General features: G+C 63.8%; 53 protein-coding genes, 1 pseudogene and 1 riboswitch (1 of these 55 cut by a window edge). Of the genes and pseudogenes, 41 read left to right on the top strand and 13 right to left on the bottom strand.

What is annotated here, in order from left to right:
* Positions 1-105, top strand: partial view of a hypothetical protein gene (locus tag B2V90_RS13100; RefSeq protein WP_293921609.1) — the final stretch only. 123 nt of this gene lie to the left of the window's left edge; only the last 105 of its 228 coding nucleotides appear in the window; its start codon lies off the left edge, out of view; the stop codon is at positions 103-105.
* A gap of 567 nt (positions 106-672) precedes the next feature.
* On the opposite strand, the gene ung is transcribed toward B2V90_RS13100, so the two are convergent.
* Positions 673-1,383, bottom strand: coding sequence for a uracil-DNA glycosylase (gene ung, locus B2V90_RS13095; RefSeq protein WP_228220649.1), 711 nt, complete (start codon positions 1,381-1,383; stop codon positions 673-675).
* 93 nt (positions 1,384-1,476) lie between these two features.
* On the opposite strand from ung, the gene bla reads away from it, so the two are divergent.
* From bla to B2V90_RS13080, 3 genes are read left to right on the top strand one after another with little or no spacing between them, the layout of a single operon-like run.
* Positions 1,477-2,595 (top strand): class A beta-lactamase, encoded by a 1,119-nt coding sequence (gene bla, locus B2V90_RS13090; RefSeq protein ID WP_228220650.1) that lies wholly within the window; start codon positions 1,477-1,479, stop codon positions 2,593-2,595.
* A 53-nt stretch (positions 2,596-2,648) separates the two neighbouring features.
* Positions 2,649-3,005, top strand: a complete 357-nt coding sequence (locus tag B2V90_RS13085; protein WP_228220651.1) for a DUF962 domain-containing protein — start codon at positions 2,649-2,651, stop codon at positions 3,003-3,005.
* A gap of 43 nt (positions 3,006-3,048) precedes the next feature.
* A complete protein-coding gene (locus B2V90_RS13080) occupies positions 3,049-4,116 on the top strand; it encodes a GNAT family N-acetyltransferase (protein WP_228220652.1) in 1,068 nt (355 codons plus the stop codon).
* Here the strand turns inward: B2V90_RS13080 and B2V90_RS13075 are convergent.
* Positions 4,094-4,948: a cupin-like domain-containing protein gene (locus B2V90_RS13075; RefSeq protein ID WP_228220653.1), complete on the bottom strand. Its 855-nt coding sequence runs from the start codon at positions 4,946-4,948 to the stop codon at positions 4,094-4,096. The two genes, B2V90_RS13080 and B2V90_RS13075, sit on opposite strands and share 23 nt — an antisense overlap.
* The gene (locus B2V90_RS13070) at positions 4,945-6,075 is read right to left on the bottom strand and encodes a GNAT family N-acetyltransferase (RefSeq protein ID WP_228220866.1); all 1,131 of its coding nucleotides are present in this window, start codon (positions 6,073-6,075) and stop codon (positions 4,945-4,947) included. Before B2V90_RS13070 ends, B2V90_RS13075 begins: the two co-directional genes overlap by 4 nt.
* Before the next feature lie 133 nt (positions 6,076-6,208).
* Between B2V90_RS13070 and B2V90_RS13065 the strand changes: the two genes are divergently transcribed.
* The 4 genes from B2V90_RS13065 (at position 6,209) to B2V90_RS13050 (ending at position 9,913) form a co-directional block, all read left to right on the top strand.
* Positions 6,209-7,210, top strand: a complete 1,002-nt coding sequence (locus B2V90_RS13065) for an NAD-dependent epimerase/dehydratase family protein (RefSeq protein WP_228220654.1) — start codon at positions 6,209-6,211, stop codon at positions 7,208-7,210.
* 224 nt (positions 7,211-7,434) lie between these two features.
* The gene (locus tag B2V90_RS13060) at positions 7,435-8,511 is read left to right on the top strand and encodes a KpsF/GutQ family sugar-phosphate isomerase (RefSeq protein ID WP_009822550.1); all 1,077 of its coding nucleotides are present in this window, start codon (positions 7,435-7,437) and stop codon (positions 8,509-8,511) included.
* Positions 8,508-9,317: a 3-deoxy-manno-octulosonate cytidylyltransferase gene (locus B2V90_RS13055; RefSeq protein WP_228220867.1), complete on the top strand. Its 810-nt coding sequence runs from the start codon at positions 8,508-8,510 to the stop codon at positions 9,315-9,317. The genes B2V90_RS13060 and B2V90_RS13055 overlap by 4 nt, the downstream gene beginning before the upstream one ends.
* 5 nt (positions 9,318-9,322) lie before the next feature.
* On the top strand, positions 9,323-9,913 hold the full coding sequence (locus tag B2V90_RS13050) for a histidine phosphatase family protein (protein ID WP_228220656.1): 591 nt from the start codon (positions 9,323-9,325) through the stop codon (positions 9,911-9,913).
* On the opposite strand, the gene B2V90_RS13045 is transcribed toward B2V90_RS13050, so the two are convergent.
* Positions 9,910-10,905 carry a S66 peptidase family protein gene (locus tag B2V90_RS13045; protein WP_228220868.1) on the bottom strand — a complete coding sequence of 332 codons (996 nt, stop codon included), beginning with the start codon at positions 10,903-10,905 and terminating at the stop codon, positions 9,910-9,912. The genes B2V90_RS13050 and B2V90_RS13045 overlap by 4 nt on opposite strands.
* 47 nt (positions 10,906-10,952) lie before the next feature.
* Positions 10,953-11,396, bottom strand: coding sequence for a cupin domain-containing protein (locus B2V90_RS13040; protein WP_009822546.1), 444 nt, complete (start codon positions 11,394-11,396; stop codon positions 10,953-10,955).
* A gap of 57 nt (positions 11,397-11,453) precedes the next feature.
* Between B2V90_RS13040 and dapE the strand changes: the two genes are divergently transcribed.
* Positions 11,454-12,599 (top strand): succinyl-diaminopimelate desuccinylase, encoded by a 1,146-nt coding sequence (gene dapE / locus B2V90_RS13035; RefSeq protein ID WP_228220657.1) that lies wholly within the window; start codon positions 11,454-11,456, stop codon positions 12,597-12,599.
* Positions 12,600-12,602: 3 nt separating this feature from the next.
* On the opposite strand, the gene B2V90_RS13030 is transcribed toward dapE, so the two are convergent.
* The 4 genes from B2V90_RS13030 to B2V90_RS13015 all read right to left on the bottom strand — a co-directional run bounded on the left by B2V90_RS13030 (position 12,603) and on the right by B2V90_RS13015 (position 16,872).
* Positions 12,603-14,288, bottom strand: coding sequence for a putative bifunctional diguanylate cyclase/phosphodiesterase (locus B2V90_RS13030; RefSeq protein ID WP_228220658.1), 1,686 nt, complete (start codon positions 14,286-14,288; stop codon positions 12,603-12,605).
* Positions 14,289-14,388: 100 nt separating this feature from the next.
* Positions 14,389-14,928 carry a Smr/MutS family protein gene (locus B2V90_RS13025; protein ID WP_228220659.1) on the bottom strand — a complete coding sequence of 180 codons (540 nt, stop codon included), beginning with the start codon at positions 14,926-14,928 and terminating at the stop codon, positions 14,389-14,391.
* An 11-nt stretch (positions 14,929-14,939) separates the two neighbouring features.
* On the bottom strand, positions 14,940-16,196 hold the full coding sequence (locus B2V90_RS13020) for a murein transglycosylase A (protein ID WP_414711606.1): 1,257 nt from the start codon (positions 16,194-16,196) through the stop codon (positions 14,940-14,942).
* A gap of 22 nt (positions 16,197-16,218) precedes the next feature.
* On the bottom strand, positions 16,219-16,872 hold the full coding sequence (locus tag B2V90_RS13015) for a Tim44/TimA family putative adaptor protein (RefSeq protein ID WP_009822541.1): 654 nt from the start codon (positions 16,870-16,872) through the stop codon (positions 16,219-16,221).
* Between the two features lie 181 nt (positions 16,873-17,053).
* Here B2V90_RS13015 and secB point away from each other — a divergent pair, with 181 nt between their 5' ends.
* The 3 genes from secB to trpS all read left to right on the top strand — a co-directional run bounded on the left by secB (position 17,054) and on the right by trpS (position 20,278).
* Complete coding sequence (secB, locus tag B2V90_RS13010) at positions 17,054-17,560, top strand: protein-export chaperone SecB (RefSeq protein WP_228220661.1); 507 nt, start codon at positions 17,054-17,056, stop codon at positions 17,558-17,560.
* Between the two features lie 119 nt (positions 17,561-17,679).
* Positions 17,680-19,254, top strand: coding sequence for a murein biosynthesis integral membrane protein MurJ (gene murJ / locus B2V90_RS13005; protein WP_228220662.1), 1,575 nt, complete (start codon positions 17,680-17,682; stop codon positions 19,252-19,254).
* A 19-nt stretch (positions 19,255-19,273) separates the two neighbouring features.
* Complete coding sequence (gene trpS / locus B2V90_RS13000) at positions 19,274-20,278, top strand: tryptophan--tRNA ligase (protein WP_228220663.1); 1,005 nt, start codon at positions 19,274-19,276, stop codon at positions 20,276-20,278.
* A 321-nt stretch (positions 20,279-20,599) separates the two neighbouring features.
* Here trpS and B2V90_RS23175 read toward each other — a convergent pair.
* Positions 20,600-20,755: pseudogene (locus B2V90_RS23175) on the bottom strand (TonB family protein); the annotation flags it as partial.
* A 332-nt stretch (positions 20,756-21,087) separates the two neighbouring features.
* Between B2V90_RS23175 and B2V90_RS12990 the strand changes: the two are divergent.
* A complete protein-coding gene (locus tag B2V90_RS12990; RefSeq protein WP_228220665.1) occupies positions 21,088-21,729 on the top strand; it encodes a DUF4136 domain-containing protein in 642 nt (213 codons plus the stop codon).
* Between the two features lie 142 nt (positions 21,730-21,871).
* Here B2V90_RS12990 and B2V90_RS12985 read toward each other — a convergent pair whose 3' ends face one another.
* On the bottom strand, positions 21,872-22,000 hold the full coding sequence (locus tag B2V90_RS12985) for an entericidin A/B family lipoprotein (RefSeq protein WP_228220666.1): 129 nt from the start codon (positions 21,998-22,000) through the stop codon (positions 21,872-21,874).
* A 337-nt stretch (positions 22,001-22,337) separates the two neighbouring features.
* Positions 22,338-23,306 (bottom strand): cell wall hydrolase, encoded by a 969-nt coding sequence (locus tag B2V90_RS12980; protein ID WP_228220667.1) that lies wholly within the window; start codon positions 23,304-23,306, stop codon positions 22,338-22,340.
* 195 nt (positions 23,307-23,501) lie between these two features.
* Here B2V90_RS12980 and B2V90_RS12975 point away from each other — a divergent pair, with 195 nt between their 5' ends.
* From B2V90_RS12975 to B2V90_RS12840, 28 genes are all read left to right on the top strand, one after another.
* Positions 23,502-24,497: a cysteine synthase A gene (locus B2V90_RS12975; protein ID WP_037543461.1), complete on the top strand. Its 996-nt coding sequence runs from the start codon at positions 23,502-23,504 to the stop codon at positions 24,495-24,497.
* Positions 24,498-24,541: 44 nt separating this feature from the next.
* On the top strand, positions 24,542-24,871 hold the full coding sequence (locus B2V90_RS12970; protein ID WP_050763043.1) for a hypothetical protein: 330 nt from the start codon (positions 24,542-24,544) through the stop codon (positions 24,869-24,871).
* Positions 24,872-24,944: 73 nt separating this feature from the next.
* Positions 24,945-26,114 carry a GldG family protein gene (locus B2V90_RS12965; RefSeq protein WP_228220668.1) on the top strand — a complete coding sequence of 390 codons (1,170 nt, stop codon included), beginning with the start codon at positions 24,945-24,947 and terminating at the stop codon, positions 26,112-26,114.
* 182 nt (positions 26,115-26,296) lie between these two features.
* Positions 26,297-26,794 carry a division/cell wall cluster transcriptional repressor MraZ gene (locus B2V90_RS12960; RefSeq protein WP_009822528.1) on the top strand — a complete coding sequence of 166 codons (498 nt, stop codon included), beginning with the start codon at positions 26,297-26,299 and terminating at the stop codon, positions 26,792-26,794.
* A complete protein-coding gene (gene rsmH, locus B2V90_RS12955) occupies positions 26,791-27,753 on the top strand; it encodes a 16S rRNA (cytosine(1402)-N(4))-methyltransferase RsmH (protein WP_228220669.1) in 963 nt (320 codons plus the stop codon). Before B2V90_RS12960 ends, rsmH begins: the two co-directional genes overlap by 4 nt.
* Positions 27,750-28,400: a colicin transporter gene (locus B2V90_RS12950; protein WP_228220670.1), complete on the top strand. Its 651-nt coding sequence runs from the start codon at positions 27,750-27,752 to the stop codon at positions 28,398-28,400. The genes rsmH and B2V90_RS12950 overlap by 4 nt, the downstream gene beginning before the upstream one ends.
* Positions 28,400-30,103, top strand: coding sequence for a peptidoglycan D,D-transpeptidase FtsI family protein (locus B2V90_RS12945; protein ID WP_228220671.1), 1,704 nt, complete (start codon positions 28,400-28,402; stop codon positions 30,101-30,103). The genes B2V90_RS12950 and B2V90_RS12945 overlap by 1 nt, the downstream gene beginning before the upstream one ends.
* Entirely contained in the window at positions 30,103-31,557 is a 1,455-nt protein-coding gene (locus tag B2V90_RS12940; RefSeq protein ID WP_228220672.1) for a UDP-N-acetylmuramoyl-L-alanyl-D-glutamate--2,6-diaminopimelate ligase, read from the top strand. The genes B2V90_RS12945 and B2V90_RS12940 overlap by 1 nt, the downstream gene beginning before the upstream one ends.
* Positions 31,554-32,945: a UDP-N-acetylmuramoyl-tripeptide--D-alanyl-D-alanine ligase gene (locus B2V90_RS12935; RefSeq protein ID WP_228220673.1), complete on the top strand. Its 1,392-nt coding sequence runs from the start codon at positions 31,554-31,556 to the stop codon at positions 32,943-32,945. The genes B2V90_RS12940 and B2V90_RS12935 overlap by 4 nt, the downstream gene beginning before the upstream one ends.
* Entirely contained in the window at positions 32,945-34,018 is a 1,074-nt protein-coding gene (gene mraY, locus B2V90_RS12930; RefSeq protein ID WP_009822522.1) for a phospho-N-acetylmuramoyl-pentapeptide-transferase, read from the top strand. The genes B2V90_RS12935 and mraY overlap by 1 nt, the downstream gene beginning before the upstream one ends.
* A gap of 4 nt (positions 34,019-34,022) precedes the next feature.
* Positions 34,023-35,354 (top strand): UDP-N-acetylmuramoyl-L-alanine--D-glutamate ligase, encoded by a 1,332-nt coding sequence (gene murD, locus B2V90_RS12925; protein ID WP_228220674.1) that lies wholly within the window; start codon positions 34,023-34,025, stop codon positions 35,352-35,354.
* 38 nt (positions 35,355-35,392) lie between these two features.
* The gene (locus tag B2V90_RS12920) at positions 35,393-36,595 is read left to right on the top strand and encodes an FtsW/RodA/SpoVE family cell cycle protein (RefSeq protein ID WP_228220675.1); all 1,203 of its coding nucleotides are present in this window, start codon (positions 35,393-35,395) and stop codon (positions 36,593-36,595) included.
* Positions 36,592-37,758 (top strand): undecaprenyldiphospho-muramoylpentapeptide beta-N-acetylglucosaminyltransferase, encoded by a 1,167-nt coding sequence (gene murG / locus B2V90_RS12915; protein WP_228220676.1) that lies wholly within the window; start codon positions 36,592-36,594, stop codon positions 37,756-37,758. The genes B2V90_RS12920 and murG overlap by 4 nt, the downstream gene beginning before the upstream one ends.
* Positions 37,755-39,182 carry a UDP-N-acetylmuramate--L-alanine ligase gene (murC, locus tag B2V90_RS12910; protein ID WP_228220677.1) on the top strand — a complete coding sequence of 476 codons (1,428 nt, stop codon included), beginning with the start codon at positions 37,755-37,757 and terminating at the stop codon, positions 39,180-39,182. The genes murG and murC overlap by 4 nt, the downstream gene beginning before the upstream one ends.
* On the top strand, positions 39,182-39,379 hold the full coding sequence (locus B2V90_RS12905) for a hypothetical protein (RefSeq protein ID WP_228220678.1): 198 nt from the start codon (positions 39,182-39,184) through the stop codon (positions 39,377-39,379). Before murC ends, B2V90_RS12905 begins: the two co-directional genes overlap by 1 nt.
* The gene (murB, locus tag B2V90_RS12900; protein ID WP_228220679.1) at positions 39,349-40,275 is read left to right on the top strand and encodes a UDP-N-acetylmuramate dehydrogenase; all 927 of its coding nucleotides are present in this window, start codon (positions 39,349-39,351) and stop codon (positions 40,273-40,275) included. Before B2V90_RS12905 ends, murB begins: the two co-directional genes overlap by 31 nt.
* Entirely contained in the window at positions 40,272-41,237 is a 966-nt protein-coding gene (locus tag B2V90_RS12895) for a D-alanine--D-alanine ligase (RefSeq protein ID WP_228220680.1), read from the top strand. The genes murB and B2V90_RS12895 overlap by 4 nt, the downstream gene beginning before the upstream one ends.
* Complete coding sequence (locus B2V90_RS12890; RefSeq protein WP_323132786.1) at positions 41,230-42,171, top strand: cell division protein FtsQ/DivIB; 942 nt, start codon at positions 41,230-41,232, stop codon at positions 42,169-42,171. The genes B2V90_RS12895 and B2V90_RS12890 overlap by 8 nt, the downstream gene beginning before the upstream one ends.
* Positions 42,172-42,176: 5 nt before the next feature.
* Entirely contained in the window at positions 42,177-43,460 is a 1,284-nt protein-coding gene (gene ftsA, locus B2V90_RS12885) for a cell division protein FtsA (protein WP_228220682.1), read from the top strand.
* Between the two features lie 106 nt (positions 43,461-43,566).
* Positions 43,567-45,036: a cell division protein FtsZ gene (ftsZ, locus tag B2V90_RS12880; RefSeq protein ID WP_228220683.1), complete on the top strand. Its 1,470-nt coding sequence runs from the start codon at positions 43,567-43,569 to the stop codon at positions 45,034-45,036.
* Positions 45,037-45,160: 124 nt separating this feature from the next.
* Positions 45,161-47,032 (top strand): tetratricopeptide repeat protein, encoded by a 1,872-nt coding sequence (locus B2V90_RS12875; protein WP_228220684.1) that lies wholly within the window; start codon positions 45,161-45,163, stop codon positions 47,030-47,032.
* Between the two features lie 9 nt (positions 47,033-47,041).
* Complete coding sequence (locus B2V90_RS12870) at positions 47,042-48,202, top strand: deoxyguanosinetriphosphate triphosphohydrolase (protein WP_228220685.1); 1,161 nt, start codon at positions 47,042-47,044, stop codon at positions 48,200-48,202.
* Positions 48,203-48,256: 54 nt separating this feature from the next.
* Positions 48,257-48,357, top strand: a riboswitch (glycine riboswitch).
* Between the two features lie 176 nt (positions 48,358-48,533).
* Positions 48,534-49,685, top strand: coding sequence for a glycine cleavage system aminomethyltransferase GcvT (gcvT, locus tag B2V90_RS12865; RefSeq protein ID WP_228220686.1), 1,152 nt, complete (start codon positions 48,534-48,536; stop codon positions 49,683-49,685).
* Between the two features lie 31 nt (positions 49,686-49,716).
* Complete coding sequence (gene gcvH, locus B2V90_RS12860; RefSeq protein ID WP_228220687.1) at positions 49,717-50,088, top strand: glycine cleavage system protein GcvH; 372 nt, start codon at positions 49,717-49,719, stop codon at positions 50,086-50,088.
* Between the two features lie 157 nt (positions 50,089-50,245).
* Positions 50,246-51,604 carry an aminomethyl-transferring glycine dehydrogenase subunit GcvPA gene (gene gcvPA, locus B2V90_RS12855; protein WP_228220869.1) on the top strand — a complete coding sequence of 453 codons (1,359 nt, stop codon included), beginning with the start codon at positions 50,246-50,248 and terminating at the stop codon, positions 51,602-51,604.
* A complete protein-coding gene (gcvPB, locus tag B2V90_RS12850; RefSeq protein ID WP_228220688.1) occupies positions 51,601-53,175 on the top strand; it encodes an aminomethyl-transferring glycine dehydrogenase subunit GcvPB in 1,575 nt (524 codons plus the stop codon). Before gcvPA ends, gcvPB begins: the two co-directional genes overlap by 4 nt.
* On the top strand, positions 53,172-53,813 hold the full coding sequence (locus B2V90_RS12845) for a DUF938 domain-containing protein (RefSeq protein ID WP_228220689.1): 642 nt from the start codon (positions 53,172-53,174) through the stop codon (positions 53,811-53,813). Before gcvPB ends, B2V90_RS12845 begins: the two co-directional genes overlap by 4 nt.
* Before the next feature lie 166 nt (positions 53,814-53,979).
* Complete coding sequence (locus B2V90_RS12840; RefSeq protein ID WP_228220690.1) at positions 53,980-54,903, top strand: hypothetical protein; 924 nt, start codon at positions 53,980-53,982, stop codon at positions 54,901-54,903.
* Here B2V90_RS12840 and B2V90_RS12835 read toward each other — a convergent pair.
* Positions 54,860-56,863 carry an ATP-binding protein gene (locus B2V90_RS12835; RefSeq protein WP_228220691.1) on the bottom strand — a complete coding sequence of 668 codons (2,004 nt, stop codon included), beginning with the start codon at positions 56,861-56,863 and terminating at the stop codon, positions 54,860-54,862. The two genes, B2V90_RS12840 and B2V90_RS12835, sit on opposite strands and share 44 nt — an antisense overlap.
* Positions 56,864-56,970 lie beyond the last annotated feature (107 nt).

Genomic DNA, 56,970 nt, shown 5'->3' with positions numbered 1-56,970 from the left:
TTGGCGATCGAGACGTTGCGGAACCAATGCTACGCGTTCGATCTGCGCGAGGACTTGGGCTGGATGGAGCCTGACGTGACCAAGTGGCTTCGTCCAAAGGGCTAGGCGTGCCTGCTCTTCTCACCTGACCACCCGAAAGGCGACAGTCCGCAATCCACCCTTTCCGTCATTTCCACCACCTTAAGAACGGCGGCAGGACAAAGCGAAAACCTATCTGCGAACGTTAGCGCAAATGCGGCGCAGGAGAGGCGGCTATCCGCCCTCGCGAGGACGATGATAAGGAACGGGCGCTGTTACCTGCCACATTCTCGCTTCCCGCGCACTGGTCACGTCGCCGCGCCGATAAAAAGCCTTCCAATATAGGATTTCGTCTGATCTATCCTTTGCGGTGAACCGACGCGTCTCATCCCGTCATCCCCGCGCAGGCGGGGATCCATCTCCGGCTCGCGCCTTCGATAGGGAAGTCGCGGCCATCCCCGGCATCAGCACCAATCCGCCCGATATCGGCCAATCGCACAGGCCCTCGGCGCTTTTAGCCCTGTCGCTTGGGTGTCGCTTCGTGGTCGCTTCGCAGGCGCGTAGTGGTCGCTTCGGGCCGAAAAAGCCCCACGACATTGTGAACTTCGCTCCTGTCGCCCTGCCGGTTCGCCGTTCGCTCCCGCCGGCCCGGCGTCACAGTAATCGGGGCATGTCCGTTTCTATTGGCGGCAGCGCCCAGTCGATTCCGCCACGCCCCTGCGCCTCCAGAAAGGCGTTGGCCTGCGAAAAGGGCCGCGATCCCAGAAAGCCTCCGTGCGCCGACAAAGGGGAAGGGTGGGCGGACCGGATCACCAGATGGCGCGCTTCGTCGATCGCGCCAGCCTTGCGCTGCGCATGGGCGCCCCACAGCAGGAACACGCTCGGAACCACCCGCTCCGCCACCTGCGCCACGATCGCGTCGGTCAGCTTTTCCCAGCCCTTGCCCTGGTGCGACGCGGCCTTGCCCATCTCCACCGTCAGCACGCTGTTGAGCAGGAGTACGCCCTGCCGCGCCCAATGGTCCAGATGCCCGTGACCGGCCGGTGCGATCCCCAGGTCCGCGTGCAACTCCTTGTAGATGTTGCGCAGCGACGGCGGCGTGCGCACGCCCGGCTGCACGGAAAAGGACAATCCATGCGCCTGTCCCTCGCCATGATAGGGGTCCTGGCCCAATATCACGACCTTGACGGCCTCCGGCGGGGTAAGGGTAAGGGCGCGAAAGATATCGTCCTGCGCTGGAAAGACGCGCTTTCCCGCCGCCATTTCGCCATCCACAAATTGCGCGATTGCGGTCAGGTCGGTGTCGTCGATCCGGCCGGACAGGGCGGTGGCCCAGGCGCCGGGCAGCAGGAGAGGGGTGCTCATGTCGTGGGGTGATGGTCGGCCAATTGCGGCGCGTCAACCGCTGGAGGCTGTGCAGGGGCTTGCCATGCGCGCCGGCTTGCGCAAGGACAGGGCATGCCCTCCGCCTCCCGCTTTTCGCTCTCCGGCCTCACCGCCGTCCGCGCGCAGGTTTCGCGCGCCCATCTTGCCCGCTGCGGCGCAGCGCTCGCCGGCCTTGGCCTCTTCTTCGCGCCTTTGCCCAGCGCCGACGCTTTTGGCCCGCCGCCGCGCCCGCTGGTCGAACAGTCGGCGCAGGCCAAGCTGCTGGGTGAATTCGAACGCTTCGCCACCCTGTCGGACGGCACGGTCGGCATTGCCGTACGCGATCTTCAGACCGGTGAGACGCAGGCGATCAACGGCGACACGCTCTTTCCCATGGCCAGCGCCTACAAGGTGGCGGTCGCCGGCCGCATCTTCGCGCTGATCGACGCGGGCGATGTGCGGCTGGACGATCAACTGGCGCTGGACCCCGCGCTGGCGAGCGAGGGCGGTATCGCGTGGATGTTTTCCCGCCCCGGCGCGTCACTGTCGGTCCAGCGGCTGCTCGAACTGATGCTGCAAAAAAGCGACAACAACGCCACCGACGTGCTTGTCGCGCGCGCCGGCGGGCCGGCCGCGATCACGCATTTCGTCAAGGGGCTTGGCGTCGACGGGTTGCGTGTCGACAGCGATACCGCGCATCTTCTCTATCGCGCCATGGGCATCCATCCACTGTCGGGCCGTTTCCGCCAGAATGCCGACGCCGCCCGCCGCGCCGATCCCATGCTTGTCACCCGCGACCTGCGCGACCTTCCCAATCTCGCTTTCGCGACGGAAATTGAGGATACCTCCACCCCGCGGGCGATGCTCGACCTGCTCACCGCCTATGAATCGGGCAAGGCGCTGTCGGCCGACAGCACCCAGCGGCTCTTCACCATCATGGCGCATTGCGAAACCGGCAAGGGGCGGATCATCGGCATGCTGCCGCCCGGCACCGCCGTCGCGCACAAGACCGGCTCGCTCAACGGCACCGGCAATGATGTCGGCGTCGTGCGCCTACCCGATGGCCGCCGCTTCGCCGTCGTCGCCTTCGTCATGAAGGACAGCAAGGGGCACAAGTCGCGCGACCGCATCATCGCCGAAGCCGCGCGCGCGGCCTATGACTATTTTCTCTATGCCCCGGAAAGGGCGTACGGACCGGCGCAAAAGACTTAATCGCGCGCGCCCCCGCGCGTTACAGGGGAACGGATAAAATTCGGGGGAGAGTGATGCGTCATTTTCGCGATTTCTGGCCCTATTATCTTCAGGAGCATGCGCGTCCGGGCACGCGCGCGCTCCATTATGCGGGCACCAGCCTGGTCGTCGCCATGGTGGCCAGCGCGCCGCTCATCGGGGGCTGGTGGCTGGCGCTGGCATTGCCGGTTGCGGGCTATGGCTTTGCCTGGGCAGGCCATGGCCTCGTCGAACGCAACCGCCCTGCGACCTTTCGCTATCCGCTCTGGTCGCTACGCGCCGATTTCCTGATGTGGGTGCGCTTCCTTACCGGCCATATGCGTGGCGACCTTGCCCGCGCGGGCGTGCGCAGCGACGGCACCGTCGATCCCGCCCGCCGCATCACGGCCTGATCGGCCGCTTGACCCAGGGGCGCGCTCTGCCACAAGGAGCGCCATGTCCTATCAAGCGAGTTTTTCCCGGCCCGACCGGGCTGCGCTGGCCCGGCGCTGGCAGGCGCTGGAGGCGCGCTCGGACGCATCCTTCTTCCTGCGCTGGACCTGGATCGGCGCCTGGCTCGACAGCTACAGGGTTGAACCTGAACTGCTGGCCGTGGTCGATGATGAGGGCAGGGACGTTGCGCTGGCGCTGGTGGGCCATGCCATGCAGCCGCGTCTGTTGGGACCGGTCGCGACGCTCAGCCTCAACCAGTCCGGCAATCCTGCCGCTGACCGGCCCTATATCGAATATAACGGCCTGCTGACCGACCGGGATTTCGCCCCCGAAGCCACCATTGCCGCCATCGCCGCGCTCGCTTCCCGCCGGGACTGGCGGGCGCTGCGCCTCAGCGGCATGGAACCGGGCAGCCCGCTGCTCGATCTCCCCGCCCGCCGCCACATGTGCCGCGACGTCTCGCCGGTCTATCAGGTTGACCTTGACGCCGTCCGCGCCGCAAACGGCGATTATCTCTCGCTGCTCAGCGCCAACAGCCGCGGCCAGATCCGCCGCGCGCTCAAAGATCGCGGCGGCATCCTGCCCCAGGTCACGCGCGCCACGCCGGATGACATCGCTCCCTGGATTGCCGACATGGCGCAGCTTAACCAGGGCCGCCATGCCGACAATGCCTGGGACGATCCCGCTTTCCAGGTCTTCGTCGAGACGCTGACGGCGCGGGGCCTTGCCGGCGGGGAGGTGGAACTGCTGCGCCTTACCGACGGTCCGGACCTTGTCGGCCTGCTTGTGACCTTCGTCCACGCCGGCGTCGCGATGAACTACCAGTCCGCCTTCGCTCCGCCGCGCGGGGCTAAGGACAAGCCCGGCCTGCTCTGCCACGCCGCAGCGGTCGATCATTATGCCGCGCGCGCGCTGTCCCGTTATTCTTTCCTCGCCGGCAAGGATCGCTACAAGCAGAGCCTCGCCACCTGCGAGGAACGGCTGGAATGGTGGATGGTCGAGCGTTTCTCGCCCCGACTGGAACTCGAAGCGCTGCTGCGCCGTCTGCTCAGGCGCCCAGCTTCCGCATGATGCGATAGACCAGCCGGCGCATGCCCTGCCGCTCGGGCCGTTCGCTAACCGCGCCAATGGGCAATCCCCGCTTGCGCAGCAGCGCATTGAAACTGTGCAATTCGCCCTCTGCCACCGACCGGTCCGACCGCCAGGTCACCGACAGGCTGACAGATACCGCCGGGCCATTTTCCACGAAATGCGGCGCCTTTACCGGCACATGCACGGCTTCGCCCGGCGCCAGCGGAAAGGCCTTGCCCCGTGTTTGAAACCCATCTTGCCATTCCAGGTTGCGATGACCGCCGCCGTGGAAATCCTCGCTCTTCTGTGCTGGGACCAACTCTTCGTCCCGCGCCGGAAAGACCGTCATCGTCTTGGTGCCCATGATCTGAAGCAGGATATTATGCTCCGGGTCCATATGGAACGGCGTGACGCTGCCCGGTGAACTCAAAAAGATGAAGGCTTCCCGGTGCAGCATCGGCCCGGTCCGTGCCGTCACGACCGGCTCCAGCTCCGCCAGCGCCGCGTCAAGCAGCGCGCCATAGGCGGGGTCGCGCTCAACATTCTTGAGCACCGCCCAGCTGCCATTGGTTTCGATCGTTCGGATCGTTTCGCCCAGCGTCAGCCCGTTTGTCGGCGTGTCTTCCGGCCGGACGCCCAGCGGAAGCTTCCCCAGATTATATTCGACCGATGCGGCCGGCATCCGCTCCGCCAGTGCTGCCAATGCGTCCAGCGTCAGCAAGCTGTGGCCGACCAGCCCATGGCTCAGCTTCGCGGGCCTATCGGGATAGGCGGCGGCAAAAGCCCTGCGCGCAGATTCGGCGAATATGGCGGCGGTGTCCACGATGGTCATGCCCGTCCTTTCAACTTTCTGGCGATCGCCTCGCTTGCATTGGCGATCGCAAATGCCGCGCTTCGCTGCAGCCGTCTGGTGCCCGCCCCGCGCAGCGCGATCCGATATTGGACGATCGTCCGCCGCTCCGCCCAGAGGCTGTCGATCATGGGATGACCGGGGGTCGCGCAGCTGTCCATCCAGGCGATGTCCGGATCGCCTTGCACCGCGTGCAGATTGGCGATTTCGATCAGCACACCCGGCGAAAAGCGGCCCAATTCCTCGTCGATTGCAATCTTGAAGGAAAAGGCGCCCTCGCCATGGCGGAAATTGACCAGCATCGCGATCGGCCGGCCATTGAGGTCGAGCCGCAGCATATGCAGCCGGCCCGCTTGAAACGCGCTGGCGCAAGCCGCACGGAAAAAGGCGCTGTCGGCGTGCGAACAGGCGAGCGCCGTCCCTTGCTTGCCTTTCCACCCCGCCGCTTCGAGCGCGAGGAAGGATTCGACCCATTCGGAAAGTTGCGACGCCTCCGTCAGCAAACGTTGGGCGACCGCGCCAAGATCCCCCAGCCTCTTTTGAAGACGGCGCAATTCCTTGCGCTTCTTGGCTCGCACATGGGTTTCCCAATAGCTGTCCGCCCCAAGGTCGGAATGCAGCATGGCTCGGTCATAGCGATGCACTTCGCGCCAGTCCCGATGCTGTTCCGTACAAATCGCTGCGATGGCCGCGGCATTGGCCCCCGCAGCGTCGATCCCCTGAAGATGCAGAAATCCCGGCGCCCATGGGGCGTCATCCAATTGTGCCAGAAAGGCCCGCCATGCGGCTTGTTCCGCGCCCCGCCGGATGAGCGCTGCGCCCATGAAGCAATGGTCATGCATCCAGTTGCCGACGCACGCGACCGGCAGTCGTCCGTGGCGCGCATGGGTCACGACCGGCAACAGGCCGATCAGGTTTCCATTTGCTTCCGCTTCGATCAACTGCACCCGACCGTTGCCGTCGAGATGACTAAGCGCCGTCGTCAGCATATCCGGCGCATAGAAGGCATTGGGCTCGGCCGCATCCAATGCCAGCGCCGCCCACCGCGCGCGCTGCGCCGAGCATTGTCCGTTGGCATCGGGACCGCTGGGATGGAAAGCCATGGGCATGATGGTGCGATAGCGGCGAATCATTAGGGAATGGCTAAACCCGATCTTCTATGGGCAGGGGCGGCGCGGCGCTGTAAAGCAGCCTGCAGGGCAAAAACGGGGGGTCGTAGATGCCCTTGGCGGAGAAAATGGCATGACGATATTGGTCACTGGCGCAGCGGGGTTCATCGGCATGCATGTTGCGGACCGGCTGATGGGGCAGGGCCATGCCGTGGTCGGCATCGACAATCTCAACGACTATTATCCGGTCGCCTTGAAGCAGGCGCGATTGAACCTTCTGCGCGAACGCCATGGCAAGCTTTTCACCTTTCACGAACTGGATTTTGCCGACATGGCGGCGGTTCAGGCGGCGCTGGCCGACCAGGTGATCGAGGCGATCGTTCATCTCGGCGCTCAGGCGGGAGTTCGCTACTCGCTGGTCAATCCCCATGCCTATGTTCGGTCCAATCTGTCAGGGCATGTCAACATGCTGGAGCTGGCGCGCGAACGCCATGTCCGTCACCTCGTCTACGCATCCTCTTCCTCCGTCTATGGCGGCAATGAAAGCTTGCCGTTTAGGGTGGAGGACAGGGTGGATCATCCGGTATCTCTCTACGCCGCGACCAAGCGGGCGGACGAGTTGATGAGCGAAACCTACGCTCATCTGTTTCGCATTCCGATGACCGGGCTGCGCTTTTTCACGGTCTATGGGCCTTGGGGCCGGCCGGATATGGCGATGTGGATATTCACGTCCAGGATATTGGCGGGTGAGCCGATCCCGGTGTTCAACCATGGCAGAATGCAGCGCGATTTCACCTATATCGACGATATCGTAGACGGCGTCATAGGCTGTCTCGATCATCCCCCCACAGATGATGGCGCGTTGAAGGCGGGCGGCAGCCGGGCGCCGCACCGGCTGTACAATATCGGCAACAACCGGCCTGAGGAACTGATGCACCTGATCGCTGTGCTGGAAGATGCGATTGGCATGAAAGCACAGGTCGACTTCCAACCGATGCAGCCGGGTGACGTTCATGCCACATTTGCCGACATCAGCGCCATCGTCCAGGATATCGGCTTCTTTCCCAGCACCGCGATCGAAACTGGCGTGCCCCGATTCGTGAACTGGTATCGGCGTTACAATGATCTAGATTAAGTGCACGCAAGGATCCTGAAAAGGTTGCGCTGTTCGTCGCTATTTATCTTCGTCTTGTCTCACCAATCATTTTGATACCGATATTTTTCTTTCCTCTAATCTCTTCGCAGCTGCAAAATAGATTGCCATAAGTCGCTGAAACGGCGTAGACAGTCGTGTCATGCCGATAGCTGATCGGCAAAAGGGTCGCGGAACGAGGAAAGATCACTGACCGAAATCGGCGGATGATCGGCGTCTTTGTGCCGGCGGGACAGGGCTCGCGGCATCGGGCGAAACTAAAGGGCGAGCGCGTGTCGACATTAGCATCCAAGATTGTGCCATTTGGCTCGGGTAGCCGTATCGTGGATACTGCTTGCCGAACCCTGTCCATCGCCGCCGGTGGTTTGCAGGCGCTCGAAGCGCAGTTCAGCGACCGGGAATTTGCCGCCACCTTCCTGCGCATGGTTGGCATGCTTATGAAGGTGCGGGGCCGTGTCATCGTGACGGGGATTGGCAAGAGCGGTATTGTTGCGCGGAAGATGACGGCGACGCTGACATCGACCGGAACGCCTGCCATCTTCCTGCACCCGGCGGACGCTGGCCATGGCGATCTGGGCATGGTCACGCCGGACGATGTCGTGCTGATGCTCTCGCATTCCGGTGAATCGACCGAGCTCGGTCCGATCATTCAATATTGCAAGCGGTTCGCGGTGCCTCTGATGGGCATGACGGCCCAGCCGCAAAGCACCGTCGCTCAGGCTGCCGACGTTTGCATATTGATGCCGGATGTCCAGGAAGCTTGCCCGAATGCGCTTGCGCCCACAACTTCGACCACGGTCCAGATGGCCTTCGGCGACGCGCTGGCGGTGTCTTTAATGGAAATGCGCGGCTTTTCCGCCGATGATTTCCACAAGTTCCACCCCAATGGCCGGTTGGGCGCGCAGTTGCTCAAGGTCCGGGAACTCATGGCAAGCGACGATCAGGTTCCCATGGTGCGGGAGGACGCATCGTTGCTCGACGCAACGATTGAAATGACGCGCGCCCGGCTGGGCGGCACGGCGGTGGTTGATCGTAATGGTCGTCTGATCGGCGCGTTCACGGACGGCGATCTGCGGCGTACCGTGACCGGCAAGCAGAATCTGACGGAACCGGTCGGCCGTTTCATGACGGTCACGCCGCAAGCGGTCGGACCCGATGAATTGGCGTCCGAGGCGCTGCATATGATGCATGAGCGCAATATCATGCTGTTGTTCGTGTGCGAAAATGGCCGGCTGACCGGGGCGCTGCACATGCATGATCTGCTGCACGCAGGGGTCGCCTGAACCATCTTGTCGTCATTCCTGCGCGTGCCGGGTCCACCCGGTTACCGCGCAAGCCGCTGCGGCTGATCGCAGGGCGGACCCTGTTGCATCGCACGATCGCGATGGCGCGCGCGGCGATCTCGGACAGGGATGACGTGGCTCTTGTCGTCGCGACCGACGATGAGGATATTGCGGCCCATGCCCGCGAGGCGGGATGTCCGGCGGTAATGACCGACAGCGCACTTGCAACCGGTTCGGGCCGCGCATTGGCCGCGGCTCTGTCGTTCGCCGAGGGGCCGCGCTTCGTCGTCAATCTTCAGGGCGATTCGCCTTTCCAACCCGAAGGCGCTCTTGGTGCCGTACTGGCCGCGTTGGAAAGCGGGGCGGAAGTTGCGACTCCGGTGATTGCGCTGGATTGGGAGTCGCTTGATGCCTTGCGGGAGCACAAGCTGCTATCGCCATTCAGCGGCACGACCTGTGTCAGAGCGCCCAACGGGCGGGCTCTTTGGTTTTCCAAGGCAATTCTGCCCGCAATCCGCGATGAAGACCGTTTGCGTGCTACCGATGGGCTTTCCCCCGTTTGGCGGCATGTGGGGCTGTACGGCTATCAACTGGAAGCGCTGCGGCGGTTTGAGGCCTGCGCGCCCACGATGCTGGAGCGCCTGGAAGGGCTGGAGCAACTGCGCCTAATCGAACTGGGTATCGAGATCATGACTGTTGCCGTCGATGCGCCGCGTTTCGACAGTTCAGGCATCGATACCGAAGCCGACATCAGCAAGGTTGAGCGCCTGATCGCTGAACATGGCGACCCGACGCCGGCGCTTTGACATCTGTGCGCCGCATCTTTGTCATCCGCCATGGCAATACATTCGCCAGCAACGAAGCGCCCCGGCGGATAGGCTCTGCCACTGATATTCCGCTGGTCGACAGCGGCCATGCCCAGGCAGCCGCACTTGGACGCTGGTTCGCGGGAACCGACGTTCGCCTTTTGCTGTCGAGCCCGCTCCTGCGTGCGCGCCAGACCGCAGCGCCAATCGCAGTCGCGACCGGCCACGAACTGGACGGAACACGAGAATGGCTGGGCGAAATCGACCACGGCCCGGATGAGGGCAAGACTGAGGATGCCGTCGTCGCGCGCATCGGCGCCGCGGCCCTCGCGCGGTGGGAGGACGAGGCCATCGCACCAGACGGCTGGCGAGTAGACGCACCCGCCCGGATCGCGGCGTGGCGCGCTTTTTTCGCCGATGCGGGGGAAGGGGCGGATCTGCTGATCACCAGCAATGGGGCCGCCCGCTTTGCGCTGATTGCGCTTGGCCTTCCCCCCGCAAAACTGCGCACCGGCGCGTTCGGTGAATTCGCTGTCGATGCCGATGGCTCGGTGCGATGCGCGCGCTGGAACGTGCGCCCGCACGCTGGCGGCTAACTGACCGCTGGCTCCAGCAGCCGGATCGTGCCCGTCATCGCGTCCATTTCCGCCTGTATGCCTAGCGGCAGGCTATATTGATTGGCGACATGGCCGAATTGCCCGCCCTGGAAAGCAGGGATGCCCAAGGGCGCAAGATGCTGTTGCAGCACTTCCGACACGGTGAAGCCGCCATAGCTCGGACCTGCCGCCCCGCAATCGGTGCACTGGCCAAATGCGACGCCAGCCAACTTGTCCAGAATTCCGCCAAGTTTAAGCTGTGTCAGCATCCGATCGATCCGATATGGCGCTTCGCCGATATCCTCGATGAAGAGGATAGCGCCCGCAAAATCGGGCAGCCAGGGCGTGCCCATCAATGCAGCCAGGACGGTCAGATTGCCGCCCAGCAGCCGCCCGCGCGCTACGCCCGTGCCAAAGGTGCGAACGCGGCCGATCCGTTGCGCCAGCCGGTCTTCATGCCCCTGTGGATTGGTCAGCGTCGGCGTGCCCGCGTCGAACGCGACCGCCCGGAACGCATCCCAGCTATACTGGCCCCAGCTGCTCGATGCATTAGGGCCGTGGATCGTCGTGAAGCCGGCCTTGGCGGCAAAGGCCAGATGCAAGGCGGTAATGTCGGAAAAGCCTATCAGCAGCTTGGGGTTGCTTCGAATCTTCCTCCAGTCGAGCAATGGCAGGATACGCGCGCACCCCCAGCCTCCGCGCACGGCAAATATCGCGCTGATCGCAGGGTCGGCGAACATCACGTTCACGTCGGACGCTCGGTCCGCATCCTTTCCGGCCAGATAGCCGTAGCGATCAATGAGATGTGGCGCGCGCTTGGGCTTCAGGCCCATGGCCCTGATCGTGTCTTCGACGAGATCGAGGTCGAATGCGTCGTCTGTAAAACCGGCGGGTTCGATCAGGCCTACCGTGTCGCCTTCCCGCAGCCGGCGTGGCTTGATCGGGCCTGGAGCGGTCGCCGCCATGGCGGAGGGGGTATGTGCGGCAAGCATCAGGCTTCCCGCGCCGGTGACCAGAGCGCGGCGGCTAATCTCGATCGTCAATATCGTCTCCCATCCTTGTGACGGTATGCCCCGTTCGACCACAGCAGGTCTATGTCGGGATAATGGCAGTCGCCCGACGGAGGTCGTCCAAACGCCATGAAAGCGCAGTCGGCATCGCTTTCATTTACCAGCTGATGGCCATTGGGCTCTCCTTTGACGAATGCAGCCAGGTCGCCAGCGTGCAACAGCGTTCGCCCGTCGTCTTCCACGAGCACGGCCTCCCCGGCCAGCATCACGATAAATTCATCCTCGTCCTCATGCCAATGCCGCTGGGACGACGCGGCCCCGGGCTTCAGCACGACGTGACTGACGCCAAAATCGGCAAGGCCCACCGCCGGCGCGATCCGCCGCACCCATCGTTGCTGGACAAGGGCGGCATGATCAGCCGGATAGCCTGTGCCATTGCTCTGGACGATATCCTCCAGATCGATGCGGGGCATGGCGTCCTCCTTTCCGTGCGGCTGGCCAAGGGCCGGGGCATTCGCTAACGCGTCGCCATGAGCATGACCAGCACCAATGATGATGTCGTGGCCCTGGCCCAGCGCTTGCTGGCCTGTCCATCGGTGTCTCCCGCAACCGGCGCGGTGTTTGCCGAGCTGGAAGCGATGCTGGCCCCGCTCGGTTTTACCGTCGATCGATTTATCGTGGGGGAGGCGCCCGACGGACCTGTGGAAAATCTGCTGGCGTGGCGCACGACCGGGGCTGGGCCGCATTTTGCCTTCGCTGGTCATCTCGATGTCGTTCCTCCGGGCGCGGGATGGAGCAGCGATCCCTTCGCTCCGGACATTCGCGGCGACCTGCTTTATGGGCGCGGAGCGGTCGACATGAAGGGCGCGATTGCAGCGTTTGTTGCCGCGCTCGCCGATCTGCCAGACGATTTGCCCGGAACGATCAGTCTGATCATCACGGGCGATGAGGAAGGCCCTGCCATTTTTGGGACGCTGGCCCTGATGGAGCGGATGGCGACCCGCGGCCTGCGGCCGGACCTGTGTCTGGTTGGAGAGCCCACCTCGTCCCAACGCCTGGGTGACGTGATGAAGATTGGCCGGCGGGGTTCGGTCAATATGTGGATTAGCGTTGCCGGGTCGCAAGGGCATGTCGCCTATCCGCATCTGGCTGATAACCCCATCCCGCGATTGGTCCGCATCCTGACGGCGGTGGAGGCGGAGATATTGGACGAGGGCACGGAATGGTTTCAGCCCAGCAATATCGAAATCACCGACATCGAAGTCGGAAACGCCGCTCATAATGTCATTCCCGGAAAAGCCACCGCGCGTATCTCGATCCGATTCAATGATCAGCATAGCGGCGCATCGCTGATTGATCGGATCACGAGGCTGGCGGCGCAGGAGGGCGGAACGGTGGATGCGCGGATCAGCGGCGAATCCTTTCTGACCGCGCCGGGCGTGCTGTCGGACATCGTCGGCGCGGCGATCAGGGATGTGACTGGCGTCGACGCTGAACTGTCGACCACGGGCGGCACGTCCGACGCCCGTTTCCTGTCGCGCCTATGCCCGGTCGTAGAATTCGGCCTTAACAATGCGACCATGCACAAGCTGGACGAAGCCGTCGCGCTGCAGGATTTGCGTGATCTTCAAAGCATCTATGCGCACATCGTGGAACGGGCGCTGCGGCTTTCCTGATCTTCAGCCGATATGGCGTTCCTGCACGATCAAGGGGACGGCAAAGCGGGTCAGATAGCTTTGCTCATCCATTGGCCGGGCAAGATGATAGCCCTGAAACAGAGTGCATCCGATAACGCGCAGCACATCCATTTGGGCTTCATTTTCCACGCCTTCGATCACCACCTCCATGCCCAGTCCCTGGATCAGGCCGACCACCGCGGAGCAGATGGTGCGGGCTTCTGCGGAACTGGCGATGTCGCGCACCAGACTACGGTCGATCTTGACACGGTCGACAGGCAGTTCGCGCAGGCGGGCAAGGTTGGAATAGCCGGTCCCGAAATCGTCTATGGCGATGTGCAGGCCTTCGGTCCGCATGGCGGCCAATTGGTCGAGGATGCGGGGCTCCATATTCATCGCGACAGATTCGGTAATTTCCAGTGCCAGCATTGACGCCGGCGTCCGGTGTGTCGCCATCGCGTGACGCAATCGCATGAAGAAATCCGCCTGAGCCAGTTCGCGGGTGCTGATGTTGATGGCGATTCGCTGTCGTTGCCCGGCTTCTGCCCAGCGCGCGGCCGTCTCGCAAACGCGGCTCATCACCCAGTCGCCCAGCGCGACGATGGTGCCGCTTTCCTCGGCGACCGGGACGAACGTGCCGGGCATGACCAGATCGCGCTCCGGGTGCGCCCATCGTACCAATGCCTCAGCCGCGACCGCCTGACCGCTGATGACGTCTATCTGAGGTTGAAACTCCAGCAAAAACTCGTCGCGTTGCAGCGCAAGCAACAGGTCTCGCTCCAGCTCGGCGCGATCGGCCGCCTCCAGCGCCAGCTCAGAGCTGTAGATTTCCGCTCGTCCCCGCCCCTGATGCTTGGCGTGATACATGGCGACGTCGGCCGCGCGCAGCAGGGCCGACAAGGTGTCGCCGTGGTCGGGATAGCAGGCGATGCCGATTGATGCGCCAAGTTCGACATGCTGGCTGCCAAGATCGAATCGTTCGCTGAGCGCAAACTGCACGGCGCGCGCGATGCGGGCTGCGGCGCTGGGGCCTGGCAGGAAGGGGAAGAACATGGTGAATTCGTCGCCGGCTAGACGACCGATCACGGCGTCGCCTGTGCCGGCGCTGACCTGTGCCATAACAACTTCGCGTAACCGCCCTGCGACGCGGGCTAGCAGCTGATCGCCCGCCGCATGGCCCAGACTGTCGTTCACACCCTTGAACCCGTCAAGATCGATGAAGAACAGGGCGGCCATGGCGTCCGTATTTCGACCGGTCAGGTGCCGCTCGACCTGCCGACAAAAGCTGGTTCGGTTGGCGAGGCCAGTAACCTGGTCGAACAGCGCCAGACTCTGCACATGATCCAGATTGGTGCGCACCTGGCTGAACAGGCTTTGCATCGCGACGGACAGGTCCGGCAGTTCGGCGCTGATATTGGGTGACACGGGAGATTGCAGATCGCCATGAGCCGCTGATAACAGCCGCTCGGTCGCGGTATCCACGGCGGCTGCGGTCGCTGCCATGGATCGGCTGGTCGAGGCCCAGCTCAATGTCCCGCACAGAATAGCGATGATCAATGCGCGGCCGACCTGATTCAGGTCGTCCTGCTGGTCCGGCGAGTAACCCAGCACCAGCGACAGCGTGAACACCAAAGCCCCTGCGGCGCAGGCGAAGGCAGTGGCGCGGCTTTTCAACGTCACCCCCCGCATATATCTCCCGCCCGCTTTACGCTCCGGTCAAGGAGCACCAATCCGTTGCATATGACGGACGGTGGTTAAGAAACGGTCAGCATTCGCAAGCGCAGTTCGATTATTTTTTGCGACGCAAAATCACATAGAGCGCGCCGTCGCCGCCATGGCGCGGATGGGCGATCCGCACGCTGGCTATCTGATGCGCGTGCGGCCCGGTTTCCAGCCAATGGCCGATTTCGCCGCGGATTGCCCCGCGGCGCGACACGCCGGCTTTTTCCGTCATCTTTGGGGGCTTTCCCGTCACGACCAACAATATGCGCGCATTGTTCGTCACGGCGGAGGCCATGGCCTGATTCAACCGCGCATGCGCCGACGCTAGGCTGTGCCCGTGCAAATCGATGCTCATGTCCGGGCTGATGTTGCCTCCGCGAATGCGCTTTTCCCAGGTTCCGTCCAATTTTGCAGCGGGTGAAGGTCGCGATGAAGCTGGTGGCACAGGGGATGGAAGCGGCCCTGAACGGCTTGGAGGACGGTGCTCGACCGTTGTTGGCGCGGCGGGACGCGCGGGCGGGGCTGGTTGCGGTCGCAAAGGCCGGACCGACCGTATCAGTGCCGCCCAGAGCGCTTCATCCTCTGCATTCAGCCGCCGCCGGATCATGGCGGGGCCAATCAGCGCCCAATGAGGCGGGCCGTCGACCCGATCGGCAGCAGGATAAGGGCGCTCCCGCGCGCGGACATGCCTCCGGCGATTGCGCGCGCTTGTGCGCCTGCACCCCAGAAACTGTCAAAGCGGTTCGCGCCCTTGATGGCTCCACCTGTATCCTGCGCGATCCAGATGCCGTTGGGCTCGGCGCGATCAAGCGACAGTAGAACCGGAGCGCCCATAGGAATATATTTAGGATCGGCGGCCACGGAGGCTTCAGGCGTCACCGGCACACCCATCGCCCCCAGCGGTCCCGGCCCCGTGATCTCGCGGAAGAACACGAAACTCTGATTTTCATTCATGATGGCCGCGCCCTCGGCCGGGTTGGCGCGCAAATAACGCATGATGTCCTGCATCGACCCGGCCTGAATCAGTCCGCGATCCTTCATCAGCTTGCCGATGCCGGTATAGTCGCGCCCATTCTGCCCATCATAGCCGATACGCATCACGCCGCCATCGGGCAGCAGCAGGCGGCCGCTTCCCTGAATCTGAAGAAAGAAAAATTCCACCGGGTCCGCAGCCCACGCCAGTTCTAGTCCCCGGCCCGCTAACGATCCCGCCACGATCTGGCTGCGGGCATCATAAGGGACGAATTTGGTGCCTTGCACCTTGCCGCGAATCGAACGGCCTTTCAGGCTGTCGCTGAACTGGCCCAAATCGACGTCGATCAGGTCAGACGGGCGGCGGTAAATCGGCACGTCATAGCCAGGCTGACGGCTTCGGGATCCTGCGATTTCGGGTTCATAATAGCCAGTGACGAAGGCCGCGCCGTCACCGATCTGGACCGCTTCGAAATAGCGGGAAAAAAACTCGCTCGCTGAAGATTCCGGCCAACTGGAGGCGGCCGCGCAGGCGTTGTTCCAATCCGATCCGCGCGTCAGGCCGCTTTGGTCCGCGCGCCGCATCAAGCCGGGGCAGGACAAGCGAAAGGCAAGTAGCGCCCGACGCGACCGTTCGCCTGAGGGCAGCAGGTCGGCGATTGCTGGCCCGCGGGTGATGCCCAGACCCGCCGCCGTGGTCGTGTCGATGCCGGGCGGCGCAGGCGTGTCTACCGAAAGAGTGGGACGCGGAGTGGCTGGCGTGGGACGGGCGGCGGTATCACCAGCCGCTGTGGGGCTGGGGCGATCTGACGCCGGGCCACCTGGTGATGGCGGAATGACACTGCCGGCGCAGGCCGACAGCAACAACGCCACCGCCAGAGCGCCCCCCTTGCGATGCCCCATCATGCTGCGAACAGATCCGCGATCACGCTTCGTCGGTTTCGCTGAGCTTCCAGTTGGGATCGGCGCTGCGAATATCACGCGTGAAGGTCCAGATATCCTTCGTGTCGATTGCGTCGGTCATCGATCCGGCGATGACATTGCCGTCGCGATCGCGCGTAACGGCAGCGATGTCTGCTTCGAAGCGCATGGCGATTTCCGCGGTGCCATCGCGGACGGTCGCTTCAATGATTTGCGCCTTTTCAATGCGCACCAGACGGTTGTCCAGCACATGGCCGTCCGCTTCGCGTGCGGCGATGGCGTCTTCGAAAGATGCCAAGACATCGGCATCGCAAAGCCACGCCAATTCTTCCCGGTCGCCACGCCAGAACGCCTCCAGCACCATCTTATAGGCGCTCCGGGCACCTTCGACGAACTGGGGAACATCGAAATTGCGATCGGTCGCAATCAGCGTCCGAACGCCGGTTTCCGCGCCGGGGGCAATCAGCCCTTCGGCCAGGCGAACGGTATCGCCTCCGCCATGGTTGGTAGGACCGGGCTGCAACACCGTGACCTTCGCGCGATCCTCGGCAGGACGCAGCGCCGGCTCCTGCTCGTGGCCCGTGCGCTTGCCGAGCACGGAGTAGAGCCGAAGCGCCAGAAAGCCGGCGATCATGGCGAGGATGACGATCACATACACGGAAGCAAATACCCTTTGTTCGGGACGATGTTCCCGACAACATAGGCATGTTTCCCCCCAACTTCAAATAGACTGTGCCCGACCCGCCATTGCCCTTGTTCCGCGGCCCTGCTAAGCGCGCGGGCACTGATATTCCGGGGGCCAGCGGCCGCCGGCCAACTGGGAAAGTCAAGGTAGGGATATGGCCGACGAAGCCGACTTCAACAGCACCATCAACGTCCAGCCCAATGGCGCGGACACCGGGCCGCAGATCGCGCTCATCAGCCAATATGTGAAGGATCTGTCCTTCGAAAACCCCAATGCGCCGGCGGTCTATCAATGGCCCGACCAGCCGCAGATCGACGTCCAGTTCAACATCGGCGCCGATAAGGTTGGCGAGGAAGTGCTGGAGGTGTCGCTCAAGATCGAGGTGAAGGCAATCGCCCCGCAGGGCACGGCTTTCGCCGTCGAACTGCTCTATGCCGCCATTTTCGGCATGCGCAATGTGCCCGAAGATCAGATCCAGCCCTTCATGCTGGCCGAAGCGCCGCGCCTCATCTTCCCCTTTGCGCGCCGCGTGCTGGCCGACGCCATCCGCGACGGTGGCTTCCCGCCCTTGCTGCTGGACCCGATCGATTTCGGCTCGCTCTACATGCAGCAGGCGCAGCAGATGCAGACGACCGCGGGCGAACCGGCCGGTCACGCCTGACCATCGGGCGATGAGCCTCACTCCCGTTCGGGCTGAGCCGCTTGCAGTCCTGCCCCTGTTTGTCGCAGACGGGGATGGGCGGGCGAAGGGGGCTGTCCGGCGGGACGGGGCGGCATGATATGAAACTTGTCCGCGCTCTGGGATCGGTCGGCGGGCTGACGCTCGCCAGCCGGGTGCTGGCGCTGGTGCGCGATTCGCTGGCGGCGCGCTATGTCGGTGCGGGTTTCGCGTCCGACGCCTTCAACGGCGTCGCCTTCCGCCTGCCCAATATGTTTCGCGCGCTGTTTGCCGAAGGGGCATTTTCCGCGGCCTTCATCCCGCTGTTCAACAAGAAGGCGGCTGGGGAGGGCGGGCTCCCCGCCGGCTATGATTTTGCCGAGCGCGCGCTGGCCGTGCTGCTGCCGGTGCTCATCCTCTTCACCCTGATCCTGCTGGCGGCGGCCTGGCCGATCACATGGGCGCTGTCAGGCGGTTTTGCGCGGCAGAACCCGACGGCGGATCAGTTCGCCTATGCCGTGGCGCTGTCGCGGATCACCATTCCCTATCTTGCGCTGATATCGCTCGCTTCCCTGCTGGGCGGCATCCTCAATTCGCTCGACAAATTCTGGGTCAACGCGGCCGCGCCGATCCTCCTCAATGTCGCGATGATCGTCGGCTTATGGTTCTTCCACGGTGCCGATGAATATGAAACCGCCCGCGTCCAGGCCATCTCCGTGACGATCGGCGGTGCGTTGCAATTGCTGTGGCTAGTCCTTGCCTGCCGCCGGGCTGGCGTCACGATCCGGCTCAAGCGGCCGCGCTTCGACAGCGACGTGCGCGAATTGTTGCGCCGGGTCATCCCTGCGGCTGCGGGCGCGGGCGCATCGCAGATCAATCTGCTCATTTCCACCGCCTTGTCGGGTTGGCTGCTCGCCTCCGGATCGATCACCTATATCTATTATGCTGATCGGCTGAACCAACTGCCTTTGGGCCTGATCGGCATCGGCCTTGGCACTATCCTGCTGCCCACCATTTCACGCATGCTCTCGAACGGGCAGGACGCGCAGGCGATGGAGACACAGAATCGCGGCATCGAGCTGGCTCTGTTCCTGACCCTCCCCGCCACTGTCGCCTTCCTGGTCGTGGCGGAACCGATCGTGCGCGGCCTGTTTCAATATGGCCGCTTCACCGCCGAAGATGCGATGCGGTGCGGATGGGCGCTGTCGGCCTTCTCGATCGGCCTGCCGAGCTATGTGCTGGTGAAGGTGCTGACGCCCGGCTATTATGCGCGCGGCGACACAAAGACGCCGGTGCGTTATGCCATGCTGTCGATCCTTATCAACATCGCGGGCAATCTGGCGATGATCCCGACGCTGGGCCATATCGGTCCGCCGCTCGCCACCGCGCTGTCCTCGACCGTCAATGTCGCCATGCTTTACACCACGCTGGTCAAGCGCGGGCATTTCGCCGCGGACGCAGGCTTGCGCCGCCGTATCCCGCGCCTTGCCCTGGCCGCGCTGATTATGGGCGCGGCGCTGTGGGCGGGGGAGGACCTGCTCGACCCATGGCTGACCGGCACGATGTTCCAACGGTACCTCGCACTGGCGCTGCTGGTTGGCGCGGGCGTGGCGCTTTACGGGCTGGCGTCCTTCGTTACAGGGGCCTATCGGCTGTCCGATATCAAGGCGCTGATGCGCCGTAAAAACGCAAACTGAAGACAAGAACGGATCAACAATGCGCGTCCTTTCCGGCATCCAGCCCACCGGCAATCTGCATCTTGGCAATTATCTGGGCGCGATCCGCAACTGGGTGCGGATGCAGGATGAGATGGACAGTGACAGCCAGTGCTTCTTTTTTCTGGCCGACATGCATTCGATCACTGTGCATGAAGGACGCGAGGCGCGCATCCGTAATGTTCGCGACATGGCCGCCGCCCTGGTCGCGGCGGGCATCGATCCGGATCGGTCCGTCCTGTTCAACCAGGCGCGCGTGCCGGCGCATGCGGAGCTGTGCTGGTTGCTGAACGGCACTGCCCGGATCGGCTGGCTGAACCGCATGACGCAGTTCAAGGACAAGGTCGGCAAGGATCGCGAGGGTGCCTCGATCGGCCTGTTCGTCTATCCCGTGCTCCAGGCGGCCGATATCCTGCTTTACAATGCGACCCATGTCCCGGTGGGCGAGGACCAGAAACAGCATCTGGAACTGGCGCGCGACATCGCGACCAAGTTCAACACCGATTTCGGCGTCGACCTTTTCACCATGCCTGCGCCGATCATCCCCAAGGAATCGGCGCGGATCATGTCGTTGCGCGATGGCAGCGCGAAAATGTCCAAGTCCGACCCGTCCGACATGAGCCGGATCAACCTGACCGACGACGACGATGCCATCATGCAGAAGGTGAAGAAGGCAAAGACTGATCCCGAACCGCTGCCCGAAACGGCCGAAGGTCTCGCGGGCCGCCCGGAAGCAAACAATCTGGTCGGCATATTCGCGACGCTGACCGGCAGGACGCCCGATGCTATCTGCGCCGACTTTGCCGGCAAGGGTTTTGGCGCCTTCAAGCCCGCTTTGGGCGAAGTGCTGGTTGAAACGCTACGCCCGATCCGCGAGCGCTTTCTGGAGTTGCGCACGGACGATGCCGCGCTCGACGCGATATTGGACAAGGGCGCGGCGCGGGCAGCTGCGGCGGCCGAACCAACCTTGCGCGCGGCTTATGATGCTATGGGTTTGATGCGCTGAGAAGATTAGGAAGAGGCGGCCTTCAATCGCCTTCTTCGACCCTCTCCAATTTCGTTGTGATGCGCATTTTCTGCCGGATAGGATTGCCTGATGCGTCCTTCTGAATCGGAAAACCTTACCCATTATTGGCAGGCAACTTGACTGGTCGGGCGCTATATTTCCGTCGATCATCGTGCGGCAGTCGGACGGGCTTCCGTCCGGATTGATTGTGAACGTCGTCTCCGTGATGCTGGGAGATGAGAATAGAGCTGAGGCGTCGGGCAAACGCCAGTTAATCCGTGCTGTGAAGGTACCGCTGACGGCGCTTCCGCTGGCATCCTTGGCCGGACTGAAGCGAGCACGCTCCATCGCCTTCGCACAGGCCGTTTCGTCCAATATGGCCGCGCCGCTGCTGGATGTTGTCGTGCAATTCGTGGGTATGCCGTCGCGATCGATGTCCAATCGAAAACTTGTAGCCCCCTCGATTTCCTGACGCATCGCCTCCATCGGATAATCGTCGCTGGTCACCCAGGTTCCGGAGTTGCCCACGGGCGTTGCCGGCTGTGCTGGCTCGGAGGCGCTGGCTGCCACCGGAATGGCAAGCGAAGCGAACATGCAGAAGAAACGGATCATCGGTCATCCTTGCCGTAAGCTCCAGATATTTGCCAGTGCGATGACGGGTTTACGCCTCCCTTGCCGTCCAAAGCGATGAGAACATGGTTTGCGCCCATTCGGTCTCTTCAAGCGTTCAAACGATGTTCAGTTGCCTTTTGCTAATGCAGGGCGCAAGAATGAACCTAGGCTTCGTGCCTGTCACAGGACGCAGAAAAATGACCCGTATCAAGAAGTTCGGTCTGTTCGCGGCGCCCGCGCTGGCGCTGGTGGCGCTGTCGGGCTGCGCCACATCGTTCAAGGCCGATGTCGCCCGTTTCCAGCAATTGCCCGCGCCTGCTGGGCAGAGTTTCACGATTGTCGCTGATGATCCCGGACTCGCCGGTGGCCTGGAATTTGCACATTATGCCGACCTGGTCGGGCAGCGAATGGCGCAAACCGGCTATGTGCGCGCTAATGATCCCGCGAGCGCCGATCTCATCGTCCGCGTCGCTTATGATGTCGACAATGGTCGGGAAAAGGTGCGATCGACGGGCTTTGGCGATCCCTTTTACGGTGGATGGGGCTGGCGTGGCCGCTGGGGCCGTCCTTGGGGCTATGGCTTCTATGACCCATGGCTGTTCGGACCGCGCGGCTATACCGACGTGTCGAGTTACACAGTCTATACCAGCGATCTGAAGCTCAAGATTGATCGCGCGGCCGATAATCGCCGCCTGTTCGAAGGAACAGCTAGTGCACAGTCGCTTTCGAATAAGCTGACCTATCTTGTGCCCAATCTGATCGATGCGATGTTCACCAATTTTCCCGGGCAGAATGGTGAGAATGTGAAGATCACTTTGCCGCCCGAGGGACGGGGCTGACCCATCGCTCACAACTAAAAAAACCCGGCATTCCCAAGGGAGCGCCGGGTTTTTTGTGTTTGCGCATGCCCCGAAAAAAAGGGGGCCCGCCGTCTGCCCGGCGAGCCCATGCTAGGGAGGGGGCAATCAGGTTGCGAAGACTTTAATCAGCGGCATCTTCCACGGCCTTACCGGCGCTCTGCACGTCGCGGCCTGCGCCTTCGACGGTGTTGCACGCAGCGACTATCAGCGAACCGGTGAGCAGCAAGGCGGTAATGATTTTCTTCGCCATCGAAAAATCTCCTCAAAAAACGGTTGCCGCCTGATCGTTCAGGGCGGCGACGATGGGAAAAACCCGCAGTCCGAAAATCCGTTCCGGGGGCCAAACAATAAAGATTTCAGGCGGAACGACGGCTCAGAAAAGTAGAGCCCGGAACGCGTCGGGGGGAGAAACGTTCCGGGCTCATATTTTGTGGATAGCAAGAGCGGGGGGCAAAAGATTTGCTATCCGGAATACAGAACCATCAAAAATGCCATTCGGTTCCCGCGCATTATCGCGGCAGGCAAATTTTATTTCCGCGACAATTCAAGCGGCTGAATGGTGGCTTGAGCCTTAACCTTAAAAAAGATCAGATAAGCGGGCGGCCGCTGTTGCGATATTCAGGCCTGACGGTCGATTGCGGCAACCCATCGTTGGCTGACGTGGCGCTCTGCGCCGCGTGCGGCGGCCAGGACGGCGTGTCGGTAGGCGCGACGGCGCCTGTTGCCAGGGGCACAGATATCCCCTGCATCTCGGCATCCGTGACCGGCTTTGCAGGCCAACTCGTGCGCGCCGGGCCAGATATCAGTTCGCGACCGGTATAAGGGACATTGAAGGCTGCGACCGTGCCGTTGAATCCGGGATTGCGATAGAAAATATGCGCGCCCACGACCGCGACCGCCTGCAAGGATGCCGACCAATCCGGTCGCACCGCCAGCGTATGATAATGGGTGGCAAGGCCCACAGGCGCGTAAACCGCGCCGGCGAGCGCCTCCTGCGCGATGCGGCGCGCGCGGGCCCAGGCAATCGCGACCGGCGCCCGCATCATGGACCCATCGCAACTGAAGGTGAACTGGCACTTGGCGTCGACGCGCTCGGACCCTTGATAGACGACGCCGCACACGCTGTCGGGCCACAAACGGCTGCGCACGCGGTTCAATACCACCTGCGCTACGGCACGCTGGCCTTCCTCGGGTTCGTTGCCCGCCTCATAATAAATCGCGTTGGTGAGGCAATTGGCTGCCCGATATCCGTCCACAGCCGTAAGACCGCGAAAGACGGCGGCCGGGGCCGCCTTGACCGCATCGAGGCCCAGCACGTGCTTGCTTTGCACGATCTCGACCCCGGGTACCGGATCGAACGCGCCCTCGGCGTAGAAAAAGGCGGAGCCGGGGAAATTGTCGCTAGGCTGTTCGGCCGGATCGACGGGCGCAGCGCTGCCCTCCAATAGGTCGAGCGGAGCGGCCGTGATCAGGTGCGGAGCAACCAGCGCGCATAGCGCCGCCAGTAGGGCCATGCCGCCCTTCGCTTTTCTGCCCACTGCCCGCATGTTGTTCATTCCTCAACGCGCGTCTGATGCCGCGACGACGCGCCCATACGCGAAATCGCCGCGCTTGGCTTCCACCATTTTGGCGCGTGCCGGAATGAGACGGGGCGCGATGGAGACGTTAACAGCGCGGCAAAACCCGACCTTTGTCGCGCGCATCATTCGCTTGCTTGGCAAAGTCGCGCAGGCTCCGCTATGCGTGGCGCCATGCTGCTTTCCCCCAACAGTCTCGCGCTGATCGGCAACACGCCGCTCGTGCGCCTTGCCGGCCCTTCTGAAGAAACGGGCTGCGATATTTTCGCCAAATGCGAATTTGCCAATCCGGGCGCCTCGGTCAAGGACCGGGCGGCGCTGTTCATCGTCAATGATGCCGAGGAAAAAGGGCTGCTGAAACCCGGCGGCACGATCGTCGAGGGGACGGCGGGCAACACCGGCATCGGCCTTGCGCTCGTGGCGAATGCGAAAGGCTACAAAACGATCATCGTCATGCCTGAAACGCAGAGCCGGGAGAAGATGGACACGCTGCGCGCATTGGGCGCGGACCTGGTGACGGTGCCGGCCGCGCCCTATTCGAACCCTGGCCATTTCGTCCACACCTCGCGCCGGATCGCGGAAGAGACCAACAATGCGATATGGGCAAACCAGTTCGATAATATCGCCAATCGCAAGGCGCATATCGTTGGAACGGCCGAAGAAATCTGGGCGCAGATGGACGGCCGGGTCGACGGCTTCACTTGCGCGGCGGGGACCGGCGGCACGATTGCTGGCGTTGGCCTCGGGTTGAAGGCGCGGGATGAGACTATCACCATCGCGCTCAGCGACCCCCATGGTGCGGCACTATATAATTATTATGCCCATGGTGAGCTAAAGGCGGAAGGGTCGTCGGTCGCCGAAGGCATCGGACAAGGGCGCATCACCGCCAATCTGGATGGTGCGCCGATCGACACGCAATTTCGCATCTCGGATGAGGACGGGCTCTATTGGGTCCGACGCTTGCTCAGCGAGGAAGGCCTGTGTCTGGGCTTGTCATCCGGCATTAACGTGGCCGGCGCTGTGGCCCTGGCAAGGGAATTGGGGCCGGGAAAGCGCGTCGTCACCATATTGTGCGACACCGGCTTCCGCTATCTGTCGACGCTTTATAACCGCCAGTGGCTGGAATCGAAGGGCTTGACGGTCTTCCCCTGGCTCGCGCACACTGCATGATCGCCGACACGGGTCGCGGCGATGACGGGAACAAGAGCGCGAACATGGCCGATACGCCCCGCCGCCAGGAAGGGTTGCAGCGTGTCCAGATCGGACTGACCGGCCTGGCAGGTGTCGTGCTGCTTGTCGGACTGGCCAACATCGTCATCGAAAAGGCGCGGGTCGACGATGCTGCCCTGGCGCCGCCCACCGTGCCAACGCTGGAAACCAACGCTGTCGCGCCCAAGGAGCCGCTTGCCGAACTGGGGGTCCAGCCTGCTGCGGAGCAGGCTCCGATCGTTCCGGACCTCCAGCCCGATCCCAATCTGAAAAAGCCAATGGATCAGGATCCTGCGCAGCCGCTCAATTCGGACTCCGACGGTCAGCCCAACTGATCCCATGCCCGGCGGCAGCGCAGGCCGTGCCATGGCGAGGGCGAAGGCGTTTCTTGGGCTATGGCTGCCTGCTATGGCCGTCCTGTTGGCAGGATTGTGGCGCGCGTGGCAGACCGGGCAAGCCGATCCGTGGGACTGGAGCATTGCTGTCGCCGGATTGATGGCGCTGATCGGCTTTCTGCTGGCGAATCGCACTATCGTAATGCTGATCTGGATCGCGCTTGGCGTCGTCGCGCCTGTGCTCATCTTTTGTGCGGTGGCCTCAGGACAGCTGCGGCTGTTTCCGACCTTGGGTCTGACGGTCACGGCGCTATTGACCCTCGTCGCTGCCGCCTGGTTGCGCCACCCGCCCATATTGCGAGGGCGCATGGCGGCCATGGGGATGATCGTTGCTGCGGGGGCGATTCTCTATTTCGGTCCCCCACCATCCCTGGCCGCTGCCGATACCCGTCCAAAGCTTGCCGTGCTTACAGGGTTGCCGCTGTTCTGGGACGAAATGGGTCCGGCTGGGACAGGCCTGCGCGATGCGCCCATCATCACCGTCCTTCGTACGCGCTTTACGGTTCTGCCGCTCGATGACCCGCGCGACTTGCCCGGGACGGGCGCACGGCGTCTTTTGATCGCGCAGCCGCGCGCGCTTGCGCCTGAGCAGCTTGTCGCCATCGATACATGGGTGCGGGCCGGCGGCACGGCTCTGGTTCTTGCCGATCCCCTGCTTCGCTGGCCGTCCGACCTGGCGCTGGGGGATCGCCGCCGGGCACCAACTTCAAGCTTGCTTCAGCCCTTGCTGACCCATTGGGGCGTTGCGCCAGACCGGTTTGAATCGCGGGAAGTTCGCCAATTCCTGGCCGATGACCGGCTTCTTACGCTCTCGGGCGCATGGCTGCCGCATGGCCGGACGATGACGGCGCGGACGATTGGGCGCGGGACCTTGTTATTGATAGGAGATGCCGACCTGATCGACGATCGGCTCTGGCTTGCCGACCCGGCGCAACCGCTCAATCCGCGGTCATGGATCGCCGATACGCCAGCAGCCTTGCTCCTTTGGCTCGGCGCTGCCGCTCCGGCGCCGCGGTCATGGATGCGCACGCCTGCAGATGTGATGCTCGCGCTGCGATGGGCGATTCTGGTTGGGACGGGCTGGGCGATGTTGGGTGGCGCATTGCTCTGGGCTCGATTTACGGATAGAGATGAAGAACAAAAGGTGAAAACCAGCAAAGGAACGCGAGGAAAATCAGTCTGACCCACTTTTGACCAGCTTTTCCCATCACCTCCCGACTTTTCCCTTTTCAGTCGGCTCTATGCTTGGTAGGAAAACCAGCATTGGGGTTCGTCAGGCTTTGTGCAGTCCTATGTGTCGGATTGTCGGTTCGCGATTCCGGCAAAGGGCGGCCTGCGTCCCGGTGAAAAGGGGCCATTTTCAGGGTGTCGGACGTCATTCTCTATTCGGGCAACGCGTTCAGCGTTGCGGACGGCAAAGGCCGTTTCGTGCTGCCCCTGGAGATGCGCAAGCTGGTGGCCCAGGCCAGCGGCGGCCAGAATCGTCTGTGCCTGTCCGTTCATTTCGACAATGGCTGTGCAACCGGCTTTGGCCTGTCCCACAAGCAGTTCCTGTTCGATGAGGTCGAGAAGCTGGAGCGTCAGGCCTATGAGGCTGGCCGCGATTTCAATGCCGATTTGGAGCGCGAAAACCGACTCGGCACGATCGAGGACGTGAATTTCGACGATGGCGGCCGATTCTTCCTGCACCCCGATATCAAGGAAGAGGCCGGCATCACGGACGCGGTGTTTTTCTACGGCGTGGGTCGCTATTTCCAGATCTGGAAGCCTGAAGCCCTTGTCGAAAGCCCCGATCGTCCGGCGCTGATCCGCAACAAGGTCCGTCGCTGGCTGGACCAGCGCGCAGCCGGAGGCGGCAAGTGAGCGCCGCGCCTCATATCCCCGTGCTGCTCGACGAGGTGTTGGACGCCTTGGCGATTGCGCCGGGTGAAACTCATGTCGACGGCACATTCGGCGCGGGTGGCTATAGCAGCGCCATGGCCCAGGCCGGCGCGCGCGTCTTCGCCTTCGATCGCGATCCCGACGCGATCCGCGAAGGAGAGGCCGTGGCCGAAGCGAACGGCATCTCGCTTATCCCCGGCGAGTTTTCACGGATGGCGCAACTCCTCGCGGAGCGCGATGTCGATCGAGTGGCGGGCGTCACACTCGACATTGGCGTATCCTCCATGCAGCTCGATCGGCCCGAGCGCGGTTTTTCGTTTCAGTCCGATGGCCCGCTGGACATGACGATGAGCCAGGGCGGCATGAGCGCTGCCGATTTCCTCAACTCCGCCCCGGAGGAGGATATCGCGGACGTCATCTATCGTTATGGCGAAGAACCTCGGTCGCGGCGCGTTGCACGCGCTATCGTGGATGCACGTCCGCTGGAGCGCACCGCGCAACTGGCGGCGGTCGTTCGCAAGGCGCTGGGATACAAGCCGCATGACAAAAAGGACCCGGCCACCCGCACGTTCCAGGCGATCCGCATCCATGTGAATCGCGAACTTGAAGAGTTGGAGCGCGGGCTCGAGGCGGCCGAAGCGCTGCTGGAAGAGGGCGGGCGCCTTGCCATCGTGACCTTCCACAGTCTTGAGGACCGCATCGTCAAGCAGTTCCTGCGCAATCGCAGCGGCGGTGAGGGCGGGGGCTCGCGGCATCTGCCTGAACGCACGGCCGGGCCGCAGCCTACCTTCGCCAGGCCCGCCAAGGCAGTGCGCGCCGGCGACGCAGAACTGGCGCGCAACCCGCGCGCCCGCTCTGCCACCCTGCGCAGCGCGGTTCGCACCGCAGCACCATCGCGGCTTTCGCTTGCCCCCTCGTTGCCCCGGAGTAGCCGCGCATGATCGCCGTCAAGAGATTGCAGAGCTTGATCTGGGTGATCCTCGTCGCGCTGGGCGCGCTGGGCGCCTATATGGTTTCTCTCAAGGTCGCGACCGAGCGGAACGAGTTGATGCGCGTGCGATCGCAGATCGCCGCGACGAAGGCCGATATTCGCTATCTGGAAACGGAATTCAGCGCGCGCGCCTCCATGCGTCAGCTGGAAAGCTGGAACCAGCATGACTTCCTCTACGCGACGCCGACCGCGCAGCAATATCTGGAGGGCGAGCGGGCGCTGGCGCAGCTGGACGGCGTGCAGCCCAACGGGCCGGACTATGTCGCCCCGCCCGTGATGGTGGCGATGGTCGAAACGCCCGCCGATCTTCCCTCCGCGCCGCAAAAGGCGCCGGAAAGTCCGGCGGCGACCCAGATTCGCAGCGACATTGCGATCATTCGCGAAGCCCACGCCGCCGATAATGTCGACAAGCTGCCCAAGCCTGCGCCCAAGCCACCAGTCGTTCAGGCCAGGGCGGACGCTGATGTGTCAAAGCCCAATCCGATCGCGCGCAAGGCGGAGCGGATGGCGATGCTGGACGCGAAGTTGCTGGACGACAGCACATTGGGCGATCTGACCGCGCGGGCTGACCGCGAAAAACGCAAGGGCGCGCGCTGATGGCCACGATCATCGTCCAGCCCGGTGGCCCGCGCGCCGGGCGGCAGAGGGTCAACCTCACCGCCATGGCGCACAACCGGTTGATGCTCCTGCTCATCCTGTTTCTTGCCATCACAGCGATTCTGATCGGCCGGCTCTTTTGGGTCGGCGTTTTTGCGCATGGGACGGGCGGCGATGATCCGCTGGGACCCTTCGTTCCCGCGCGCGCCGATATCGTCGATCGCAATGGCGTGCCGCTGGCGCGCACTATGGACGCCTATTCCGTATCGGTTCGCCCATCGAAGCTGATCGGCGAACCCGCCGAACTCGCCCGCAAATTACACGAAATCTTTCCCGACGAAGCCGAGGCGACCTTTTACAAGAAGCTGACCGGCAAGGGCTGGGCCTATCTGCGTCGCCGTGCTCTTCCCGAGCAGGTGGCGGCGGTCAACGCGCTGGGCGAGATCGGGATCGAATTTCCGCGCGAGAAGGAACGTCTTTATCCGCAGCGCACGCTGGCTGCCCACGTCCTGGGTTTTGCCCCCAACAGCAAAGGTGTGGGCGGCATGGGTGCGGAGGCTGCCTTCAACGACCGGTTGATCGACCCTGCGCTGCGGGGCAAGCCCTTTGCCCTTTCCATCGACAGCCGGGTTCAGGGCGCGCTTGAAAGCGAGCTTTACACCCAATTGGTGCAGACCCGCGCCAAGGGAGCGGGGGGAATCATCCTGGACGTCAATACCGGCGAAGTCATCGCGATGGCGTCGATCCCGGTCTTCGATCCCAACAAGCTTCAGAATTATGCCGGCAAGCGCTGCTCGGAATCGCCGCTCTGCAACCATATGGTGCAGGCGCGCTACGAACTGGGTTCTGCATTCAAGCCGCTCTCCATCGCCGCCGCTATGGACGCAGGCGTCGTTACGTCGATGAGCAAGCGCTATGACGCGACCGCGCCGCTCGCCGTTGCCGGGTTCCGGATCAAGGATGACCATTCCCTTGGCCGCTGGATCAACGTACCTGAAATCCTGGTGCACAGCTCGAACATCGGCACCGCGCGGATCGCGGATGAGATGGGTGCGGAGCCACTTCAGAAACTGTTCCGCAGCCTCGACTTCGATCAGCGCGCGCCGATCGAATTCAACGAACGCGCAGGTGGGCTCTGGCCTTCCAGCTGGGGCCGCATCACGAGCATGACGGTGTCCTACGGCCACGGTATCGCCGTGACGCCGCTCCATCTCGCCACCGCCTATGCAGCGCTGGTCAATGGCGGCATGTGGCGCCCCGCCACCGTGCGCAAGCTGCGCCCGCAGGACGTGCCGCAGGGCCGCCGCGTCTTTTCCGCCGCAACCAGCGCCCGGATGCGGCAACTGTTGCGGATGATCGTGTCAGCAGGTACGGGGCGAAGCGCCGACGCCAAGGGATTCCGGGTGGGCGGCAAGACGGGTTCGGCCGAAAAGCCCCAGGAAGGCCGCTATAACAAGACTTCGCTGGTGACGACTTTCGCTTCTGCTTTCCCGATGGACAATCCCCGTTATGTCGTCGTCGCCATCATGGATGAGGCGACGGGCCAGTTCGGCCTGCGCACCGCCGCCTGGACCGCCGCGCCCGTGGTAAAGCGGGTGATTGAGCGAACGGGGCCAATGCTGGGAATCATGCCGGACGAGCGGCGCGACGTCGATATTTCCGATCTGATGCCGCTGCTGCACGGCGAGAAGGAGAGAGAATAATGCGCCTCGGGTCGCTAATCGAGGAGCTGGATGCCGAGGTCGCCAAAGCGGTAAGCGCCGCTGGCGGCCTCGACACGTCCGTCACGGGTTTTGCCATCGACAATCGCAAGGTCGCGCCGGGCACCGTTTTCGGCGCCTTTCAGGGTCTGCGTGTCAACGGCGAAGACTATATTCCCGAAGCGGTGCGGGCTGGTGCCATTGCTATCGTTGCCCGTCCTGAAGCCCAAGTGGATGGAGCGATCCACATCGCCGCCGTCAATCCGCGCCAGCTTTTCGCGCAGCTTGCCGCGCGTTTCTTTGCGCCGTTCCCTGATGTGACGGTCGCCGTCACCGGCACCAACGGAAAGACCAGCACGGTCGAACTTGCGCGCCAGATCTGGCGCATGCTCGGCCATAATGCAGCCTCGATCGGGACGTTGGGCGTCACCACCTCGGTCGATCAGGTGTCGACCGGCCTCACCACGCCCGATATCGTCACCTTCCTCGCCAATATGGCAGGCCTACGCCGCGAAGGCATTACCCATGCCGCGTTCGAGGCGTCGAGCCATGGTCTCGACCAGTATCGCACCGAGGGCCTGCCGGTTGTGGCCGGCGCCTTCACCAATCTGTCGCGCGACCATCTCGATTATCATGGCGACATGGACAGCTATTTCGACGCCAAGATGCGGCTGTTCGACGAAGTCGTCGCGCCGGACGGTAGTGCTGTCATCTGGGCGGACGACAGCTGGTCGGAAAAGGCGATCGCGCGGGCTACGAAGCGGGGGCTTCGTGTGCTGAGCGTCGGGGTGCAGGGGCGGGCTTTGCAGCTTGCCAACCGCACTCCGACCCAGTTGGGCCAGACACTGGAGATCGAGGCGGAGGGAACACGCTACAAGGTGAATCTTCCGCTGATTGGCGCTTATCAGGCCGCCAATGCCCTGACCGCCGCGGGTCTCGTCATCGCGACGGGCGGCGATGCCGCCCGGGTTATGGAACTGCTTGGCCGGGTGCAGCCCGTGCGCGGCCGGCTGGAACGCGCCGTCATCAGCCAGACGGGCGCCCCTGTCTATGTCGACTATGCGCACACGCCCGATGGCCTGCGCGCCGCGATCGAAGCGCTGCGTCCGCATACAAAAGGCCGGCTCATCACCCTGTTCGGCGCGGGCGGTGATCGCGATGCGGGCAAGCGGCCGCAAATGGGCAAGGTCGCGGCGGACCTGTCCGATCATGTGATCGTGACCGACGACAATCCCCGGTCCGAAGAACCCAGCGCCATTCGCGCCGCCGTGCTAGCGGGCGCACCGCAAGCGCAGGAAATTGGCGGCCGACGTGACGCCATCGCCGCCGCCATCGCGCAGGCGGGCGCGGACGACATCGTCCTGCTAGCCGGCAAGGGCCACGAGCAGGGCCAGATTATCGGCGACCGCGTCCTGCCGTTCGATGACGTCACCGTCGCGCGGGAGTGTGCGGGGTGAACGACCTTTGGACCTCTGCTGAAATTGCTGAAGCCACAGGCGGCGCCGCGTCGGCGCCGTTCGCCGTTTCTGGTGTCGCATTCGACAGCCGCGAGGTAACGCAGGGCGACCTGTTCGTCGCGATGAAGGGGGAGGCGACCGACGGCCATCGCTTCGTCGATCAGGCGTTCGCACAGGGAGCGGCCGGCGCGATCGTCAGCGACGCCGTCGATCATCCCCATATTCGCGTGGCCGACAGCGCGACCGCGCTCCAGGCGCTGGGCATCGCGTCGCGCCGGCGCATGGGCGGCAAGGTCATCGGCGTCACCGGATCGGTCGGCAAGACCGGCACGAAGGAGGCGCTGTATCTGGCGCTGGATCGCGCCGCGCCGGGGCAGGCGCATCGGTCGGTCAAAAGCTACAACAACCATGTCGGCGTGCCGCTCAGCCTGGCGCGCATGCCACGCGACAGCGCCTATGGCATTTTCGAAATGGGCATGAACCACGCAGGCGAATTGTCCGCCCTGACGCACCAGGTGCGCCCCCATGCCGCGATCGTCACGGCGATCGCGCCAGCGCATATCGAGTTTTTCGGCACCGAGGCGAAGATCGCGGAGGCCAAGGCAGAAATCTTCGAAGGGCTGGAGCCGGGCGGCGCCGCGATCATTCCCTATGACAGCCCGCATGTCGCGACGCTCTATAACAAGGCGGAGCGCCACGCGGCGCGGATCCTGACCTTTGGCATGAGCCCGCAGGCCGATGTGCATGCCCTTGAGACCGTGCCTGCGCCCAATGGCGGCACGCTGGTGACGGCGCGCCTGCCCGACGCGGAGCTTTGCTTCACTGTCGCTGCGCCGGGTGATCATTGGGTGTCTAATGCGCTTGCTGTGCTGGCGGCGGTCGAGGCGGTCGGCGGCGATCTGGCGGCGGCCGGCCTCGCGCTTGCCGAAATGCCGGGTCTGCCGGGCCGGGGGGAACGTCGCATCCTGCCGGTCGCGGGTGGCGAAGCCTTGCTGATCGACGAAAGCTATAACGCCAATCCGCTTTCCATGGCCGCGACGTTGAAGCAGCTTGGCCGCGAACATGCCGACCGCCGGATCGCGGTGCTGGGTGGCATGCGCGAACTGGGCAGCGCGAGCGCTGATCTTCATGCCGGGCTGGCCAAGCCTCTGGCCGATGGCGCAATCGATTTCGCGGTGCTGGTTGGCGCTGAAATGGCGCCGCTGGCCGACGCACTCGAAGGCACAATGGCCTATGCGCATGTGCCCGACGCCACGAGCGCCATCCCCCTCATCGAAAAAGAAATGCGCGCGGGCGACGCGATATTGGTCAAAGGGTCTAATGGCATCGGGCTGTCGCGCCTGGTCGCCGCCCTGGGTCAGGCCGCCCGCGACGGAGAAACGAACTGATGCTGTACTGGCTGGCCCAGACCCTAGATTTCGCGGGCGTGTTCAACCTCATCCGCTATCTCTCCTTCCGTGCGGGCGCGGCGATTGCGACCGCGCTTGTCATCGGACTGGTGATCGGCCCCAAATTCATCGGCTGGCTGCGCGTCCGCCAGGGCAAGGGGCAGCCGATCCGCGACGACGGGCCGCAGACGCACCTCGCCAAGCGGGGGACGCCGACCATGGGCGGCCTCATGATCCTGACCTCCATGGTGGCGTCTGTGCTGCTGTGGATGGATCTGTCGTCCATCTATGTCTGGGCCTGCCTGTTCGTGACGCTGGGTTTTGGCGCGATCGGCTTTCTGGACGATTATGACAAGGTGACGAAGGCCAGCCACAAGGGGCTGTCGGGCAAGATGCGCCTGATCTTCGAATTTCTGATCGCGGGCGTCGCGGCCTGGATGATCGTCAACCAGCACGGCAATACCGCGCTCTATGTGCCCTTTTACAACGGTCCTGCGATCGAGCTTGGTCCTTTCTATTTCTGCTTTGCCGCCTTCGTCATTGTGGCGTTCGGCAATGCGGTGAACCTGACCGATGGCCTGGATGGCCTGGCGACGATGCCGGTCATCATCGCCTGCCTGGCCTTCCTGTTGATCGTCTATCTGGTCGGCCGGGCGGACTTTGCCGAATATCTGGGCATCCCCCATGTTCCGGGTGCGGGCAACCTTACCATATTGTGCGGCGCGATCATCGGCGCGGGCCTCGCCTTCCTCTGGTTCAACGCGCCGCCGGCCGCCGTCTTCATGGGCGACACCGGCAGCCTGGCGCTGGGCGGCACGATCGGCGTGATCGCTGTCACCGCACATCATGAAATCGTGCTCGGCATCATCGGCGGGTTGTTCGTCGTGGAAGCGCTTAGCGTCATCATCCAGGTCTTCTTCTACAAGCGCACCGGAAAGCGCATTTTCCGCATGGCGCCGATCCACCATCATTTCGAGCAACTGGGCTGGGCAGAGCCGACCGTGGTGATCCGCTTCTGGATCATCGCCTTCGTGCTGGCGCTCGCCGGCCTCGCCACGCTGAAGCTGCGGTAAGCGCATGATCGTATCCAGCGCCTTTGCAGGGAAAACCTACGCGGTCCTTGGCCTCGCCCGTTCAGGTCTCGCCACGGTCGAAACGCTGGTGGCAAGCGGCGCGCGGGTCGTCGCATGGGACAGCCGGGAGGAAGCGCGTAGCCAAGTCGCTGGCAAGGCGGAGCTTGGCGATCCCATGGAGATCGACCTTGCCGGCTTCGACGGTATCGTCGTGTCGCCGGGCGTGCCACTGAACCGTCACCCCATTGCCATGCGCGCGAAGCTGGCTGGCGTACCGATCATCGGTGACATCGAACTGTTCGCGCTCGCCCGTCCGACGCTCCCGCCGCACAAGGTCGTCGGCATCACCGGCACCAATGGCAAGTCCACCACCACGGCGCTGATCCATCATATCATCGAACAGGCGGGCTATCCCACGGTGATGGGCGGCAATATCGGCCTCCCGATTCTCTCCCAGCCGCCTCTTGAGCCGAACCTCAAAGGCGCTGGCGTCTATGTGCTGGAACTGTCCAGCTATCAGATCGACCTGACTCACAGTCTCGATTGCGACGTCGCGGTGCTGCTCAACATCACGCCCGATCATCTGGACCGTTATGACGGGTTCGAGGGCTATGTGGCGTCGAAGATGCGTCTCTTCCTCATGCAATCCTTCAGCAATATCGCTGTCATTGGCGAGGATGATCGCGAAGCTGATGAAGTCGTTTACAAACTTCATCACGATCATGGCCGGTGGGAAAATGTTCAGCAGTTCAATCGGCTGACGATCACGCCTGAACAACAGGAACGATGGCCTTCTTTGCAGGGGCCGCATAACGCCCAGAACGCAGCCGCAGCCATCATGGTCGGGCAGGCGCTCGGCATCGACGAGGCGACCATCGCTAACGCCCTCGCCAGCTACGCGTCGCTCCCCCACCGGATGCAGGCGGTCGGCACCCGTAATGGCGTCCTCTACGTCAACGACAGCAAGGCGACCAACGCGGCTTCCACCGCGCCCGCGCTCGCCGCCTGGCCCGCCAGAGACGGCAAGCCCCGCATCCACTGGATATTGGGCGGGGTCGCCAAGTCCGACAATCTCGACGAATGCGCCCCGCATTTCGGCAATGTCGCCCACGCCTACACCATCGGCGAAGCGGGGCATATGTTCGCCGATCTGCTGCGCCCGCATATGGCGGTGGACGACAGCGAAATGCTAAGCGCCGCCGTCCGCCGCGCGGCGCGCATCGCGCAGCCGGGCGACGTCGTACTGTTGTCGCCGGCCTGCGCCAGTTTCGACCAGTTTCGCGATTTCGAGGCACGTGGCGATGCCTTTGCCGCAGCGGTCGCGGCGCTGGAATAGGGAAAGACCCAGGGGCGATGAGCAAGAGGGGAACAGGGATGTCGAAGGCCGGTGAACTGGTGAAGGGTTTCCGCACCCGCACGGTTCCGCGCGAGCGCACCGCGCTCGCCATCTGGTTCTGGGAAATCGACCGCGTTCTCCTGTCGCTGATCGTCGCGCTGATGGCGATCGGGCTGGTGGCGGTCGCCGCCGCGTCCCCTGTGGCGGCGATCGACCGATCGACCGCAGACATCGCCGTCAATCCACTCATCTATTTCTATCGCCAGCTGATGTGGGTGATGATCGGCCTGCCGATCATGCTGATCATCTCCATGCTGCCCCGGCTGCAGGCGCGGCGGCTGGCCATCTTCCTGTGCGCTTTCTTCTTCTTGATGCTGCTGTTCGTGCCCATATTGGGTTCCACCGTGAACGGCGCGCGGCGTTGGATAGACCTGCCCGGTTTCCGGTTCCAGCCTTCGGAATTCCTGAAGCCCGCTTATGTCGTCACGCTCGCCTGGCTGCTGTCGCTGCGCACGAAAGAGCAGAACCTCCATGTCATCCAGCTGACCGGCGCCCTGACCCTGCTGATTTCGGCGGTGCTGATGCGCCAGCCCGACTTTGGACAGACGGTGATCTTCATGGCCTGCTGGGGCGCGCTGCTGTTGCTTTCTGGCCTGGAGATGCGCTGGATCGCGATGCTGGGCGGCGCGGGCCTCGCGGGATTGGTGGCCGTCTATATGTTCTATGAAAATGGCCGCCAACGTATCAACGATTTCCTGGGCATCGGCGTCCAAATGGATACCGGCCCGGACCAGACCGATCTGGCCTTCCGCACCATCACCCATGGCGGCTTTACCGGCGTGGGGCCGGGCGGGGGCCTCAACAAGTTCCGCCTGCCCGAAGCCCATACCGACTATATTTTTTCCGTAATCGGCGAAGAATTCGGCCTGCTCGCCTGTATCGCCATTGCGTGCGTCTACCTCGCGATCATCGTGCGCGTGCTGTTGCGCCTCCTTGATGAAGAAGATGTCTTCACCATTTTGGCGGCCGCCGGCCTCACAACCCAGTTCGGGCTTCAGGCGATCATCAACATGGGCGTCAATGCGCAGATATTTCCGTCCAAGGGCATGACGCTCCCCTTTATCAGCTATGGCGGCTCCTCTATGCTGGCGCTTTGCACCGGGGTCGGCCTGCTGCTCGCCTTCACGCGGCGCAATCCCTTCATGGGCCGGCATACGGTGGTCAAATGGAGTGGTCGATGAGCATTTCCCGTCACTTCGTCCTCGCCGCCGGCGGGACGGGGGGTCATATGATTCCCGCCCATGCGGTGGCGCAGGAACTGATGGCGCGCGGCCATCATGTCGCGCTCGTCACCGATGAGCGTGGCGCCAAGATTCCCGGTATTTTCGAAAGCGCGCAGGTCCATGTCATGCCGGCGGGCCGCATGACCAGGAACCCGGCAAGCTGGCCGGGTGCGGTCAAGGCGATCCTCGCCGGGCGCGCCATGGCTCGCCGCCTCAACGAAACCTTTCGCCCGACCGCCGTGGTCGGCTTCGGCGGCTATCCCGCTATGCCGGCGCTGCTGGGAGCCTTGGCGGACGGCATTCCGACCGCCATTCACGAACAAAATGCCGTGCTGGGCCGGGTCAATCGCCTGCTCGCCGGCCGGGTCGATGCAATCGTCACCGCCTATCCCGATGTCGAGCGCCTGAAATCCCGCCACGCCGGCAAGGTGCACCTGATCGGCAATCCCGTGCGTGAGGAAGTGAAGCAGTTGCGCGAGGAGGAATTCCCCGCGCTCACCGACGAAAGCGTGTTCCGCCTGCTCGTCATCGGCGGCAGCCAGGGCGCATCCATTCTGTCTAATGTGGTGCCGGAAGGCCTGTCGATGCTGCCCGTCGCGCTTCGCCGTCGCCTGCAAGTGACGCAGCAATGCCGCGCCGAGGATATTGATCGCGTGCGCAAAACCTATGCGGAGATGGAAATCCCTGCTGACCTTGCCACCTATTTCAACGACGTGCCCGAAAAGCTGGGCTGGTCGCATCTGGTGATCGCGCGAGCCGGCGCATCGACGCTGGCGGAACTGACGTGCGCTGGCCGCCCCGCCATCCTTGTCCCGCTGCCCAGCGCGATGGACGATCATCAGACCGCCAATGCTCGTGAAATGACGCAGTCCGGTGGCGCGCGCACGATCCCGCAAAGCCGCTTCACCGCGGTTGAACTGGCCAAGCAGATGCAGAAGATGGCGATGGAGCCAGGCGCGCTCCAGAATGCGGCCAAGCGTGCCTGGAACTGCGGTCGCCCGGATGCCGCTCGCGATATGGCAGACCTGCTGGAAAGCATCGGCCGTGCGCCGATCATGAATGATCCGGTCAAGGTCGGTCCGACGCCCACAACGCTTAATCTCCAGGGAGTTCCCGCATGAAGGGTGTCGGCACCGACATCGGCACGATCCATTTCATCGGCATCGGCGGCATCGGCATGTCCGGTATTGCCGAAGTCATGCATAATCTGGGCTATAGCGTGCAGGGCTCGGACGTGGCCGAAGGCTATGTCGTGGAAGGGCTGCGGGCCAAGGGCATCAAGGTGATGATCGGTCACAAGGCCGAAAATCTGGGCGATGCCGCCGTGGTCGTGACCTCGACCGCGATCAAGCGCGGCAATCCCGAAGTGGAACTGGCGCTGGAAACCCGCGTGCCTGTGATCCGCCGCGCGGAGATGCTGGCCGAATTGATGCGGTTGAAGTCAACAGTCGCGGTAGCCGGTACGCATGGCAAGACCACGACCACGTCGATGATCGCAGCGCTCCTCGATGCGGGCGGGGTCGATCCGACCGTCATCAACGGCGGCATCATCAACAGCTATGGCTCCAACGCACGTCTGGGCAACAGCGACTGGATGGTGGTGGAAGCGGACGAAAGCGACGGCAGCTTCCTGCGGCTCGACGGCACCATCGCGGTCGTCACCAATATCGATCCTGAACATCTCGACCATTATGGCAGTTTCGACAGGGTGAAGGACGCCTTTGTCGAATTTGTCGGCAATGTGCCCTTCTATGGCGCGGCGCTGCTGTGCCTCGATCATCCCGAAGTGCAGGCGATCCTGCCGCGCGTGCAGGACCGCCGCATTGTCACCTACGGTTTTTCGGCGCAGGCCGACATTAGGGGCGAAAATGTCCGGCCGGTGCCGGGCGGGAATCTCTTCGACGTGCTGATCCGCGATCGCGACGGCCATGTCGAGAAGATCAGCGATATCCTGCTGCCGATGCCGGGCCGGCATAATGTGTCGAACAGCCTGGCCGCCATCGGCGTTGCCTTGCAACTGGGCATCACCCATGATGTCATCTGTACGGGATTTGAAAAATTCGGCGGCGTGAAACGCCGCTTCACGAAGGTGGGTGAGGTTCAACTTGAGGGCGGCGTCGCAACCGTCATCGACGATTATGGTCACCATCCGGTCGAGATCAGGGCCGTGCTCGCCGCCGCGCGCGAAGGGGCGCTCGGACGCGTCGTCGCCATAGTCCAGCCGCACCGTTTCACGCGCCTGCGCGACCTGATGGATGAATTCCAGCAGGCGTTCAATGACGCCGATATCGTCTATGCCGCCCCTGTCTACACGGCGGGCGAACAGCCGATAGACGGCGTGGATAGCGCCGCGCTGGTCGCTGGCTTGAAGCGGCGCGGCCACCGCCATGCCGCGACCGTCGCCGATGCCGCCGATCTCGCCGCCCAGATCGCCGCCGATCTTCAGCCCGATGACATGATCGTTTGCCTGGGGGCGGGCGACATCACCAAATGGGCCGCTGGCCTGGCTGCCGCCATTTCGGCCAAGAGCAAGGAGACCGCCTGATGTTCGAGCTTTTTGCCGTAGGCCTGGAAATGCAGAAGCGCATGATCGACGTTCAGATGCGCGGCGTCGAAGCAGCGCGCGACATGGTCGAGGCCGCCCAACGCCAGGTTGAAGACGGCATGGCGGCTGTTCAAGCGAACGAGTCCGGCATGAGCGCAATGCAAAAATGGATGAGCCTGTGGGGCTTGCGCTCTTGACAAGGACGCATGCTCTTCCCGCCGTTCGGGGTGTGCTCAAGCCCGCTGCGTCGCTGGCTCCGCTTGTCTGGTTCAAGACGGGCGGTCCGGCGCAATGGCTGTTCGAACCGCAGGATGCGGACGATCTGTCCGACTTTTTGGCGCAGCTTGACCCCGACATGCCGGTCATGGCGCTTGGCCTTGGCTCCAACCTCATCGTGCGCGACGGCGGCGTGCCGGGGGTGGTCGTTCGGCTCGGCAAGCCGTTCGCAAAGGTCGAACGGCAGGACGAAACTACGCTGGTTTGCGGCGCTGGCGCGTCCGGCATTCTCGTCTCATCGACAGCGCGCGATGCGGGCATCGCGGGGCTCGAATTTCTGCGCTCCATTCCCGGCACCGTTGGTGGCTTTGTTCGCATGAACGGCGGCGCTTACGGCCGCGAGACAGCGGATATCCTGTTGGAGTGTGAGCTGGTGCTGCGATCGGGCGAGCAGGTCACGCTGCTCAACCGCGACCTTGCCTACAGCTATCGCCACTCCAATCTCACCGACGGCGCGATCGTGGTCAGCGCGACTTTTCGGGGGCATCCCGGTGCATCGGCCGCGATCCAGGCCGAAATGGACCGCATTGCAGCCGCGCGGGAGGAAAGCCAGCCACTACGCAGCAAAACCGGCGGTTCCACCTTCAAGAATCCGGATGGTCACAAGGCCTGGCAATTGGTGGACGAAGCGGGCTGTCGCGGCTTGGCCATCGGCGGCGCGCAGGTGAGCGAGAAACACACCAATTTCCTGCTCAATACCGGTGGCGCAACCAGCACTGACATCGAAGCGCTGGGCGAAGAGGTTCGCCGCCGCGTTCGAGAAAAGAGCGGGATAGACCTGGAATGGGAAATTCAGCGCGTGGGGATGGCGCAATGACGCGCGGCCCCTGGCATGTCGCCGTCCTGATGGGCGGGTGGTCGGCGGAGCGGCCGGTGTCGCTGTCAAGCGGGGAGGGTGTGGCCAAGGCGCTGGAGTCGCGCGGCCACAAAGTCACCCGCATCGACATGGACCGCAACGTGGCGCAGCGCCTTGCCGAAACGAAGGCAGACGTCATCTTCAACGCGCTGCACGGCGTCCCTGGCGAAGATGGCACGGTGCAGGGCATGATGGACCTGATGGGCTTGACCTATACCCATAGCGGCCTTGCCACCTCCGTCATCGCGATCGACAAGCAACTGACCAAGCAGGCGCTGGTCCCGCACGGCATTCCCATGCCCGACGGCCGGATCGTGAACAGTGAAAGCCTCTTTTCCGCTGATCCACTGCCGCGCCCCTATGTGCTCAAACCCGTCAATGAAGGCAGTTCGGTCGGCGTGGCCATCGTCACGGCGGAGGGCAATTACGGTAATCCGATCGCCCGCGATGCCGTCGGCCCGTGGCAGGATTTCCCCGAACTGCTGGCCGAACCCTATATTCGCGGCCGCGAACTGACGACCGCCGTGCTGGGCGATGAAGCGCTGCTCGTGACCGAACTACGGCCCAAAAGCGGCTTTTACGACTTCGACGCCAAATATACCGATGGCATGACAGAGCATGTCTGCCCGGCCGACATTCCGCCGGACATCAGCGAAGCCTGCAAGGCGATCGCGTTGCGCGCGCATCAGCTGCTAGGCTGCAAGGGGGCCTCGCGCGCGGACTTTCGCTGGGATGACGAGCGCGGGCTGAACGGCCTCTATCTGCTGGAAGTCAATACGCAGCCGGGCATGACGCCGCTCAGTCTGGTCCCTGAACAGGCGGCGAAGCTGGGCATCGACTATGCGACGCTGGTCGAAACGATCGTGGAGGAGGCGCTGAACCGCGCCGGGGCGTCAGACGGAACGGGGCAGGGGCATGGCTGAGGCACGGATTAGGCGCGGCGGGGCCGCGCGCATGAGCAGCAAGGGCAATGGGGCCGGACGCTCCAGCCGCGCACGGTCGCTCAAGCGGCAAAGCTGGATCGACAAGTTGATCGAGCATCTTCCGGTCAGTGAAGCGACGCTCCAGCGCATGGCCAGCTGGACGATTGTAGGCATTTTTGGCGCGATCCTGATCGGCATCGCAATCTACCTTGGTCTCCCGGAAGTGGCGCGCCAACAAGCGGCGGATATCGCGGCGCGCGCCGGTTTCGAAGTTGAAAAGGTCGAAGTGCGCGGTGTCGAGCGCATGGACGAACTGCCGGTCTACAATATCGCGCTGGGACAGGTGGACCGGTCGATGCTCTCGCTTGACCTTCCGCATGTGCGCCAGCAAATGCTGAAACTCGGTTGGGTCAAGGATGCGCGCATTTCCCGTCGCCTGCCCGACACGCTGGTCGTCGATATCGTTGAGCGGGACCCGGTCGCCGTGTGGCAGCATGACGGACAACTGCACCTGATCGACGTGTCGGGCGTGGTGCTGCAATCGGTATCGGCCAGCGCCATGCCGGACCTGCCGCTTGTGGTTGGCCCCAATGCGAACCGGCAGACTGCGGGCCTCAACAAGCTGATGGAAAATGCGCCTGCGCTCAAACCCATGCTGGCTGGGGCGACCTGGGTCGGCAACCGGCGCTGGGATTTGCGTTTCCAATCGGGTGAGACGCTGTCCCTGCCGGAAGGCGACACACAATCGGCGTCCGCGCTGGTGAATTTCGCACGAATGGACGGGGTCAACCGACTGCTTGGACGCGGCATCGTTCGCTTCGACATGCGCGACCCTGATCGGTTTGTCCTGCGCCTGCCGCAGGGACGCGTGGAGGAAAAGCCGATCGAGGCCGCCACGAGCGCGACCGCGCAGCCTATCGGTGAGGAAGGCTGACAGCCATGCCGCAGCCCAAGGTCGAAAAGCTCATCACGGCCGTCGACATAGGCTCCTGGAAGGTGTCCGCGCTGATCGCCGGGCGCACCGATACGGGTGAACTGGCGATCCTGGGCACAGGCCAGCGGGAAAGCCGCGGCGTGCGCCGCGGCTTCATCGCCGACATGGAGCGCACCGAACTGGCCGTGCGGGAAACCGTCGAGCAGGCCGAGCGCGTCGCGGGCACCAATATCGAGGATGTGTGGGTCAGCTTTTCGGGCGGCAGCCTGGTCAGCGACGTCGTCACGGTCGAGCGGGACATGGGCGGGTACCGGATTGAGCAGCCCGATATCGACGATCTTCTGACGACGGGCCAGCAGGGGATTGACCCCGACGGCCGCATCGTCCTTCATGCGCAACCGACCTGCTTCACCATCAACGGCAAGGTTCCTGTCAAGAAGCCGCTGGGCATGCATGCCGACCTGCTGGGCGTCGATATCCATGTCGTCCTGGCCGACGGGGCACCGCTCGCCAATCTCGACCTGTGCGTGCGTGGGGCGTATCTCAACGTCAATTCCATCGTCGCCTCTCCCATCGCGACGGGCCTTGCCTGCCTGTCGGAGGAAGAGCGCGACCTGGGCGTCGCGCTGGTGGAAATGGGCGCGGGCGTGACCAATGTGTCGCTCTATGCCGGGGGCATGCTGGTGGGCCTGCATTCGATCCCGATGGGCGCGTCCGACATCACTGACGACATCGCATCCTCTTTCGGCATTCGCCGCAGCCAGGCGGAACGGATCAAATGCTTCTACGGATCTGCGATGCAGAATCCGCGTGATTTTCGCGAGATGATCGAGATCGCGCCGCCCCATGGCGACGTCGCGGTGCCAGGACAGGCGGCCGGCCCTAATGCGGAAGGCGGCAAGATCACGCGCGCGGCGCTGGTCGGCGTGATTTGCGAGCGGCTGAACCAGATCATGACCGAAGTGAATGCGGCGCTTGCCGGGATGGGCTTTAATTCGACCGGCCGCCAGGTGGTGCTGACCGGCGGTGGCGCGGAAATGAAGGGCATCGCCGATTACGCGCAGGGCGCGCTCGGTCGCGCGGTACGGATCGGCCGACCCCGGGGCCTGTCCGCCATGCCTGAAGCACATAGCGGCCCGGCCTTTGCAACTTTGGCCGGCCTGGCGCTTTACGGTGCTTCCAACCCGGTTGATCTCCGCACGATGGCGCCTGCGCCGCAGACCGTGCATCGGCTGGGAACGCCGCTCTGGTGGCAGCGCCTGATGCGCGCGATCAAGGCGAACTATTGAACGATTTTTGGCAAAGACGAAATTAGGTGGTGAATCCCCTATTTTCTGGTGTTAACGAATGATGACGGTGTCGCTTCCTGACGAGGAAGCTGAGGGAGCAGAATATATGAGCATTGAAATCAGCCCGCCCCATGTGGACGAACTGAAGCCGCGCATTGCGGTGATCGGTGTCGGCGGTGCGGGTGGCAATGCCATCGCCAACATGATTGCCGCGTCGGTCGAGGGGGTCGATTTCATCGTCGCCAATACCGATGCGCAGGCGCTCAACAGCTCACCCGCCGAACGCCGCATTCAGCTTGGCCCGCAGATCACCGAAGGGCTGGGCGCGGGGTCGCGCCCTGAAATCGGCAAGGCCGCGGCCGAAGAGACCATCGCCTCGGTCGAAGAGGCGCTCAATGGCGCGCATATGTGCTTCATCACCGCCGGCATGGGCGGCGGCACCGGCACGGGCGCCGCCCCAGTTATCGCCAAGGCCGCGCGCGATCGCGGCATCCTGACCGTTGGCGTCGTGACCAAGCCCTTCACCTTCGAAGGCAATCGTCGCATGAAGTCTGCGGAAAGCGGTATCGAGGAATTGCAGAAGCATGTCGATACGCTGATCGTCATTCCGAACCAGAATCTGTTCCTTATCGCCAATCCGAACACGACCTTCAAGGAAGCGTTCCAGATGGCGGACGAAGTGCTGCAACAGGGCGTGCGTTCGATCACCGACCTCATGATCATGCCCGGCCTCATCAACCTCGACTTTGCAGACGTGCGGTCGGTGATGGGTGAAATGGGCAAGGCCATGATGGGCACCGGCGAAGCCGAGGGTGACGGCCGCGCGCTCCAGGCGGCCGAGAAGGCGATCGCCAACCCGCTTCTTGACGGCGTTTCGATGCGCGGGGCCAAGGGCGTCATCGTCTCGATCGTCGGCGGCGACGACATGCGCCTGATGGAAGTGGACGAGGCCGCAAACCATATCCGTGAGCTTGTGGATCCCGACGCGAACATCATCTGGGGCAGCGCCTTCAACGACAATCTCAACGGCAAGATCCGCGTGTCGGTAGTGGCGACCGGCATCGATAATGAGGTCGGCAGCCAGGCCGCACCGCTGACCCAGCCTTTCAGCTTCGCCAGCCGCCCGTCCGTGTCGGTCCCCCAGCAGACGGCGCGCCCGGCAGCCGCTGCTCCTGCCTCTGCGCCGCAGGCCGCACCTACGCCGCCGAGCGAGCCGGAAACGCTGGAACTGGACGTGCCGGCGGCCCCGCCCTCTGCGTCCGTAACCCCCCAAGCCGCACCGACGCCGGCAGCGACACCTTTCTCGCCGCCCAAGCCGGCTGCGGTATTCTCGGATGAAAGTCCGGACGAGGACGAACTGGTTCTGGGCGCCGATAATGCTGAACCTCCCGCACCGGCTCCGGCGCCCGCTCCCGCCCCTGCGCAACCTGCTCCGCGGGTCGCCACGGGAGGCACGCTGTTCGAACGGATGGCGGGCCTGACGCGTGGGTCGGAAAAAACGGCTGGTGCAGGATCCGACGATGCCGCTCCGGGTGTTGATATCCCTCGGTTCCTCAATCGTCAGAATAACCAGTAAGGCCCGGTGCGGCGATGGCCGCGCCTCATGTCATAAAGCGCGTCGTCGGCCATCCGGATCGGCCCGGCGCGCTTTTTGGTCCGGCTGATTTCCCATTCGCCATGGCATGGGCTAAGGGGGGAATGTGACTAAGTCTCTTCCCTGGATTCTCGCCGCGCTCTTCCTTGCGCCTCCCGCTTTTGCCCAGACCGATCAGGCCGATCTTGTCCCGCCGCTGGGCGCTGCCGACCTTAATCGCAATCTTGCGCGGCTGGCCTCCAACCCGCGCGATGTCGACGCGATGATCGGCGCTGGCGAAGCTGCGCTCGCGCTGGATGATCCGCACGGGGCCGCTGGATTCTTTGCCCGCGCCGATGCGATCGCCAGCGGCAATGGCCGTATCAAGGCGGGGCTGGCGCGGGTCATGCTCAAGCTGCAAAATCCCGCCGAAGCTGTGCGATTGTTCGACCAGGCGCAGCGGCTGGGTTTCCCTGATACGAGCATCCTGATGGAACGCGGCCTTGCGCGCGACTTGACGGGCGACCAGGCGGGTGCGCAGCGTGATTATCAGGCCGCCTTGGCGCGTTCTCCCGACAACGCCGAACTGCGCCGGCGCTATGCCGCTTCGCTCGGCATATCGGGTCAGGTGGACGCAGCGGAAAGCATGCTGGAGCCGCTGCTCTACAAGAGCGATCGTGCTGCATGGCGGTATCGGGCGTTCATTTATGCCATGAACAATCGTCAGGCCGATGCCAAGAAAGTGGCGGAGCAGGCGATGCCAGCGCGGCTTGCCGCGGCGATCACCCCCTATATGCAGAAAATGCCCTATCTGACCGCACAGCAAAAGGCGGCGGCGGTGCATTTTGGCCAATTCCCCTCGCAGGTCGGCACCACCGTTGCGGCAGTCACCCCGACCACGCCGCCCCCAGCAGCAACGTCGGCAGCGCCTGCATCTGCGCCTGCCACGCAGATCGCGCAGGTCCCGACGCAATCCGCGCCATCGCGGTCCCGTCCGCTCAGCCGTGCGGAACAGCGGCGGCAGCGGCGAGAGGCTGCGCGCCTGGCGCGGGCCGAGGGGCGTCAGACGCCCATGTCTGCGCCTCGTCCGTCGGCTTCAAGCCAGCCTGCGCCGACCCCGACCGCGAGTCCCCCCAACACTGGCGCTGCGACGCAAGTGGCACAGGCGCAGACCGTCCAGTCGCTGCCTGCCCGTGCGGCCCAGCCTGTCGTGCAGCCCTTGCCTCGGACGCCCAGTGCCGCTTCTCCTTCCGGATCCCCGTCGATGGCGCGCGCTGCCGCGCCCAGCGTGCAGGGACCGCCTGCGCCGGGGTTCGCATCGATCGAAGACAAGACACCCGCAGCCGCCGCGCCTGCCGCTACGCCCGGCGTGCAGGATACTGCCGTCGATGGGGCCGCATCGCCGCCGACCGTTACGCAGCCGTCAGTTGCTGCGCCCGCGCCGGCCGCTAGCCAGCCCGCGCCCCCGGCACCCGACCCGCAAGCCACGCGCACCCTGGCCGACATCATTCGCGCGATTGACGTGCCTGAGGCTGAGCGGCAGGCGACCGTCGCGGCTGTGGATCTGAACGAGATTGCCGCCATGCAGGCAGCGCGCCGCGCCGAGCGCCAGGCCGCCGCTGCGGCTGCTGCGGCAAAAGCCAAGAGGGACGCGGCCGCCAAGGCAAAGGCCGAAGCCGATGCCAAGGCCAAGAAGGAGGCGGAGGAGAAAAAGCGCCTCGCCGCCAATCCTTCGCGCAACTGGCTGCAAGTCGGCGTAGGGCAGAGCAAATCTGCGCTCGCCTTCACGATGAAGCGGTTGCGCGGTAAATATGACAGCATTGCGCCGCAGGATGCCTGGACGGCCAGCTGGGGTCAGACTAACCGCCTGCTGGTCGGGCCATTCCCCAGCTTTACCCGCGCCAGGGAACTGGAAACCAAGCTCAAGGCTGCCGGCGCTGACGTGTTCGCGTGGAAAAGCGATGCGGGAGAGGTAGTCGAGAAGCTGGCTGGCGAGTAAGGGGCGGGCATGACGCTGCTCGCCCCCTACGCCTGCCATCCCGCCGCAAGCCTCGGCCGCCTTCATGCCGAGCCGGGCGGGGAGATGCGTGGACCGCGCGACGTATTCCAGCGCGATCGCGACCGCATCATCCATTCAATCGCCTTTCGTCGCCTGCGCCACAAGACACAGGTGTTCGTCTCCCCCGATGGCGACCATTATCGCGTCCGCCTGACCCACAGTCTGGAGGTCGCGCAGATCGGGCGCACCACCGCGCGGACATTGGGCCTCAACGAGGATCTGACGGAGGCGTTGTGCCTGGCGCATGACATCGGCCATCCACCCTTCGGCCATGCCGGGGAGGACGCGCTCGAGGCGGCATTGGACCAGCATGGCGGGTTCGACCATAATGCTCATACACTGCGCACGCTCATGCTCCTCGAAAGCCCCTATCCGCGTTTTCGCGGTCTGAACCTCAGCTGGGAAATGCTCGAGGGTCTGGCCAAGCATAATGGTCCGGTCGCCCGCCCGGGATGGGCAATGCAGGATCTTGACGCGCTCTTTCCGCTCGACCTGACAAGCCATGCCTCGCTCGAAGCGCAGCTCGCGGCGATTTCGGACGACATCGCCTATGACAATCACGACATTGATGATGGCTTGCGCGCCGGCCTGCTGACACTGGAGCAACTGCTCGAAGTGCCGTTCGTGCACGACTGCTGGGACAGGGTCCGCGCCCGCTATCCCGACGTCCCGCAGGACCGGCTGCTGCGCGAACTGGTGCGCGAACAGATTGGCGTGATGGCCAACGATCTGCTGGAAACGACCCGGCATAATATCGCGGATGCACGTGTCGAAACCGTCGACGATGTGCGCGCGCTCGGCCGCACGCTGGTCTGCTTCTCGCCTGACCTCGCCGCGCAGGAACGGGCGCTCAAGCGGTTCATGTACGCAACCCTCTATCATCATCCCGACCAATTGGCGGCGGCGGATCGGGCACGCGTGATCGTGACCGACCTGTTTCGCGCCTATCAGGGTGACCCCGCGTTGATGCCGGCCGAATGGCGCGACGAGTGCGCGCTGGAAGAACCCACCCGCAGCCGCCATATCGCCGACTTCATCGCCGGCATGACCGATCGCTATGCCGAAAAGCGGCATCGGGAAATCTACGGGGCGCTTGCGCTCGCCGATTGACGCGCTCCGTCCTTTGCCGCAATGCGCTGTTTGTCTCCGGCGGATTCGTCCGTCGGGCATGATGCGGGAGAGCATGGGCGGTCTTTGAGGCACAGCCCGTCGCCGAAGGAGCAACCGCCCCGGAATCTCTCAGGCCAAAGGACCGCATCGCGCGCAAGGCACTCTGGAAAGCGGACGCGCTTCTCGCCCGTCCCACCGAAGGGGTAAGCTGGTCGGCCACAAGGCCGCTGGTCAAAGCTCTCAGGTTCCGTGACAGAGGGGGTGGCAGCAATCCGGCCGATCAGGCAGGATGACGCTGTCGCCATATCCTCATGCACGGAGGCCGCCTTTCATGTCCGGCACGCACGACGTCACCCCTATCGAAGAAGATCTGCCGTTGCAGCCGCTGCCGCTCGATGCCTGGCATCGCGACAGGGGCGCGCGCATGGTCGGCTTTGCCGGCTACCATATGCCGATCCAATATGAAGGCATCATGGCCGAACATGGCTGGACCCGCGAACATGCCGGCCTGTTCGATGTCAGCCACATGGGCCAGTTGACCTTTACGGGCGACGGCGTCGACGCCGCGCTGGAGCATCTGCTCCCCAGCGACATCAGGGGATTGAAGCCCTTTCGCCAGCGTTATTCGATGCTGCTGGACGACGAAGGCGGCATATTGGACGACCTGATGGTGTCGCGCCTGGGTGACGGCGCGTTCGACGGGGCAGACATCTACATGGTCGTCAATGGCGCGACCAAATATGACGATATTGGCTGGATGATCGAGCATCTCCCTGACGAAGTCACCATGAACCATATGGATGAGCAGGCCCTGCTGGCGCTTCAGGGGCCTGAAGCCGGCGCTGCGCTGGCCAGCCTGATCCCGGAAACGGCCGACCTGCTGTTCATGCAGTCGGGCTTGTTCACCTGGCGCGGCGTGTCGCTGTGGATCAGCCGGTCGGGCTATACTGGCGAGGACGGTTTTGAAATCAGCCTGCCGGGCGAGGATGCCAGGCTGCTGGCCGATGCGCTGTGCGATCTGCCGCAAGTCAAGCCAATCGGCCTTGGCGCGCGTGATTCGCTGCGGCTGGAGGCGGGGCTGCCGCTTTACGGCCATGACCTGACCCCCACCGTCAGCACCATCGCAGCGGACCTGGGCTTTGCCATCCAGAAGCGCCGGCGTGAGGAAGGCGGCTTTATCGGCCATGCACGCGTGATGAAGGAACTGGCCGATGGGCCGGGCGCGCGCCGGGTTGGCCTTCGGATCGACGGGCGACTGCCCGCGCGTGAAGGCGCCAAGATCTTCGCCGGATCGGTCGAGGTCGGTGAAGTCACATCGGGCGGCTTTGCCCCGACGCTTGGCGCGCCGATCGCCATGGGCTGGGTTAGCACGCCTTATTCGGCGATCGACACGGCTTTGGAAATAGATGTGCGCGGCAAGCGTATTGCCGCTGTGGTCGCGCCGATGCCGTTCGTTCCGCATCGGTATCGCCGCAAGCCCTGATTTCATCACCTTTGCGAAGGGGAACATGCATATGAGCCGTTATTTCACCGACGAACATGAATGGATCGATGTCGAAGGCGAAATCGCCACGGTCGGCATCACCGACTATGCGCAAGAACAGCTGGGCGACATCGTTTTCGTCGAACTGCCAGCCGAAGGCACGACCTTCGAAAAGGGCGATGATGCCGCCGTCGTCGAATCGGTCAAGGCCGCGTCCGACGTCTATGCGCCGATCTCCGGCGAAGTTGTCGAAACCAACAGCGCGCTGGAAGACGAGCCTGCGCTGGTCAACAGCGACGCTGAGGAAGATGGCTGGTTCTTCAAGCTGCGGATTGCGGACGCCAGCGAACTGGAAGGGTTGATGAACGAGGCCGCCTACAAGACGTTCGTGGCCAGCCTTTGATGCCTGGATAAGCCCTTCCCTGTCAGGGAGGGGGAAGGGGTGGGTGGCAAGCGAAGCGAGCCTTGCGACCTGACCTTACAGGCATTGCCGGCGATTGCCGTGCAATCGCACCCACCCCCGGCCCCTCCCTTGAAAGGGAGGGGAGTGGAGAATGAAATTGCGCTACCTACCCCTTACCGACAGCGACCGGCAGGCGATGCTCGCCACCATCGGCGCTTCCTCCATCGATGATCTGTTTGTCGATGTGCCCGCCGAAGCCCGGTTGGCCGGAACGATCCCCGATCTGCCCGATCATGCCAGCGAAATGGCGGTGGAGCGCCACATGGCTGCGCTCGCCCGGAAAAATCTGTCGGCGGGGGAAGCGCCCTTCTTTCTGGGGGCAGGGGCCTATAAGCATCATGTGCCCGCCAGCGTCGATCATCTGATCCAGCGCGGCGAGTTTCTGACCGCCTACACCCCCTATCAGCCGGAAATCGCGCAGGGCACGCTTCAGGTGCTGTTCGAATTCCAGACGCAGGTCGCGCGGTTGCTGGGCTGCGACGTCGCCAATGCGTCCATGTATGATGGATCGACTGCCTGCTGGGAAGCGATCGTCATGGCGCGGCGCATCACCAAGCGGGGCAAGGCGCTGCTTTCGTCGGGGCTCCACCCCCATTATGTCTCGGTCGCGCAGACGATGGCCAAGTTCACGGGCGACGATCTGGCCTATGAAACGCCTGAACTTGACAGCAAAACCGACAGCCAGAAGCTGATCGCCGCCATCGACAAGGACACAAGCTGCGTTGTTGTCCAATATCCCGATATTCTCGGCCGAATTGAGGACCTTACTGCGTTGGCGGACGCGGCGCATGCCGTTGGCGCGCTGCTGGTCGCGGTAGTGACGGAACCCGTTGCGCTCGGCGCGATCAAGGCGCCCGGCGCCATGGGGGCGGACATCGTCGTGGGCGAAGGCCAGTCGATCGGCGTCGGCCTGCAATTTGGCGGGCCCTATCTTGGCCTGTTCGCGTGCAAGCAGAAATATGTGCGCCAGATGCCGGGACGCCTGTGCGGCGAAACGGTGGACGCTGCGGGGAAGCGCGGCTTCGTGCTGACGCTTTCCACCCGCGAACAGCATATCCGTCGCGAAAAGGCGACGTCGAACATCTGCACCAACTCAGGCCTGTGTGCGCTGGCGTTCAGCATCCATATGACATTGCTGGGCGAAAAGGGGCTGCGCGACTTGGCCACGCTCAACCACGCGCTTGCGGTTCAGGCGGCCAATCGTTTGGCGAAGGTGCCGGGCGTGACCCTGGTCAACGATGCATTCTTCAACGAATTTACGCTGGTCCTGTCGAAGGACGCGCGCGACGTGACCCGTTCGCTGGCCGACAAGGGCGTGCTGGGCGGCGTCTCGCTCGGCCGCCTCTTCCCCCACGCGCCGCAGCTTGGGCAAGGCCTTGTCGTCGCCGTCACCGAAACCGTCACGGCCGAGGACATCGAAGCCTTTGCCGCTGCGCTCACGGAGGAACTGGCATGACGATGCTCAAGGAAGGCCGCCCAACCGCCCCCACGCCCGTCGAGGAAGCCCATATGGCCCCCGCTACCGCCACCGGAAACCGCGCCCTGATGCTGGAGGAAAAGCTGATCTTCGAGATCGGCTCGACCGACACGACAGGTGTCGACTTCGCTGTCTCACCAGCGGTCGACAGCCGTCTTGGCAACCTCGCCCGCACCGACGCGATTGGACTGCCGGGCCTCTCCGAACAGGAAACGGTGCGCCATTATACGCGCCTTAGCCGACAGAATTACGCCATCGACCTTGGCCTGTTCCCGCTTGGCTCCTGCACGATGAAGCACAACCCGCGCCTCAATGAAAAGGTCGCGCGGATGCCCGGTTTCGCCGATATCCACCCGCTCCAGCCGCAATCGACCGTTCAGGGCGCGCTTGGCGTCATCAATGAACTTGCTGTCTGGCTCATCAAGCTCACCGGGATGCACGGCGTCGCCATGACGCCCAAGGCGGGCGCGCACGGCGAACTGTGCGGTCTGCTCTGCATCCGCGCGGCGCTCGAAGCACGCGGCGATGCGCGACAGGTGGTGCTTGTGCCCGAAAGCGCCCATGGCACCAACCCGGCCACCGCCGCCTTCTGCGGCTACAAGGTGGAAGATATCCCTGCGACTCCAGATGGCCGCGTCGACCTTGAGGCACTGAAAGCACGGCTCGGTCCCGACGTCGCGGCGGTGATGATCACCAACCCCAACACCTGCGGCCTGTTCGAGCGCGATATGAAGGTGATTTCCGACGCGGTCCATGCCGCCGGCGCCTTCGTCTATTGCGACGGCGCGAACTTCAACGCCATCGTCGGCCGCGTCCGTCCCGGCGACCTTGGCGTCGACGCCATGCACATCAACCTGCACAAGACATTTTCCACCCCCCATGGCGGTGGCGGGCCCGGCTCGGGTCCGGTGGTCCTGTCCGAAGCGCTCGCGCCCTTCGGCCCGCTCCCCTACACCGCTCGGATGGAGGACGGATCGATCCACCTGATCGAGGAGGAGAATGTCGGCGCGGAAATGCCACAGAGCTTTGGCCGCATGTCCGCCTTCCATGGCCAGATGGGCATGTTCACCCGCGCGCTCGCCTATATCCTGTCCCACGGCGCGGACGGGCTGCGGCAGGTGGCGGAGGATGCCGTGCTCAACGCCAATTATGTGCTTCGCAGCCTCGACGATGTGCTCGACGCGCCTTTCGGGGCAAGCGGCCCGTGCATGCATGAGGCTCTGTTCAGTGACAAGGGGTTGGCCGAAGGCTTCACCACGCTCGACATCGCCAAGGGGCTGATCGACGAAGGCTTCCACCCGATGACCATGTATTTCCCGCTGGTCGTCCATGGCGCGATGCTGGTCGAACCGACCGAGACTGAGAGCAAGGCGGCCCTTGACCAGTTCATCCTGGCGCTGCGCAGCCTGGCCGAGCGGGCGAAGGCGGGGGACGAGGCGCTGAAGGGTGCACCCTATCATGCGCCGCGCCGGCGCCTGGACGAGACGCTGGCTGCCCGCAAGCCGGTGTTGAGCTGGATTGATCCGGACCTGGCGGAAGCAGCCGAATGACGAACGCGCCGGAACCGTGGGAACCCGGTTCCGGAGCCCGCGATGCGGATAAGCGTCATGCTCCCGCCACTTTACGCAACCGTGACGCCATCGTCGCGGTGCTGCGCGATGCGCTGCCGGCTTGCGGGCTCGTGCTGGAAGTGGCGAGTGGCAGCGGTGAGCATGCCGTCCACTTTGCCGGGGCTTTCCCCACTCTTGGCTGGCAACCCAGCGATCCCGATCCAGCCGCGCTCGCCTCGATCGCTGCGTGGCGGGCCGAGGCCGGCCTCCCAAACCTTCGGCCGCCCGTTCGCCTGGATGCCGTCGGCGACTGGCCTGCCATGGAGGCCGCAGCGATCCTGTGCATCAACATGGTGCATATATCGCCATGGGAAGCCACGCTTGGCCTGATGAAAGGGGCAGGGGGCACGCTGTCGTCCGGCGGCCTGCTCTATCTTTATGGTCCCTATACAAAGGACGGCGTCGAAACCGCGCCGAGCAACCTTGCCTTTGACGCGTCGCTCAAAGGCCGTGATCCGCGTTGGGGTCTGCGCGCGGTGGATGAAGTGATCGTGGCGGCAAAGGCGCAGGGTCTGGATTTCGAAAAGCTGATCGAAATGCCGGCCAACAACATATCGCTCCTGTTCCGGCGCGTCTGATTGCCGGCTCTCTCACATCCTACGATCCGCAGGGAGCGGCCGCGCGAGGCGGTTCGCCCGCGGCGCAGGATAAGCAGGAGGCATCCGCCACCTCCTGCCAGACGGCACCCGCGGGTGGTTCGAAGCCACTTTCCATCCCGCCGGATAATCGTCTAGGCCGTGCGCGATGTCCAGCCAACTTCTTTCCCTCGTCACGGCCGAACTCGCCGCCCCGGCTGATCCGCGCGCTGCCGCCATGGCGGGCGCGCTGGCGGCCCGGTATCCCGACACTGCCCGCGCCGTCCTTTTTTACGGTTCATGCCTGCGGGAGGCCAATCTCGATGGGCTGATGCTCGATTTCTATCTCATCGTGTCCGACTATCGGGCGACCTATGGGAAAAGCTGGCTCGGCCGCGCAAATGCGCTCGTTCCGCCTAACGTCTTTCCATTCGAACATAATGGCCTGATCGCCAAATATGCCGTGCTGTCGGAAGCCGATTTTGCCCGTCTGAACAGCCCGGCCGCGGACAATGTATCGGTGTGGGCGCGCTTTGCCCAGCCTGCGCGGCTGCTCTGGGCTTCGGACGATCTGGCGCGGCAGCGCGCCATCGCGGCGGTGGCGCAGGCTGCACCGACATTGTTTGCGCTCACCATGCCTATGCTGCCATCAGACACGGATATTGGCGTGCTGGACATTTGGAAGACCGGTTTCACCCTGACTTACAATGCCGAGCTACGCGCTGAGAAAAAGGGTCGGTCGTTGTCGATCGTCGATGTCGATCCCGATCGATATGAACGGTTCGGCCGCGCTGCCCTTACGCAGATTGCCGAGCAGCGCGGGACAGGGAAGGCGGGCGAGGTGCCCAACGCCTTGTCACCGGAGCAGGCCGCCGCGCATTGGCGCATGCTCCGGCGCCGGGGCAAGCGCCTGTCCGTCATCCGGCTTGCCAAGGCGAGCTTCACCTATGCCGGGGGCATCGACTATCTGGCTTGGAAGATCAATCGCCACGCCGGCACGCAGATCATGATCAGGCCCTGGCAGCGGCGCTGGCCGCTGCTGGGCGCGATCACTCTGCTGCCGCGGCTGTTGCGGGGCGGCGCGATCCGTTGAGCGTCGTGCCGACGGCCTGGGCGAGGGCCGCGAGCGTATAGGGCTTGCGCAGCACGGGATGGCCGCCAAAATCCGCCTGATCGTTGCCGTCGCCGGTAAAGCCGGTGACGAACAGAATGGGCAAATGGTGGAAGGCGGCCGGCAGCGCGCGCACCATTTCCGGCCCGGTCATGTCGGGCATCAGAACATCGCTCAGGATCAGACCGACATCGCCGTTGTTGCCGAGCAACCGTGCGGCCTTTGCCGGGTGATCGCACGCGATCGGCAAATGCCCCAATTCGCTAAGCGCTGCCATCGTTTGCCGCAGGACGCGCGGATCATCCTCCACCACCAATATGCGGGTGGGCGGGTGCTCGACCGGTGCGCGGGACAGCGACAGGCTGTCTTCGGCCAGCGGTTCCGCTTCCGTGATGCAGCGCGGCAGATAAAGGGTCACGGTGCTGCCGCCTCCGGGTTCGGACTCGATGCGAATATCGCCTTCGCTCTGGCGGACCAGGCCGAATATCTGGCTGAGGCCTAGGCCCGTGCCCTTGCCCACGGGCTTCGTCGTGAAAAAGGGTTCGAACACGCGCGCCAATATTTCGGGCGTCATGCCGCAGCCATCGTCCGTCACGCTCATGCGGACATAATCGCCCGCTGCGCATTCGGCGACCTCGCCCTGCGCCAGGGTGGCGCGCCCGGTGGCAAGGATCAGCCGTCCGCGCCCCTCCATGGCGTCGCGGGCATTGACGCACAGGTTCAGGATCGCATTTTCCATCTGATGCTGGTCGACGAAAATCTGCCAGCCCTGCGCTTCATGCTGAAAGGTGACGGTGATCTGATCGCCGATCGTGCGATCGATGAGATCCGCCATCCCGGCGATCAGGACGTCAGGGTCGACGGCGCTGGGCAGCAGCGGCTCTGACCGGGCGAAGGCCAGCAGGCGGCGGGTCAGCGCGGCGGCACGGTTGGCGCCCTCCGTCGCATTGTCGATATGGCGCAGCGCCTCCTCTGGCTTCAGTCGCATCTTGCGCCGCGCCAGTTCCAGACCGCCCACGACGACCGCCAGCATATTGTTGAAATCATGGGCGATGCCGCCTGTCAGCTGACCAATGGCGTCCATCTTCTGCATCTGGCGCAGGCTGTCCTCGGCGGCCGCACGTTCGGTTGCCTCCAGCTTCAATTGGTCATAGGCGGCGGACAGTTCGGCGGTGCGGGCGCGCACGGCCGCATCGAGCGAATCGGCCCGTTCGGATTCCAGTTCGGCCTGACGCCTGGCATTGCGTCGATCCGCAATGGCGACATGAGCGAACCAGGCGGCGAACAACACGCAGACCAGCAGGACGAGGCCAAACAGGCGCCAGGTCTTTCCGATCCATTCCGTGCGATCGCCGGCCAGCGACACTGCGAGGCTGCGTTCGCGCAATCGCGCATTTTCCGCAGCGATCACCCGGGCGAGCAGATCAGATATCTGCTGTAAATCCTCGCTCTTGCCAGCCTCATGGAATTTGGCGAGCGCCGTCATCTTCTGGTCATAGGTGGTGCGCAGCCCGATCTCGCTCAGTCGCTTGCCCCGTTCGGCAAAGGCGCGCTGCAACGCCTCGACATTGCCGCGCTGCCAATCCGCGCCGCGCGTAGCGTAGAAGAGCGCGCGGAGCTGGCTATTGGCGCTGCGCCATTGATCCTGAAACAGACGCCCCGTATCAGGCTCAAGGCTGATGACATAACGGGCGAGCGTCACTTCCGCCCGGGCGATCCGTGCTTCGAACCCGCGTGCAAGGGCGATGATTTCGAAGCTGCGTTGCTGTTCCGCCAACGCTTGCGCGTGATCGCGCGATGCTGTTCGGGCAGTGTAGAGCAACGTGCCCAAAGAGCCGACGAGCAGCGCGATAAGCAGCCACGGGACGACGCGACGCAGCGCGGCAAGCCATATCATGCCGCGCTGATCCGATCGCTGGTTCTGAATGTCACCATCCGCCATGGCGGTCGACCTTAGCCCAACAGAGTCGAAGGCGAAATATCCTGCGCTACATCTTCCAACCGTAGCGTTTCGCGCACGGCAAGAACATATGGCGCCGGGGGGAAGGC

The sequence above is a fragment of the Sphingobium sp. UBA5915 genome (assembly GCF_002431195.1).
GTDB classification, from domain to species: Bacteria; Pseudomonadota; Alphaproteobacteria; order Sphingomonadales; family Sphingomonadaceae; genus Sphingobium; species Sphingobium soli.
Note: the sequence above shows the minus strand (reverse complement) of the source record. Positions and strands in the feature narration are given on the sequence as shown.

Bases quoted from the DNA above. Each gene is read 5' to 3' on its own strand.
- ung (WP_228220649.1), bottom strand. From the start codon at position 1,383: ATGAGCACCCCTCTCCTGCTGCCCGGCGCCTGGGCCACCGCCCTGTCC.
- bla (WP_228220650.1), top strand. From the start codon at position 1,477: ATGCCCTCCGCCTCCCGCTTTTCGCTCTCCGGCCTCACCGCCGTCCGC.
- B2V90_RS13085 (WP_228220651.1), top strand. From the start codon at position 2,649: ATGCGTCATTTTCGCGATTTCTGGCCCTATTATCTTCAGGAGCATGCG.
- B2V90_RS13080 (WP_228220652.1), top strand. From the start codon at position 3,049: ATGTCCTATCAAGCGAGTTTTTCCCGGCCCGACCGGGCTGCGCTGGCC.
- B2V90_RS13075 (WP_228220653.1), bottom strand. From the start codon at position 4,948: ATGACCATCGTGGACACCGCCGCCATATTCGCCGAATCTGCGCGCAGG.
- B2V90_RS13070 (WP_228220866.1), bottom strand. From the start codon at position 6,075: ATGCCCATGGCTTTCCATCCCAGCGGTCCCGATGCCAACGGACAATGC.
- B2V90_RS13065 (WP_228220654.1), top strand. From the start codon at position 6,209: ATGACGATATTGGTCACTGGCGCAGCGGGGTTCATCGGCATGCATGTT.
- B2V90_RS13060 (WP_009822550.1), top strand. From the start codon at position 7,435: ATGATCGGCGTCTTTGTGCCGGCGGGACAGGGCTCGCGGCATCGGGCG.
- B2V90_RS13045 (WP_228220868.1), bottom strand. From the start codon at position 10,905: ATGCTTGCCGCACATACCCCCTCCGCCATGGCGGCGACCGCTCCAGGC.
- B2V90_RS13040 (WP_009822546.1), bottom strand. From the start codon at position 11,396: ATGCCCCGCATCGATCTGGAGGATATCGTCCAGAGCAATGGCACAGGC.
- dapE (WP_228220657.1), top strand. From the start codon at position 11,454: ATGAGCATGACCAGCACCAATGATGATGTCGTGGCCCTGGCCCAGCGC.
- B2V90_RS13030 (WP_228220658.1), bottom strand. From the start codon at position 14,288: ATGCGGGGGGTGACGTTGAAAAGCCGCGCCACTGCCTTCGCCTGCGCC.
- B2V90_RS13025 (WP_228220659.1), bottom strand. From the start codon at position 14,928: ATGATCCGGCGGCGGCTGAATGCAGAGGATGAAGCGCTCTGGGCGGCA.
- B2V90_RS13020 (WP_414711606.1), bottom strand. From the start codon at position 16,196: ATGGGGCATCGCAAGGGGGGCGCTCTGGCGGTGGCGTTGTTGCTGTCG.
- secB (WP_228220661.1), top strand. From the start codon at position 17,054: ATGGCCGACGAAGCCGACTTCAACAGCACCATCAACGTCCAGCCCAAT.
- murJ (WP_228220662.1), top strand. From the start codon at position 17,680: ATGAAACTTGTCCGCGCTCTGGGATCGGTCGGCGGGCTGACGCTCGCC.
- trpS (WP_228220663.1), top strand. From the start codon at position 19,274: ATGCGCGTCCTTTCCGGCATCCAGCCCACCGGCAATCTGCATCTTGGC.
- B2V90_RS12990 (WP_228220665.1), top strand. From the start codon at position 21,088: ATGACCCGTATCAAGAAGTTCGGTCTGTTCGCGGCGCCCGCGCTGGCG.
- B2V90_RS12985 (WP_228220666.1), bottom strand. From the start codon at position 22,000: ATGGCGAAGAAAATCATTACCGCCTTGCTGCTCACCGGTTCGCTGATA.
- B2V90_RS12980 (WP_228220667.1), bottom strand. From the start codon at position 23,306: ATGAACAACATGCGGGCAGTGGGCAGAAAAGCGAAGGGCGGCATGGCC.
- B2V90_RS12975 (WP_037543461.1), top strand. From the start codon at position 23,502: ATGCTGCTTTCCCCCAACAGTCTCGCGCTGATCGGCAACACGCCGCTC.
- B2V90_RS12970 (WP_050763043.1), top strand. From the start codon at position 24,542: ATGGCCGATACGCCCCGCCGCCAGGAAGGGTTGCAGCGTGTCCAGATC.
- B2V90_RS12965 (WP_228220668.1), top strand. From the start codon at position 24,945: ATGGCCGTCCTGTTGGCAGGATTGTGGCGCGCGTGGCAGACCGGGCAA.
- B2V90_RS12950 (WP_228220670.1), top strand. From the start codon at position 27,750: ATGATCGCCGTCAAGAGATTGCAGAGCTTGATCTGGGTGATCCTCGTC.
- B2V90_RS12945 (WP_228220671.1), top strand. From the start codon at position 28,400: ATGGCCACGATCATCGTCCAGCCCGGTGGCCCGCGCGCCGGGCGGCAG.
- B2V90_RS12940 (WP_228220672.1), top strand. From the start codon at position 30,103: ATGCGCCTCGGGTCGCTAATCGAGGAGCTGGATGCCGAGGTCGCCAAA.
- mraY (WP_009822522.1), top strand. From the start codon at position 32,945: ATGCTGTACTGGCTGGCCCAGACCCTAGATTTCGCGGGCGTGTTCAAC.
- murD (WP_228220674.1), top strand. From the start codon at position 34,023: ATGATCGTATCCAGCGCCTTTGCAGGGAAAACCTACGCGGTCCTTGGC.
- B2V90_RS12920 (WP_228220675.1), top strand. From the start codon at position 35,393: ATGTCGAAGGCCGGTGAACTGGTGAAGGGTTTCCGCACCCGCACGGTT.
- murG (WP_228220676.1), top strand. From the start codon at position 36,592: ATGAGCATTTCCCGTCACTTCGTCCTCGCCGCCGGCGGGACGGGGGGT.
- murC (WP_228220677.1), top strand. From the start codon at position 37,755: ATGAAGGGTGTCGGCACCGACATCGGCACGATCCATTTCATCGGCATC.
- B2V90_RS12905 (WP_228220678.1), top strand. From the start codon at position 39,182: ATGTTCGAGCTTTTTGCCGTAGGCCTGGAAATGCAGAAGCGCATGATC.
- murB (WP_228220679.1), top strand. From the start codon at position 39,349: ATGGATGAGCCTGTGGGGCTTGCGCTCTTGACAAGGACGCATGCTCTT.
- B2V90_RS12895 (WP_228220680.1), top strand. From the start codon at position 40,272: ATGACGCGCGGCCCCTGGCATGTCGCCGTCCTGATGGGCGGGTGGTCG.
- B2V90_RS12890 (WP_323132786.1), top strand. From the start codon at position 41,230: ATGGCTGAGGCACGGATTAGGCGCGGCGGGGCCGCGCGCATGAGCAGC.
- ftsA (WP_228220682.1), top strand. From the start codon at position 42,177: ATGCCGCAGCCCAAGGTCGAAAAGCTCATCACGGCCGTCGACATAGGC.
- ftsZ (WP_228220683.1), top strand. From the start codon at position 43,567: ATGAGCATTGAAATCAGCCCGCCCCATGTGGACGAACTGAAGCCGCGC.
- B2V90_RS12870 (WP_228220685.1), top strand. From the start codon at position 47,042: ATGACGCTGCTCGCCCCCTACGCCTGCCATCCCGCCGCAAGCCTCGGC.
- gcvT (WP_228220686.1), top strand. From the start codon at position 48,534: ATGTCCGGCACGCACGACGTCACCCCTATCGAAGAAGATCTGCCGTTG.
- gcvH (WP_228220687.1), top strand. From the start codon at position 49,717: ATGAGCCGTTATTTCACCGACGAACATGAATGGATCGATGTCGAAGGC.
- gcvPB (WP_228220688.1), top strand. From the start codon at position 51,601: ATGACGATGCTCAAGGAAGGCCGCCCAACCGCCCCCACGCCCGTCGAG.
- B2V90_RS12845 (WP_228220689.1), top strand. From the start codon at position 53,172: ATGACGAACGCGCCGGAACCGTGGGAACCCGGTTCCGGAGCCCGCGAT.
- B2V90_RS12840 (WP_228220690.1), top strand. From the start codon at position 53,980: ATGTCCAGCCAACTTCTTTCCCTCGTCACGGCCGAACTCGCCGCCCCG.
- B2V90_RS12835 (WP_228220691.1), bottom strand. From the start codon at position 56,863: ATGGCGGATGGTGACATTCAGAACCAGCGATCGGATCAGCGCGGCATG.